General features: G+C 57.7%; 46 protein-coding genes and 2 pseudogenes (1 of these 48 running past the window's edge). 19 read left to right on the top strand and 29 right to left on the bottom strand.

Annotated elements, in window-relative coordinates:
- Positions 1–92, top strand: the end of a protein-coding gene (locus MRY17_RS13310) for an AraC family transcriptional regulator (RefSeq protein WP_181283634.1). 931 nt of this gene lie to the left of the window's left edge; the window shows 92 of its 1,023 coding nt (coding positions 932–1,023); its start codon lies off the left edge, out of view; it ends in the stop codon at positions 90–92.
- 59 nt (positions 93–151) lie between these two features.
- Here the strand turns inward: MRY17_RS13310 and MRY17_RS13305 are convergent, their stop codons facing one another.
- The 10 genes from MRY17_RS13305 to MRY17_RS13260 all read right to left on the bottom strand — a co-directional run bounded on the left by MRY17_RS13305 (position 152) and on the right by MRY17_RS13260 (position 14,149).
- Positions 152–1,399 carry an MFS transporter gene (locus tag MRY17_RS13305; protein ID WP_191953525.1) on the bottom strand — a complete coding sequence of 416 codons (1,248 nt, stop codon included), beginning with the start codon at positions 1,397–1,399 and terminating at the stop codon, positions 152–154.
- A 1-nt stretch (position 1,400) separates the two neighbouring features.
- Positions 1,401–2,381: a HesA/MoeB/ThiF family protein gene (locus MRY17_RS13300; RefSeq protein ID WP_243352236.1), complete on the bottom strand. Its 981-nt coding sequence runs from the start codon at positions 2,379–2,381 to the stop codon at positions 1,401–1,403.
- Positions 2,374–3,804, bottom strand: coding sequence for a hypothetical protein (locus MRY17_RS13295; RefSeq protein ID WP_243352235.1), 1,431 nt, complete (start codon positions 3,802–3,804; stop codon positions 2,374–2,376). The genes MRY17_RS13300 and MRY17_RS13295 overlap by 8 nt, the downstream gene beginning before the upstream one ends.
- A gap of 39 nt (positions 3,805–3,843) precedes the next feature.
- Complete coding sequence (locus tag MRY17_RS13290) at positions 3,844–5,076, bottom strand: hypothetical protein (RefSeq protein ID WP_243352233.1); 1,233 nt, start codon at positions 5,074–5,076, stop codon at positions 3,844–3,846.
- Positions 5,077–5,121: 45 nt separating this feature from the next.
- Positions 5,122–6,099 carry a cupin-like domain-containing protein gene (locus MRY17_RS13285; protein WP_243352232.1) on the bottom strand — a complete coding sequence of 326 codons (978 nt, stop codon included), beginning with the start codon at positions 6,097–6,099 and terminating at the stop codon, positions 5,122–5,124.
- Between the two features lie 90 nt (positions 6,100–6,189).
- A complete protein-coding gene (locus tag MRY17_RS13280) occupies positions 6,190–6,330 on the bottom strand; it encodes a hypothetical protein (protein ID WP_164420415.1) in 141 nt (46 codons plus the stop codon).
- A 434-nt stretch (positions 6,331–6,764) separates the two neighbouring features.
- Positions 6,765–8,180 carry an efflux transporter outer membrane subunit gene (locus MRY17_RS13275; RefSeq protein WP_057725280.1) on the bottom strand — a complete coding sequence of 472 codons (1,416 nt, stop codon included), beginning with the start codon at positions 8,178–8,180 and terminating at the stop codon, positions 6,765–6,767.
- Positions 8,177–11,356 (bottom strand): efflux RND transporter permease subunit, encoded by a 3,180-nt coding sequence (locus MRY17_RS13270; protein ID WP_191956338.1) that lies wholly within the window; start codon positions 11,354–11,356, stop codon positions 8,177–8,179. The genes MRY17_RS13275 and MRY17_RS13270 overlap by 4 nt, the downstream gene beginning before the upstream one ends.
- A gap of 15 nt (positions 11,357–11,371) precedes the next feature.
- Positions 11,372–12,613, bottom strand: a complete 1,242-nt coding sequence (mexE, locus tag MRY17_RS13265) for a multidrug efflux RND transporter periplasmic adaptor subunit MexE (protein ID WP_243352230.1) — start codon at positions 12,611–12,613, stop codon at positions 11,372–11,374.
- Between the two features lie 243 nt (positions 12,614–12,856).
- Positions 12,857–14,149 (bottom strand): MFS transporter, encoded by a 1,293-nt coding sequence (locus tag MRY17_RS13260; protein ID WP_191956337.1) that lies wholly within the window; start codon positions 14,147–14,149, stop codon positions 12,857–12,859.
- A gap of 326 nt (positions 14,150–14,475) precedes the next feature.
- On the opposite strand from MRY17_RS13260, the gene MRY17_RS13255 reads away from it, so the two are divergent.
- The 3 genes from MRY17_RS13255 to MRY17_RS13245 all read left to right on the top strand — a co-directional run bounded on the left by MRY17_RS13255 (position 14,476) and on the right by MRY17_RS13245 (position 17,886).
- Positions 14,476–16,278 carry a sensor histidine kinase gene (locus tag MRY17_RS13255; protein WP_243352228.1) on the top strand — a complete coding sequence of 601 codons (1,803 nt, stop codon included), beginning with the start codon at positions 14,476–14,478 and terminating at the stop codon, positions 16,276–16,278.
- The gene (locus MRY17_RS13250; protein WP_191956335.1) at positions 16,275–16,637 is read left to right on the top strand and encodes a response regulator; all 363 of its coding nucleotides are present in this window, start codon (positions 16,275–16,277) and stop codon (positions 16,635–16,637) included. The genes MRY17_RS13255 and MRY17_RS13250 overlap by 4 nt, the downstream gene beginning before the upstream one ends.
- 166 nt (positions 16,638–16,803) lie before the next feature.
- Positions 16,804–17,886, top strand: coding sequence for a sensor domain-containing diguanylate cyclase (locus tag MRY17_RS13245; RefSeq protein ID WP_243352227.1), 1,083 nt, complete (start codon positions 16,804–16,806; stop codon positions 17,884–17,886).
- A 901-nt stretch (positions 17,887–18,787) separates the two neighbouring features.
- On the opposite strand, the gene MRY17_RS13240 is transcribed toward MRY17_RS13245, so the two are convergent.
- Genes MRY17_RS13240 through MRY17_RS13230 form a run of 3 tightly spaced genes read right to left on the bottom strand, consistent with a single transcriptional unit; the run spans position 18,788 to position 24,361 of the window.
- Entirely contained in the window at positions 18,788–21,139 is a 2,352-nt protein-coding gene (locus MRY17_RS13240) for a TonB-dependent receptor (protein WP_243352225.1), read from the bottom strand.
- Position 21,140: 1 nt separating this feature from the next.
- Positions 21,141–23,543, bottom strand: a complete 2,403-nt coding sequence (locus MRY17_RS13235) for a hybrid sensor histidine kinase/response regulator (protein WP_243352224.1) — start codon at positions 23,541–23,543, stop codon at positions 21,141–21,143.
- Complete coding sequence (locus MRY17_RS13230) at positions 23,543–24,361, bottom strand: response regulator transcription factor (RefSeq protein WP_243352223.1); 819 nt, start codon at positions 24,359–24,361, stop codon at positions 23,543–23,545. The genes MRY17_RS13235 and MRY17_RS13230 overlap by 1 nt, the downstream gene beginning before the upstream one ends.
- Positions 24,362–24,806: 445 nt before the next feature.
- Between MRY17_RS13230 and MRY17_RS13225 the strand changes: the two genes are divergently transcribed.
- Together MRY17_RS13225 and MRY17_RS13220 are read left to right on the top strand one after the other, a co-directional pair.
- The gene (locus MRY17_RS13225; protein WP_181285795.1) at positions 24,807–25,232 is read left to right on the top strand and encodes a VOC family protein; all 426 of its coding nucleotides are present in this window, start codon (positions 24,807–24,809) and stop codon (positions 25,230–25,232) included.
- A gap of 112 nt (positions 25,233–25,344) precedes the next feature.
- On the top strand, positions 25,345–26,598 hold the full coding sequence (locus MRY17_RS13220) for a cation:dicarboxylate symporter family transporter (RefSeq protein WP_243352221.1): 1,254 nt from the start codon (positions 25,345–25,347) through the stop codon (positions 26,596–26,598).
- A gap of 61 nt (positions 26,599–26,659) precedes the next feature.
- On the opposite strand, the gene MRY17_RS13215 is transcribed toward MRY17_RS13220, so the two are convergent.
- Positions 26,660–27,535, bottom strand: a complete 876-nt coding sequence (locus tag MRY17_RS13215) for a LysR family transcriptional regulator (protein WP_181285794.1) — start codon at positions 27,533–27,535, stop codon at positions 26,660–26,662.
- A 155-nt stretch (positions 27,536–27,690) separates the two neighbouring features.
- Here MRY17_RS13215 and MRY17_RS13210 point away from each other — a divergent pair, with 155 nt between their 5' ends.
- A complete protein-coding gene (locus tag MRY17_RS13210; protein ID WP_181285657.1) occupies positions 27,691–28,272 on the top strand; it encodes a TetR/AcrR family transcriptional regulator in 582 nt (193 codons plus the stop codon).
- A 39-nt stretch (positions 28,273–28,311) separates the two neighbouring features.
- Here the strand turns inward: MRY17_RS13210 and MRY17_RS13205 are convergent, their stop codons facing one another.
- On the bottom strand, positions 28,312–28,947 hold the full coding sequence (locus MRY17_RS13205) for a TetR/AcrR family transcriptional regulator (protein WP_243352219.1): 636 nt from the start codon (positions 28,945–28,947) through the stop codon (positions 28,312–28,314).
- A gap of 239 nt (positions 28,948–29,186) precedes the next feature.
- Between MRY17_RS13205 and MRY17_RS13200 the strand changes: the two genes are divergently transcribed.
- Together MRY17_RS13200 and MRY17_RS13195 are read left to right on the top strand one after the other, a co-directional pair.
- Positions 29,187–30,290: an alkene reductase gene (locus MRY17_RS13200; RefSeq protein ID WP_243352218.1), complete on the top strand. Its 1,104-nt coding sequence runs from the start codon at positions 29,187–29,189 to the stop codon at positions 30,288–30,290.
- 71 nt (positions 30,291–30,361) lie between these two features.
- Positions 30,362–31,105, top strand: coding sequence for an SDR family oxidoreductase (locus tag MRY17_RS13195; RefSeq protein WP_243352216.1), 744 nt, complete (start codon positions 30,362–30,364; stop codon positions 31,103–31,105).
- A 90-nt stretch (positions 31,106–31,195) separates the two neighbouring features.
- Here MRY17_RS13195 and MRY17_RS13190 read toward each other — a convergent pair whose 3' ends face one another.
- Positions 31,196–31,783, bottom strand: coding sequence for a flavin reductase family protein (locus MRY17_RS13190; RefSeq protein ID WP_191953543.1), 588 nt, complete (start codon positions 31,781–31,783; stop codon positions 31,196–31,198).
- 163 nt (positions 31,784–31,946) lie between these two features.
- On the bottom strand, positions 31,947–32,330 hold the full coding sequence (locus MRY17_RS13185; protein WP_181283298.1) for a nuclear transport factor 2 family protein: 384 nt from the start codon (positions 32,328–32,330) through the stop codon (positions 31,947–31,949).
- A gap of 145 nt (positions 32,331–32,475) precedes the next feature.
- Here MRY17_RS13185 and MRY17_RS13180 point away from each other — a divergent pair.
- The 4 genes and pseudogenes from MRY17_RS13180 to MRY17_RS13165 all read left to right on the top strand — a co-directional run bounded on the left by MRY17_RS13180 (position 32,476) and on the right by MRY17_RS13165 (position 35,659).
- Positions 32,476–33,376: pseudogene (locus tag MRY17_RS13180) on the top strand (alpha/beta fold hydrolase).
- A gap of 124 nt (positions 33,377–33,500) precedes the next feature.
- Positions 33,501–34,076: a TetR/AcrR family transcriptional regulator gene (locus MRY17_RS13175; protein WP_181283296.1), complete on the top strand. Its 576-nt coding sequence runs from the start codon at positions 33,501–33,503 to the stop codon at positions 34,074–34,076.
- 161 nt (positions 34,077–34,237) lie between these two features.
- Positions 34,238–34,792: an OsmC family protein gene (locus tag MRY17_RS13170; protein ID WP_243352215.1), complete on the top strand. Its 555-nt coding sequence runs from the start codon at positions 34,238–34,240 to the stop codon at positions 34,790–34,792.
- A 93-nt stretch (positions 34,793–34,885) separates the two neighbouring features.
- Positions 34,886–35,659, top strand: a complete 774-nt coding sequence (locus MRY17_RS13165) for an SDR family NAD(P)-dependent oxidoreductase (RefSeq protein ID WP_243352214.1) — start codon at positions 34,886–34,888, stop codon at positions 35,657–35,659.
- 222 nt (positions 35,660–35,881) lie between these two features.
- Here MRY17_RS13165 and MRY17_RS26480 read toward each other — a convergent pair.
- From MRY17_RS26480 to MRY17_RS13120, 9 genes and pseudogenes are all read right to left on the bottom strand, one after another.
- Positions 35,882–35,965: pseudogene (locus tag MRY17_RS26480) on the bottom strand (glutathione-regulated potassium-efflux system oxidoreductase KefF); the annotation flags it as partial.
- A 6-nt stretch (positions 35,966–35,971) separates the two neighbouring features.
- The gene (locus MRY17_RS13155; RefSeq protein WP_181283293.1) at positions 35,972–37,078 is read right to left on the bottom strand and encodes an alkene reductase; all 1,107 of its coding nucleotides are present in this window, start codon (positions 37,076–37,078) and stop codon (positions 35,972–35,974) included.
- Positions 37,079–37,112: 34 nt separating this feature from the next.
- Complete coding sequence (locus MRY17_RS13150) at positions 37,113–37,445, bottom strand: carboxymuconolactone decarboxylase family protein (protein WP_243352212.1); 333 nt, start codon at positions 37,443–37,445, stop codon at positions 37,113–37,115.
- 253 nt (positions 37,446–37,698) lie between these two features.
- On the bottom strand, positions 37,699–39,282 hold the full coding sequence (locus MRY17_RS13145; protein WP_243352210.1) for a rhamnogalacturonan lyase B N-terminal domain-containing protein: 1,584 nt from the start codon (positions 39,280–39,282) through the stop codon (positions 37,699–37,701).
- Entirely contained in the window at positions 39,282–40,496 is a 1,215-nt protein-coding gene (locus MRY17_RS13140; RefSeq protein ID WP_243353937.1) for a pectate lyase, read from the bottom strand. The genes MRY17_RS13145 and MRY17_RS13140 overlap by 1 nt, the downstream gene beginning before the upstream one ends.
- Before the next feature lie 283 nt (positions 40,497–40,779).
- Positions 40,780–41,289, bottom strand: coding sequence for a response regulator (locus MRY17_RS13135; protein ID WP_124358528.1), 510 nt, complete (start codon positions 41,287–41,289; stop codon positions 40,780–40,782).
- Positions 41,286–43,604 (bottom strand): ATP-binding protein, encoded by a 2,319-nt coding sequence (locus MRY17_RS13130; protein ID WP_243352209.1) that lies wholly within the window; start codon positions 43,602–43,604, stop codon positions 41,286–41,288. The genes MRY17_RS13135 and MRY17_RS13130 overlap by 4 nt, the downstream gene beginning before the upstream one ends.
- Positions 43,601–44,254 carry a response regulator gene (locus MRY17_RS13125; protein ID WP_243352207.1) on the bottom strand — a complete coding sequence of 218 codons (654 nt, stop codon included), beginning with the start codon at positions 44,252–44,254 and terminating at the stop codon, positions 43,601–43,603. The genes MRY17_RS13130 and MRY17_RS13125 overlap by 4 nt, the downstream gene beginning before the upstream one ends.
- A complete protein-coding gene (locus MRY17_RS13120; RefSeq protein ID WP_243352206.1) occupies positions 44,251–45,435 on the bottom strand; it encodes a sensor histidine kinase in 1,185 nt (394 codons plus the stop codon). Before MRY17_RS13120 ends, MRY17_RS13125 begins: the two co-directional genes overlap by 4 nt.
- 167 nt (positions 45,436–45,602) lie before the next feature.
- Here MRY17_RS13120 and MRY17_RS13115 point away from each other — a divergent pair, with 167 nt between their 5' ends.
- On the top strand, positions 45,603–46,121 hold the full coding sequence (locus MRY17_RS13115; protein ID WP_124432644.1) for an SgcJ/EcaC family oxidoreductase: 519 nt from the start codon (positions 45,603–45,605) through the stop codon (positions 46,119–46,121).
- Positions 46,122–46,314: 193 nt separating this feature from the next.
- Here the strand turns inward: MRY17_RS13115 and MRY17_RS13110 are convergent, their stop codons facing one another.
- The gene (locus MRY17_RS13110) at positions 46,315–47,229 is read right to left on the bottom strand and encodes a LysR family transcriptional regulator (RefSeq protein ID WP_057722488.1); all 915 of its coding nucleotides are present in this window, start codon (positions 47,227–47,229) and stop codon (positions 46,315–46,317) included.
- A gap of 268 nt (positions 47,230–47,497) precedes the next feature.
- Here MRY17_RS13110 and MRY17_RS13105 point away from each other — a divergent pair, with 268 nt between their 5' ends.
- From MRY17_RS13105 to pgm, 4 genes are all read left to right on the top strand, one after another.
- A complete protein-coding gene (locus tag MRY17_RS13105) occupies positions 47,498–48,520 on the top strand; it encodes a zinc-dependent alcohol dehydrogenase family protein (protein ID WP_181283288.1) in 1,023 nt (340 codons plus the stop codon).
- A 701-nt stretch (positions 48,521–49,221) separates the two neighbouring features.
- Positions 49,222–50,646, top strand: a complete 1,425-nt coding sequence (locus MRY17_RS13100; RefSeq protein ID WP_243352205.1) for a hypothetical protein — start codon at positions 49,222–49,224, stop codon at positions 50,644–50,646.
- A 36-nt stretch (positions 50,647–50,682) separates the two neighbouring features.
- Positions 50,683–52,086, top strand: a complete 1,404-nt coding sequence (locus MRY17_RS13095) for a PLP-dependent aminotransferase family protein (RefSeq protein ID WP_181283286.1) — start codon at positions 50,683–50,685, stop codon at positions 52,084–52,086.
- 106 nt (positions 52,087–52,192) lie between these two features.
- Positions 52,193–53,836, top strand: a complete 1,644-nt coding sequence (gene pgm / locus MRY17_RS13090) for a phosphoglucomutase (alpha-D-glucose-1,6-bisphosphate-dependent) (protein ID WP_243352203.1) — start codon at positions 52,193–52,195, stop codon at positions 53,834–53,836.
- Positions 53,837–53,966: 130 nt separating this feature from the next.
- Here pgm and MRY17_RS13085 read toward each other — a convergent pair whose 3' ends face one another.
- On the bottom strand, positions 53,967–54,899 hold the full coding sequence (locus tag MRY17_RS13085) for an IS110 family transposase (protein WP_191953738.1): 933 nt from the start codon (positions 54,897–54,899) through the stop codon (positions 53,967–53,969).
- A 618-nt stretch (positions 54,900–55,517) separates the two neighbouring features.
- Here MRY17_RS13085 and MRY17_RS13080 point away from each other — a divergent pair.
- A complete protein-coding gene (locus MRY17_RS13080; RefSeq protein ID WP_191951590.1) occupies positions 55,518–56,459 on the top strand; it encodes an IS110 family transposase in 942 nt (313 codons plus the stop codon).
- Positions 56,460–56,832: 373 nt separating this feature from the next.
- On the opposite strand, the gene MRY17_RS13075 is transcribed toward MRY17_RS13080, so the two are convergent.
- Entirely contained in the window at positions 56,833–57,528 is a 696-nt protein-coding gene (locus tag MRY17_RS13075) for a pirin family protein (protein WP_191952879.1), read from the bottom strand.
- Positions 57,529–57,671 lie beyond the last annotated feature (143 nt).

Raw genomic sequence — 57,671 nt, 5'->3', positions numbered from 1 at the left:
CGAGTTCGTTTTATAAAGCGTTTCGTAAATGGAGTGGGTCGAATCCGGGGCATTATCGGAGTTTGATTTTGAATGAAGCAACGCAAGATTAATGGCGCTGCTTGAAAGCGTTACGCAGTGAGCCTGTAGAGTGCCAAAAAATCTGCGCGATTCAAACGCCCTGTTTTTTTAAATGACTTCTCTGTCCGTTTAAGAATAATGTTGTGCTTACACCAAATAAACCCACAAAGCAGGTGGCAGCAACTATAACCAAAGTCAAGGAGAAGCCATAAATATCCAGCATCCCGCCAAAAACAGTATAGGAGATGCCGATGACAACTGAATTTATTAGGTTTGCGACAGATAGGCAGGACGCTCGGATATGTGAATCAACATTTTCATGAATATATGTTTCATAGGAGGTTTCATATATTGAAGGGAGCGACATGATAAGAAGGAAAGTTGCCACCGAAGTAATTGTTCCAATATTTAATGATAAAATGCCTAGCAAAAAAGTAACAGCGGCGGTAGTGGTAAGAGCGATTATGCCGAGAGAAAATCTAGAACAAATAAAGCCCGCGGCCATGAACATAACTGCCGATATGGCTTCAACGGCAGCATAAATGCCGGCAATAATAGGTATCTCTAAACCCTGCATGGCAAAAAACGGCTGGCCATAGATAAACAGGGGGATCGTTGATAGTTCGAATAACGCATATCCAATAAATAGAGGTATAAGAAGAGCCCCTTTTTTTGAGCAAAAAAAATTGACGAGCGATGTGAAAACGTTTTCTGTCGTGTTATGGCCTACTCCATTTTCTTTATGGAGCGCCGGAGAGGTAGACGGAAGCCTCATTTCGGGAATGCACGTTACAATAAGTGCGCCGATAAACTTGGATATCGCAAAAAAAATATAAACACTGTTCCATGAGAAACTATCTTGTAATACACCACCAAGAAGTATGGATAAGCCTAATGAAACTGCACCGATAGCACGGGCACGTGACAATATTTTGGGATACTCTTCAGCTCGGTGTTCAGCCAGTAAGTTATCATACAATAATGCTCTGTCTGAACCGGAGCCCATCGCAATGCTGGCGCCGAATAGGCAAAATATAATCGCAAAAGGAATAAAAGAGGAGAATAGCAAGAAACCAATACCGCTTATACATAACCCTAGAAAACCGGTTATAAGAGAAAACTTACGGCCATATCGATCTGCAAGTAAGCCAGATGGGATTTCTAATGCTACACAAGAAAAAAATAAAAAAGATTGGAGTGCACCTATCTCTCCTTGTGTGATGCCAAGTTGCAGCAAGTAAAGAACGAACAGGCTTCTTTGAACATCCATGTTTAGGAAGACAGACAAAGAGTAATATAAATTGTCATTTTTGTTTTTTAAAAAACCTAATGCATTCATTTTATTTAAATACCTGTTTCTTTGTGAGTTCAAAAGATCTGAAATCTAAGCTTAAAATGCATGCATCTATTTTTGAAGGTCCAATCTTTGCCAAATATTGAAGGGCTTCCCACGCCATGAGATTGGCGACAATCGAGTTTGTTATTCCATTGGATGGAAAACGTGCAGGAATAATTTTTTTTTTACAAACGGTGTGTACATCTCTAATCCAGTGTAGATATGCCTGGAATGAAGGTTTCTCTCTCAGAAGCGGTCCGAGTGTGCCGTTGTTAATACCAACGGCACCGAAAAGCGCTGAGGTGCCTGCTTTTAATGCTGCGTTAGCAACGTAACCCTGAATGGCTCCTTTAGGTTCATCAGCACAACAAATTATCAAATTTGCCCCCGTTGCTAATCTTGCTAGCTGTCTGCTGGAAGTTATCTCTAATATGATGGATTGCGTTTTTGCGACTTTTTGATTTTCCATTAATCGCTGAGCAAGTATATCTGCTTTATATTGGCCGATATCTCGCGCGCAAAAAACAAATTGACGATTAAGGTTGCTCATGCTCACTTTATCAAAATCAATTAAGACAAAGGAGCCAACCCCTGAACCAGCAAGGCTTTGTGCAACTAACGATCCGGTGCCGCCGCATCCAACAATTACTATTGACGAATTGTATAATTGTTGGCTCATTTCTTGGCTTGGCGCTACTGCTTCATTCCAACACCATTGCACCGACTGTAACGGAGTCATCCCGCAAGGAGGGGCTGTGTGAATAAGATTAGCATCCTTTAATTTTCGGAGAAGGCTTTCTTTCGGTTCCTTCTCTAATTCCAACACGACCCCCGTTGTACTAAGTAGATGCAGTAACGTGGCGGTATCGGAATTGTGAGGTTTGATATTTTTTATGCCATCCTCTGTGATCAATTTAAGTTGATTCTTATCACTAAGAATAGCAACGTCACCACGCAAGACCCATAGGTTTTCTAATTTAAACAAGGGAATTCTCCATTATGCGTGTGTCGCCTATATGTTTAACAAACATAGCCATTGGTCTATAAACTGTTTCAGCCAATAGCATGGGTAAAGTACCACTACTGGATCTAGAATAAAGTTTAAAGAAAATAGATTTAATAAGTTTTTTGGAATCAACGGAGGTTTCCAAACCAGATATTTTTCTTTGAAAGAGAGTTAGGCGCAAACTTTTCTCACTGGCGGCATCTACTACTAAAGCTTTCAAAATCTTTTTTTCCCCATTTGTGAGCTCTTGCCAAATTTCTCGGCACTCCATAAGCAGGTGAAGTGATTTGTCTTTATTTTTTTGTCTAGGCTCAACAAATGATTGAAGCAAAATCTCAGCCTCGCTCATTATTTCAAATGGGCTATGAAATCGCTGATAGTTTGCGAGTATAGGGAAAGAGTAATATGAAGAAAATGCAGACCATGACAATAGTATTTTTGTATTTGAGTTGGGAATGACATCTAAAGCCTTAGTCAGCCCAATGCCACGATACTGTGGATGTACAATGACCCGGAATGATTGCAATATAGATTTATTGACTTCTGAGAACTCAGGAAATATCTCAAATGCCTTTGGCCATGGACGTATACATAAGTTAACGCCAACCAGTTCTCCTTGAGAATAAGCAGCAACAACATGGTCAACTAGAGGGACCAACATATCTATATCATTCGGGTTGTCATTTTCATAATGATAACGAGAAAGTTTTTTATAGTCCTCTATGGTGCCTTTTTTTATTTCTATTTTTAGGCTTTCTAATATATTTGTGTTTTTTATTTTTTTGTTTAAAATACGGTGTTTCCCGTCTGAGCAAAGCTCAATATGAATGTCAGGTTTTAAAAAGTCGACAATATCGTCATGGCAACTTGCAATAAAAGCGCTTTGTTCATTGGCGCGCAGGATTTTCCCTAAATTTATGGCGACAATGTGAGCTGTACGCCTGTCCAATCGTGTAGTGAATTCGTCAAGGATAAGTGGCCCGTTTCCCTGGATTAAGGCCGACGCAATAAGGAAACGTTCTTTTTGCCCATCAGATAGGTGAGAGAAAGGACCAATCAGAATACGTGGCTCTCCCAGTCCAAATTTTGAAAGGTAACGGATGACTGCTCCTGCATCGTCATAAGATATTATCTCAGCAATAGATTTCTCTTTATCAATGTGGTCAGGTATTTTCCTTATGGCTGAAAAGTGTTGAGATATTTCTCTTAGTAGTAAACTTTTACCAACACCACTTGCGCCTGTTATTAGAACAATTCCGTTTGTAGGAATATCTAAATTTGAGAGTGACTCAATCCACCCTTTTTCAGATAAGCCAAAAGTTTTAATTATATCTTGGCAGATTTTGCTTGAGTTGTCTGTTGGAGAAATATGTAAGTCTACTTTTGTGTGTATTATATTCATAGCATCGCTCCTGTCAGCTTACTAGCTACAGTAGGTCTATTACTTTTGGAAATTAATATTGCTCAAGCAAATGCTTGGAATGGCGCCAATAGTAACGCTTGGGCATACATCGTCTAGTAGATGGTTAAGCAATCTTCTATGTGGATTGCTAAACATAGATGATTTTAATGTATTGAAATATAGTTTTTGGGCTTGTGATTCATTTCGCCAAGCTGGGCATAACATTAATGACGCATATCTACCCCAAGCATCATCGGTTGGTCCAGAAATAATCATTAGGCGCATAGCAGCTTTAACTTTAGGATTTGAATAGCTGTCAGAAACTGGAGTGCAAGGTATACCATTCTTATGAAGAGTCATCGCAATGGACCAAGCTACAGTAGCGTTGGGGTAATAATCAGAAAATGCTAGAAGAAGACCATTTTTGGATGCTATAGGAGACCAGTCTAAAGATATTAAATTTTTTAGCGGTACGGGATCGTCAGATGGTGTGGCAGCCCTTGCCCAACCTACATGTTCTCCACAGTTTTCCTCTTTTAAAATGTTTTTAATTTCTTTACGAAGTGATTTTTTGTCATCTCCAATAAGCTCGCCTGAAAAAACAAGAACACCTCTAAGGGACGTTTTCTTAACGATGCGCTGTCCATTTATTAGTGCGGTTGAGTTAAATGGAGTAGCGGTGTCTGCAGTCTGATTAATGATTCCTTTTTCGTAAAGAGTTATATTTTCTTCAGGATTGCGAACAACTTCTATAAGTATAGGCGGAATGCTTTTGTAGGGGCAAAAAGCCTCCCACCTATTAGGAGCAATCTCACAGATCTGCCGTGCTCCAGGCCACATACCAGCACGAAACGGTATCCAGGCAGGGGAAGATAGTAATCCTTCAAAGGCTGGCACCTTATCTTGAAATCTGATAACGGCGCTGCCATCTAGGGCTAACTTTAATTTGGCTTTGCTCATAATTAGATGGCGGACGAGAATATCTTGACTTGCCAGATAGTTAAGCCCGCTTAGATAATCTCCTCCTGAAATATTATTCAGTTCGCGGGTTTTATTGGTTTTGGGAGAAAGAATGTATGTATGCTCCTCATCCTTAACTCTGATATCACAGCCGCCTTCTATGCTCACGTTTGGGAGCGGTGTAGATAACGGCGCTCGTGGCGGAAGCGCTCCCAAGCTCGCTAATTGTAGTGCACCATAGTTACGAGGGGATTTTAGTGATCCGGGAACTGCATCTACAGCAATTCTAAGTAGATTATTTTTGTTTTCCACGCAGCCTCCTTACTTTCTTGGAGTATATGAAAGGCTTCTAAATACCTAAGGTTTTGAGTAATAGTTGCTTAGGTAGTCTTCAGTTTTTGCTGCGGTATTTTTGAGAAACAGGATATATTTTTCCTCATGCTCTATAAAACTTCCGATTTTATGGGATAAGGGAGGAGGCAGTGTTTTTGCCACTTCAAATAGTTCTGCTCTAGCTTTTTTACCTAAGTCTTCGATTTTACTTAATATGGGTAGAACGAATCCACGCATTTGCTGTTCAAACAATGGGAATCTATGAGTGTCTACATGTAAGTTTTGAACAGCGATAGTGAACCCGCAGTTGATTACGTTGTGCCACCATCCAGGGGGAATATAAAATGCGTCACCCGCCGTTATCGTACCTTCAAAAATATCGGCGCCTTGCCTGAGCACTTTATTAGCAGTTTCAGTATCAAATAAGTCTTGTCCGTTCGAGACTGCAAAGGTGTGGAGTGGCGACACCATACGCGCTTTTTTTTCGCCTATAATCATGGTTAACAGGGAGTTAACGAAAAAAGAATCTGTATGTAAAGGACTGGATACAAATTCATATCCGATAAGTAAGTTTGTTGGTGGTATTGAAATCGAAGGCGGTAATTTGTACAGCCAGTTATCAGGAAAGCAAGGTAATGTCATATCTATGTCATTTAGGAGTTCAGGAAACTCTTTGTGATAGATCCATCCGCCCATATAGGGTAACTCAGTCTTATGGTCAATAAAGGCTTTGTTTTCTGCTATGCATATATATTCCCTCAGAGGCATTCTAGCTTGGTTTTTGTAAGGTTCTTGCTGTTTTGTCTTGTAGTAACAGATAGGTACGTCAACATGTCCGTAACTGTCTTTGAAAAAGTTTGCGGACCATCGCTTCATAGCTGGCCAATCTTTCCCCATTCCTTTTAAAATGACTGGCGTTTCATTCAGAAGGTAATTTTTTTGAAATTCCATTACCTCGCTAGCATCAACGCTTTCAAGAGGAATTATGTTTTTGTTTAACAAATAGATAATCCTGCTTAAAGAATTGCTATTAGTTTGATAAAAAAGGTCAAACTAATGAATGACCTTTTTTATGTTGGTGCTGGCTGACTACTAACAACGACTAAAAACAGCCTGAAGCATCAATTCATCATCTGCTAGATCCATGAAGAAAGAGATGTCTTCATTTTCATTCGTGGCAGAAAAGCTGTTGTCTGGTTCTGGTACATAGTCATTTACTTCTTCATTTTTCATGTTTTTATTCCATTTATTAATTGATGGGCTAGTAACGTCGTTTGATTAAGCCGTCACTGATCAATTTGACATTCCGGCCCAGGGCTACGCGACGTGCCCAGATTTAATCAAGGAGGATTCGCGTACGTGTTTAAGCTAATCAGTGATGTCCTGAGTAAAGACCATATAGGCAGTATTAGGCAAATGTACAGGTTGTGACTTTATGTATCAGGACATCTGCAAGAAGAGAAATGGCTGCAGTGTTAAAAAACACTTAATCCTGATCGCCAGGCCCAGTGCGGTATTAGGAAATTACTTACGAAGGACTTCTTATTAGGCTTACAGACATAACGTTCAATATTTTAGGACGCTCCTAGCAAAAAAAAGCCCCGCAACCGAATGGATCGCAGGGCTGAAAATTGGCTGGATGCGACCAACCAAAGGAGCTCTTTACATCACTTGCTGCTGGCCACCACCGTGTCCGGCTGCCAGCCGCCACCCAACGCCTTGTAGATCGCCACTATGCCGCGATACAGGTCGACTTCGGCCTGGGCCTGGGCGTCTTCGGCGGCCAGGCGTTCGCGCTGGGCGTCGAGCAGTACCAGGAAGTCCACGGTGCCTTCGCGGTAGCGGATCGCGGCGAGGTCGGCGGCGGCGCGGCTGGATTCGCTTTGGCGGATCAGCGAGACCAGACGTTGCTGGCGCTTGCCGTAATCGCTGAAGGCGTTCTCGGATTCTTCCAGGGCCAGCAGCACTTGCTGCTCATAGGTTGCCAAGGCGCCGTCGGCTTCGGCATTCGCTCCGCGCAAACGCGCACGTACGCTGCCCAGATCAAACGCGGCCCAGGTAATGCTCGGGCCCAGGGACCAGGCGTTTGCGGCGGCCGAACCAATCTGCGAACCACGCCCGGCGGTGAAGCCGAGGAAGCCGCTGAGGCTGACCCGTGGGAACAGGTCGGCCTTGGCCACGCCGATTCGCGCGGTGGCGGCGGCCAGTTTGCGTTCGGCGCTGAGGATGTCCGGACGTCGTTGCAGCAATTGGCCCGGGTCGCCAATCGGCAATGCCTTGGCAATTGCCGGCAGGTCCTTGGGGCTCAGGTCCACGCTCAGTTTGTCCGGGCGCTGGCCGAGGAGGGTGGCGATGCGGTTGCGCTCGCGCACTTGCTCGGCCTGCAGTTGCGGCACGCTGGCTTCCACTGCCGCCAGGCGCGCATCGGCACGTTCCACGTCAAGCTGATCACCCACACCGGCATCGCGCAGGCTCACGGTAATGCTGCGCGAGTCCTGCTGGTTTTTCAGGTTGTCCAGGGCGATGCGTTCGCGCAGTTGCGCACCGCGGAGTTGACCGTAGGCATCCACCAGTTCGGCAATCATGGTGACTTGCAGTTGGTACAGGTCGGCTTCGGCCACTTGCTGGTCGGCGTCGCTGGCTTCCAGGTTGCGGCGGATGCGCCCGAACAGGTCGACTTCCCAGGCCATGTCCAGGCCCAGGTCGTAGCGCTCGCTGTTGACACGCTTGGTGGTCTGCCCCGGAATCTGGCCTTTACCCACATCACTGCTGGCGCGGGAGGTGACCACCGGCATGATGTCGTTGGCCGCGTCGTCACGGATGGCCCGTGCCGCCCGCAGGCGGGCGAAGGCTACGCGCAAATCGCGGTTGCCGCTCAATGACTGGGTCACCAGTTGGTTAAGCGTCGGGTCTTCGAACTGCTGCCACCAGATGCCTTCGTATTTGGCGTGGTCGTAGCTTTTGGTGTCGGCGGCGGCCGTGATATTGGCCGCCTCCAGCTGTTGGGTCTTGTAGTCCGGGCCTACGGCACAGGCGGCGAGCGCCAGGACCAGCAGGCTCGGCAGGAATATTTTCACACTCATTGCTGTGTCTCCAGCTTCAGGGCCTTGGCCGCTTTGCGCGCTTCCTGGCGCTCCACATAGCGCCGGATCAGTACGTAGAACACGGGCGTCAGCAACAGACCGAAGAAGGTCACCCCGATCATCCCGGAGAACACCGCCACGCCCATGGCATGGCGCATCTCGGCACCGGCACCGCTGGACAGCACCAACGGCACCACACCCATGATGAACGCGAACGAAGTCATCAGGATCGGCCGCAGACGCAGGCGGCAGGCTTCCAGTACCGCAGCCAGCGGGTCGAGGCCTTCCTGCTGTTTATCCTTGGCGAACTCGACGATCAGGATCGCGTTCTTGCAGGCCAGGCCCACCAGTACGATCAGCCCGATCTGGGTGAAGATGTTGTTGTCGCTCCCCGAGAGAATCACCCCGGTGATGGCCGACAGCAGCGTCATCGGTACGATCAGGATCACCGCCAGCGGCAGGCTCCAGCTTTCGTATTGGGCGGCCAGTACCAGGAACGCCAGCAGTACGCAGAGCGGGAACACGAACAGCGCGGTATTGCCCGAGAGGATTTGCTGATAGGTCAGGTCGGTCCACTCATAGGTCATGCCGTTGGGCAGTTCATCCTTCAACAGCTTTTCAATGGCTATCTGGGCCTGGCCGGAGCTGTAGCCCGGTGCCGCGTTGCCGTTGATTTCAGCGGTGATAAAACCGTTGTAGTGCATCACGCGGTCGGGGCCCGAGGTGTCGCTGACCTTGATGAAGGTCGCCAGCGGGATCATCTCGCCCTTGTTGTTACGCACTTTCAACTGGCCGATCTGGTCGGCGTCCTGGCGGAACTGTTGCTCGGCCTGCACGTTGACCTGGTAGGTGCGTCCGAAGCGGTTGAAGTCGTTGGCATACAACGAGCCCAGGTAGACCTGCAGCGTGTCGAAGATGTCGCTGATCGCCACGCCATGGGTCTTGGCCTTTTCACGGTCGATGGCGGCGTCGACCTGCGGCACGTTCACCGTGTAGCTGGTGAACAGGCCGAACAGCTCAGGCACGCCATGGCTCTTGGTGATGATGTTCTGCACTTCCTTGTACAGCTCGTCATAGCCGAGGTTGCCACGGTCCTCGATCTGCAGGCGGAACCCGCCGATGGTGCCCAGGCCTTGTACCGGCGGCGGTGGGAAGATCGCCATATAGGCTTCTTCGATATTGGCGTATTGGCCGTTCAGTGCACCGGCGATCGCGCCGGCGGACATGCTTGCGTCCTTACGCTCGTCGAAGGGCTTCAAGGTCACGAACACGATGCCGCTGTTCGGGCTGTTGGTGAAACCGTTGATCGACAGGCCGGGGAAGGCAATCGCGGCTTCCACGCCGGGTTGTTTCAGGGCGATTTCCGACATGCGCTTCATCACGCTTTCGGTGCGGTCCAGGCTTGCAGCGTCAGGCAGTTGGGCGAAGGCCACCAGGTATTGCTTGTCCTGGGCCGGCACGAAACCGGTCGGGGTGTGGGCAAAGCCGAAGAACGTCAGCACCATCAGGCCGGCGTACACGAACAGCGCAATGCCGCTGCCGCGAATCACCCGGCGTACGGTCCCCACGTAGCCATGGCTGGCCTTTTCGAAAAAGCGGTTGAACGGACGGAACAACCAGCCACCGAAAATCTTGTCGAGGAACCGGGAGAAACGATCCTTCGGCGCATCGTGGGCACGCAGCAGCACGGCGGCCAGGGCAGGGGACAGGGTCAGCGAGTTGAAAGCCGAGATCACCGTGGAGATAGCAATGGTCAAGGCGAACTGTTTGTAGAACTGCCCGGTCAAGCCGCTGATGAAGGCGGCCGGGATGAACACCGCGCACAGCACCAGCGCCGTGGCGATGATCGGGCCGGTCACTTCGCTCATGGCCTTTTCGGTGGCCGGGAACGGCTCCAGGCCCAGCTCGATATTACGCTCGACGTTCTCCACCACCACGATGGCGTCGTCCACCACGATCCCGATGGCCAGTACCAGGCCGAACAGGGACAGGGCGTTGAGCGAGAAGCCGAACAGGTGCATTACCGCAAACGTACCGATCAAGGAGACCGGCACCGCCACCAGGGGAATGATCGAGGCGCGCCAGGTCTGCAGGAACAGGATCACCACCAGCACCACCAGAATCAGTGCTTCGAACAGGGTATGCACCACCGCTTCGATGGAACCGCGCACAAAGATCGTCGGGTCATAGGCGATGCGGTAGTCCATTCCCGCCGGGAAGCTCTTTTTCAGCTCGGCCATTTTGGCGCGCACATCATTGGAGATGTCGATGGCGTTGGAGCCGGGACGCTGGAAAATCGGAATCGCCACGGCCGGTTGGTTATCGATCAGCGAGCGCAGCGCGTATTGGCTGGAGCCCAGCTCGACCCGGGCGATGTCCTTGAGGCGGGTGATTTCACCGTTGGCGCCGGCGCGAATCACGATGTTCTCGAACTCTTCCTCGGTGACCAGGCGGCCCTGGGTATTGACCGACAACTGGAAGCTGGTGTCACTCGGCGCAGGCTGGGCGCCCAGGGCACCGGCGGCCACCTGACGGTTCTGCTCGCGGATCGCCGTGACCACATCGGTCGCAGTCAGGTTGCGCGAAGCGGTCTTGTTAGGGTCGAGCCACACGCGCAGGGAGTAGTCGCCCATGCCGAACAACTGCACGTCGCCGACGCCGCCCAGGCGGGCCAGCTCATCCTTGATATTGAGGATCGCGTAGTTGGACAGGTACAGCATGTCGTAACGCTGATCCGGTGAGGTCAAGTGCACCACCATGGTCAGGTCGGGGGAGGCCTTGTCCACGGTGATACCGATGCGGGTCACTTCCTCAGGCAGTTTTGGCTGAGTCCGCGTCACGCGGTTTTGCACCTGCACCTGCGCGTTGTCCAGGTCGGTGCCCAGCGCGAAGGTGATGGTCAGGGTCAGCTTGCCGTCGGCGGTCGATTGCGAGGACATGTACAGCATGTTCTCGACGCCGGTGATGGCCTGCTCCAGCGGCGCGGCCACGGTTTCGCCGATGACTTTGGGGTTGGCGCCGGGGAAGTTGGCGCGTACCACCACGGTCGGCGGTACCACTTCCGGGTATTCACTGATCGGCAGTTGGAACAGCGAGATGGCGCCAGCGATCAGGATCAACAGCGACAGCACCGCTGCGAAGATCGGCCGCGAAATGAAGAACTTGGAAAAATTCATCTTGAGTCGTATCCCTTAACCGCGTGGAGTCGCGACGCTTGCGAGCTTGGGCGCGGGTTTTTCCGGCGCCACTTGCTCCAGGTTGCTGGCTTCAAGCGCTTGTCGTTGTTGGGCCAAGGCGGCGAGGGTTTCTTGGCTGGCCATCGGAATGGTTTCCGGCGCCACCGGCGAGCCCGGGCGCACGCGCTGCAGGCCCTTGACGATAATGGTGTCGTCCTTGTTCAAGCCGCTGCGCACGATGCGCAAGCCTTCGATCTTCGGACCCAGTTCCACGGCGCGATAGGCCGGCTTGTCGCCTTCCATCACCAGCACGAACTTCTTGCCCAGGTCGGTGCCCACGGCTTCGTCGTTGATCAGCACGGCGGAGTAGGTGCCGCTGCCGACCAGCTTCAAGCGTGCATACAGGCCAGGGGTGTATTCGCCCTTGCTGTTGTCGAACACCGCGCGGCCACGAATGGTCCCGGTGGCCGGGTTGACCTGGTTGTCGACGAAGTTCATCTGGCCCAGGTGCGGGTTGCCGGTTTCGTTCGACAGGCCCAGGTACACCGGGGTGGTCGCGCCGCGACGGCCTTGGCGGGCCAACTCGGTGTACTTGAGGAACACACGCTCATCGGCATCGAAGTAGGCGTAGACCTTGTCGGTGGAGACCACGCTGGTCAGCGCGGTGGTATCGGCGGTCACCAGGTTGCCGGCGGTGATTTCGGCACGGCTGACGCGGCCGCTGATCGGCGAGGTCACGCGGGTAAAGCTCAGGTTCAACTTGGCCAGGTCCAACTGCGCCTGGATCCCGGCCATGGCGGCACGGGCTTCCTGGGCGGCGGTGGCGCGCGAGTCGGCCAACTCGGCGGAGATCGCATTGCTCTGGCGCAGGCGTTCGCCGCGCTGTGCTTCGTTTTCACTGCGGGTGGCGGCGGCCTTGGTCTGAGCAAGCTGCGCTTCAAGGCGGCGCACTTCGGCCTGGAACGGGCGCGGGTCGATCTGGAACAGCAGGTCGCCTTTCTTGACCAAAGCGCCTTCGGTGAAAGCGACTTGGTCAATCTGGCCAGAAACCCGCGGACGAATCTGTACGGTTTCCGGAGCTTCCAGGCGCCCGGTGAATTCATCCCACTCGTTGACCGGTTGTTCCAGCACCTTGGCCACGCTGACTTTGGCAGCAGGCATGGCGACCGCTTGTTCCGGGGCTTTACCGCACGCGCTCATCACCACCACGGCCAATATCGCCAGGGGGAAGCGCAAATGTTTGAGTGACTGTTCCATGAGGTGCATCCGCCAATGTATTTGAGATGGGCGGATCATGCGCGGGGAGACGGTATGTCACGAATCGAATGAAGCAAAGGTAACTATCATTCGGAATGATATAAGCGCTGCGGACAGCCCCCCAGTATGCAGTTTTAGTTAGGGAGCTATCAATGTGCTTGATGACAAAACATTGTTGTTGCGGACGTATTTAAACCCACCGGTAGTGTCCCGGCCACGCAGGCCGGGACAACCGGATGACTTTTACGGCTGAGGCTGAGCGGGCTCACCGCTCAATGCATCCATCATGGGTGGGTGTTCCTGCACCGCCTGGCGCAGATCCTCGGTGACCCGCAGTTCAGCGCCGGTCGGCGAGAACGTTGCCGCTGCCGCAAACGGCGCGGGATTGGCCGGGACGGGACGCTTGCCGCGGCGCCACAGGAAGAAGGTGACCATGCACAGATTCACCAGCGCAAACACCCAGAACAGGCCGTTGGCGCCGAACGAATTCATCACCGGCGAGATCATCATCGGGCTGATGGCCGAGCCCAGCGAGTTGATCAGCAACAGGCCCTGGATCATCGGCACCAATGCGTCGGCAGGTGCGCGGTCGGCGGCATGGCTGACGGCGACCGGGTACAGCGCGAACACCGCGCCGCCGAGCAGGAACAGCAGTGCCGCCAGCAGCACCGAAGACAGGGGCAGCAGTACGATCATCAGTGACAATGCGCTGCATGCCACCGCCAGAATGGTCAGCACCTGCAAGCGATCCTTGTGATCGGACCAGCGTCCGACCGGGTATTGCAGGAGCATGGCGCCGAGGATCGTCCAGGCCATCATGCTGCCGACTTCGCCGACATTCAGGCCGGCGCGTTGCAGGTACAGCGGCAGCAAGGTGTAGATCGCCGCGATGCTGACCCCCGAGCCGAAACAGCCGACCAGCCCGGTCGGCGTCACGCCCAGCAGTTGCCGTGGCTTGAGCGGCTCAACCTGATCCAGCAGGGGCGATACCCTTGGCAGGATCACAATCGGCAGCACCGACAACGAGGCGAGCATGCCGGCCACCATGAACGGTGCGCTCTCGCTCAGGCCGGCGATTCTGCCCAGCGCCGCCTGGCCCAGCACGCCTGCGCCATACAAAACGATCATGTACAGCGCAAGCAAGCGCCCGCGAATCTTGGCATCGCCGGCCAGCAGCAGCCAGCTTTCGATCACCAGAAACACCCCGACCGTGGCCCAGCCGTTGACCAGGCGCAGCGCAAACCAGCCCCAGGTGTCGTAGAACAGGCCCTGGAGCAGAATGGTCACTGCGATCAACGAGGCAAAGCTGCCGTAGGCGCGGATATGCCCGATGCGCAGAATCAGCCGGTCATTGAACACGGCGCCCAGCGTCAGGCCGATGAAATAGGCCGATGACACGATCCCGATCATCGTGGCCGATGCGCCGGCCGCGTCGAGTCGAAGGGTGGTCAGGGATGAAAGAAAGCCGTTGCCCAGCGCAACAATGAACAGCCCCAGCAGGGGCGCCAGCGCCATGGCCAGCAAACGCGCAGACATAAAGACCTCAAGAAAATCGGACAGCGAAACAGGCGCTCGCCTGCAAGCGAGCGCGGGATTCTACGGCGTGTGCGGGATTTGCCAAGCGCTGTCTGCTGCGACGTTGTGCCGCAGGTGTGGTGGGGGTCATCACATAACAAAAGGTCGTCGTCTATGGCCCTGCCTGGCCGTGTTGCTGGCGGTAGTCAGGAACGGGCTGAAAACTTGCGGGTTGATCATTCAAATGAAATTTTCCAGGATGGAATGCAGTCTCAGGCATACACTCAGGACAGAGCCAAGGCGTCGATGGCAGGCGCGTTTGAACACGGGTGCATAGAGGAAGAAATATGTTGAAGGTTGACGGGTTCCCCAAAGACACACGGGAACCCAGTGAGTACGAGAGCCTGATCGCCATGGGCACCCACGCGCTCAATGCCATTCCCGGGGCTATTTACCTTTGCGACCGCGAAGGATGGCTCGTCAGGTTCAACAGTGAGGCGGTGAATCTGTGGGGAAGAACACCTGCCCTGGGTGAGCATGGCGACCGCTATTGCGGTTCCTATCGGCTCTACACCACAGGCGGGGCGCCGTTAGCCGTTGATGAATGCCCGATGGCCTCGACGCTCAAGGCGGGCCTGTGTGCGCGTAACCAGGAAGTCTTGATTGAGCGCCCGGATGGCTCGCGGTTCGTGGCGCTCATGAATATCCGCACGCTCCGAGACCGGCATGGAGACATCCAGGGCGCGATCAACTGTTTTCAGGACGTCTCGCTGCACCATGCTCTGGCGCAAGAGTTGCGACGCAAGAGCTCCGATCTCGAAGACTTCTTCGAAAACAGCGCCGTGGGCCTGCATATCGTCAGTGGCGACGGCATTATCCTGCGGGCCAACAAAGCGGAGTTGGCGCTGCTGGGCTATGGCGCAGACGAGTACATTGGTCGTCACATCACTGAGTTTCATGTGGATGAGCCGGTCATCGGCGACATCCTCAACAAGCTCGGAAGCGGTGATTGCCTCAATAGTTACCCGGCGCGTCTGCGGGCCAAAGACGGCAGCATCAAACACGTGGTGATCACCTCCAATGGGCGATTTGAAGACGGTAAATTCTTCAACACGCGGTGCTTCACTATTGATGTGACCCGCGTGCATGCCGCCGAAGCCGAGCGCCAGGAAAGTGAGCGACACATGCGCAATCTGCTGGAGGCGCTGCCGGCGGCCGTCTACACCACCGACGCCGAGGGGCGCATCACGTTCTATAACCGTGCGGCGGTCGAGTTGTCGGGGCGCACGCCGCAGCTGGGCGACCAGTGGTGCGTAACCTGGAAACTGTTCAACACCGATGGCTCCTATCTGCCTCACGACCAGTGCCCGATGGCCGTGGCGCTCAGGGAAAACCGGTCCATACGCGGCGTCGAGGCGATTGCGCAGCGTCCGGATGGCACCCGCGTGCCATTTGCGCCTTACCCGACCCCGCTGCACGATGCAGACGGAAACCTGATCGGCGCCATCAACATGCTTGTGGATATCACCGAGCGAAAGCAGGCGGAAGATCGGCAGAAAAACCTGATTGACGAGCTTAACCATCGGGTCAAGAACACCCTGGCCACGGTCCAGTCCCTGGCGGCCCAGACGGCGCGCAATGCGCGGGATGCCAAGGACGGGTATACCCGCTTCGAAGCCCGGCTGCTTGCGTTGTCGCGTGCCCACGACCTGCTGACTAAGCGGCATTGGGGTCTTACGCCGCTGGGCGTGCTGGCCCAAGAGGTGTTAATGCCGGTATTGGGCGCTGAGCCCGGCCGCATCAAAATCACCGGTGATGCCATCGAGGTTGATACCCGCGTTGCCTTGAGCCTCACCATGACCCTTAATGAATTGGCGATCAACGCCCTTAAATATGGCGCGATGTCCACCGAGACGGGAACACTGTCCGTGATCTGGAGCGTGCAACCCCAGCCGAACGGAGCGCTGCTGACCCTGGACTGGCGCGAACAGGGCGGTCCCACGGTGTCAACGCCTGTGCACGAAGGGTTGGGCTCGCGGTTGATGAAGCGTTGCATCGAGCGCGATCTGGGCGGCTCTTTTGAACTCGATTTCGCCCCTGAGGGCGTTCACTGCCGCTTCTCGTTCATGGTCGCCGAGAACAAGACATGACCTCGTTCACAGGGATCAGGGTGCTCCTGGTTGAAGACGAGGGCGCCATTGCGATGCTGATCGAGGAAATGCTCGAAGGCTTGGGCTGCACGGTGGTCGCCTCCGTGGCCCACCTTGCGAAGGCGCTGCAGGTGGCCGATGTGGTGGACGTAGACGTGGCGATCCTGGACGTGAACCTGGCGGGAGAGCGCGTTTTTCCGGCCGCCAGGATTCTGCGCTCACGCAATATTCCCTTTTTGTTCAGCACGGGCTACGGCGTCAGCGGCCTGCCCGAAGAATTCGCCGACTGCCCGGTGCTGCATAAGCCATTTGCCGAGAGCGATCTTCGGCTGAAAGTTGCACTGACGCTCAAACGTTAGGCAGTAAAAACCTGTGACGGCCTGTCCCGGTTAAAACACAGGAAATTTTTTCCACCGCATCCCCTCCCGCAAAGCTTGCGTCCGGTCGGGCAAAGGCCCCGGCAGGCTTGCGCCTTGATAATCCCCGCACTCAACCCCACCGCAGCAACGAGCACCGCGTCCCGCCATGAACCTGCGCTCCTTCATCCGTAGCCACTGCCTTGACTGCGCGCTCGCTGCGAAGGCACTGACCCGACTGCATAAGTCGCTTTCTTTCCTGGCCACGCACCTGGCCCGGCGAGGCTTCGACTCCACATCCTGTCCGGCCACCCGTGACGAGGCCGCGCTCGACCGTCGCATCAGTACCTTATGCCCGGAGCTGGCCGCCAGTGTGTTCAGCCACGCCCGCGACGGGATCATCCTGGTCGACCCGTTCGGCCGCGTTGTCGCCGTGAACGAGGCTTTCAGCCGGCTCACCGGGTACGGGCGGGACGAGGTGCTGGGGCGAACCTTGAATTCCCATCGCATGGTGCGTCGGCTGGCGACGTTTTATACGCCGATGAAAAACGCGCTGGACTTCCACGGGCATTGGTCCGGGGAAGTCCAGAGCAGCCACAGGGATGGACGGGAGATGACCTCGCGCATCAGCGTCAGTGCGGTGCATGACCTTCACGGGAATGTTCAGCACTATGTGGCGCTGTTCAGCGACATGACGAAGATGAAACAACGCCTCCAGTTGCTGGAACGTGATGCCCGGTATGACGCGCTCACGCAGTTGCCCAATCGGTTGCTGTTGGCCGAGCGGATGCGCCAGGCGCTGGGCAAGGCGCGCATTGAGCAACAGAAAGTGGCGATTGCGTTTATCGACCTTGATGGGTTCAAGGCGCTTAACGACAGTTACGGCCATGATTGGGGGGATCGGGTGTTGCAGATTGTCGCGGCGCGGATCAATGCGACGTTGCGTGAAGGCGATACCCTGGCGCGGCTCGGTGGCGATGAGTTTGTGGCGGGGCTGGTGGGGTTGCAGGCAGTGGAAGACAGCGAGCCTTTGCTCCAGCGCATGTTGCAGGCGGCCAATGCGCCGATTTTGATTGGCACGCAGACGGTGGAGATTGCCGCGAGTATCGGCGTGGCGTTTTATCCGGAGCATGGGGCGCAGGTCGATGGGCTGATCAGCAAGGCGGACCAGGCTATGTACCTGTCGAAAAAGGCCGGCGGTAATCGTCTGGCGTTTTGCCCGGTGCGGTGTGTTTCGGCTATCGGGACATAGGTATCTACACAACTTTGGCGTGACGCCGGGCTTGCTCCCCGTTGGGCCTGGCCGCCTATGACTATCTTACTGACACCCCACAAATCCAAATGTGGGAGGGGGCTTGCCCCCGATGGCGGCCTCAGGGCCGACCGGGATGCTGGATCAGACCGAGTACATATCCATTATTTAGGTAACGGCTGCTTAGGGTTCCGCCCTTACGGCGGCTCACTTTTGAAAAGCGCAAAAGTAAGCAAAACGCTCTTGCCCCACCACTCGGCACCTCGCCTGGGCTCGGTGTGCCCTCTCTCCGGCTTGAATCCGTGGGCCGCCGCAATGGGCCATCCATGGCCCAGTGCGGCTAACCCGGCGTCCTGCCGGGTTACCCACGGATTCAAGCCTGCGTTCGGCCAGCGTGGTTTAACGGGGCGCTTAAGATCAAAAGCAGATCAAAAGCAAAAGCGCGGCGGCCTTGGAGCCGACCGGTATCTTGTGCCGATCCCGGTGCAAATGTGGGAGGGGGCTTGCCCCCGATGGCGGCCTCTGGGCCGACCAGAATGTTGGATCAGATCGAGTACATATCCGTTTCTACGGTAACGGCCACTTAGGGTTCCGCTTTTACAGCGGCTCACTTTTGAAAAGCGCAAAAGTAAGCAAAACGCTCTTGCCCCACCACTCGGCACCTCGCTTAGGCTCGGTGTGCCCTCTCTCCGGCTTGAATCCGTGGGCCGCCGCAATGGGCCATCCCTGGCCCAGTGCGGCTAACCCGGCGTCCTGCCGGGTTACCCACGGATTCAAGCCTGCGTTCGGCCAGCGTGGTTTAACGGGGCGCCTAAGATCAAAAGCAGATCAAGATCAAGAGCGGCTCGCTTCGCATCGTGGTTACGGTTGGGCGCTACAGCGTTGTGTAGATACCTATGGGTCAATAGCGAAGCCTGACGGTGGTGCCTAGGGTGCGTTCGCTGCCGGTCATGACGCCGTAGTCACCGGCGCCGAGCAACGAGTAGACGGCGGTGATGTAGTGGCGGTCGAACACATTGCGAACCCAGCCTTCCACTTCCCAGGCACGGTCCTGGCTGCGCAAGCCAAGGCGCAGGTTGGTCAGGCCGTAGCTGGGTTGATAGCTGCCTTCGCCGCCTTCGAGGGTGCCGTAGTAACCGGTCCTGAAGCTGTAGTCGAGACCGCTGTAGGCTTGCAGCCCATACGCCAGCGGATGGATGTAGTCGAGGCCGCCGCTGAAGCTCCATTGCGGCGCGTTGTACAGACGCTCGCCGCTGAGGTCGCAGTTCCATTGGCCCGAGGCCGGTGGGCACGGGGCGTTGGGGAAGCTGCGGTAGCGCGCATCGCTCCAGGCCAGGCCCAGGCGTGCGGTGAGCGGGGCGGCGAGTTGCCAGGCCGAATCCAGTTCGATGCCGCGCAGGCGGACTTTGCCGACGTTGATCAGGTTGTCCCGCAGCGGTGGCGCGAACAGCGAGGTCGGCGGGCTGTAGGTGAGCGCCTGGTAGTTGTCGACGTCGGTCTGGTAGACGGCGAGGTCGAGCATTGCGCGGTCCTCCCAGAAGCGCGTCTTCACCCCCAGTTCCAGGGACGTGGCGCGCTCCGGCGCGAACGTGGGGGCGGTGAACGGGCCGACCACGTCGAAGTTGATCCCGCCGGCCTTGTAGCCCCGTGACAGGCTGGCATAGCCCATCACGGCGTCGTTGAAGCGGTAACTGGCGCTGAGCAGGCTGGACAGGCTGTTTTCTTCAATCGAATCGTCGCGGTAATAATCACCGCCCAGTGCGATGCCGCGCAACAATTGTCCGCCCGCCTGGAAAGCCTGTGGTAACCCATTCAGCGGAGCGAGGTTACTGACGTCGCGCGAGACCCAGCCGTTCTTGCGCTCCTGGCTGTAGCGCAGGCCACCGGTGAGTTCCAGCCGATCAATCGGACGCCAGGAAACCTGGCCGAAAAGGGCGCGGTTTTCGCTTTTCTGCTCGCCGTCGTAGCGTTGCCGGGCGCCCTCCAGCAGTATGGCCGGCACCTGGTCTGGGGCGGTGAAGGTGATGCCATAGTTTTTTTTCAGCGACGCCAGTTGGTCGCCGACGAACCATGGCGCGGCGTCCTTGCCGAATTCGACGTCGATCCTGCGCCCGAGCTGCTGGCGCAGGTAATAGAGCCCGGCGACATAATCGATGGCCGGGCCGGCGCTGCCGGACAGGCGCCATTCCTGGCTGAACTGCCGGTGACTCAGCGCGGTTGCGGACTCGGCCACCGCCAGCGCCGTGCTGTCGCCGTCGCGGGTAGCGCGGTAGTCCCAGTCGCGGTAGGCGGTGATGCTGGTCAGACGCATGGCCTCGTTGACGTCCCGGTTCAATTCCAATGAGACACCGTTCTGCACGGTCTGCGGACGGCCCGGTGCGTCGATGCGTGTCTCGCGCCGGTAAGGCGAAGGTTCTGCCAGCGGATAACCAAGGAATTTGGCACGCTGGCGAGTCTGGGCGCTGTAGTGATTGGCCAACAGGACATTGCCGGCGTCGTTTTGCTCGGCATGGTCGGCGATCAGGCGTGCGCTGAAATCCGCGCTCGGCGTCCACAGCAGTTGCCCGCGCAGGCCCTGGCTGTCGGCGGCGCCGAGGCGGCTGCCATTCTGCAGGTTGCGCACGGCGCCATCGACCGCACTGTTGAAAACGTTCAGGCGCCCGGCCAGTACGTCATCCTGCAGCGCCCCGGAAATCACGCCGCGGTATTCGCGCAAGCCGTGCTCGCCCTGGCTGACTTCCAGATTGGCTTCAGGTGCAAAGGTCGGCGGGCGGGTGATGATGCTCAGCGCGCCGGCGCTGGTGTTCTTGCCGAACAGGGTGCCTTGCGGCCCGCGCAGGACTTCGATGCGCTCGATGTCCATCAACTCGGTGAAGGCCATGCCCTGACGCGCCTGGTAGACGCCATCGACGTAGGTGCCGACGCTGCCTTCCAGGCCATCGTTGTAGGCGGTCGCGCCGAAGCCGCGCAGTCCGAACCCGGCGAAGCGGGCGTCATGACCGGACACCACCAGGCCGGGTACCCGCTGCTGGATGTCCTGAAGTCGATGCAGGCCGGCCTCGTCCAGTTGATCACCGTAGAGCACGCTGATCGGGATCGGTACATCTTGCAGCGCTTCTTCGCGACGTCGGGCGGTGACGGTTGATTCATCGAGCGTGAGGGGACCGGGCGCCTCCTGTCCGGCATTGGCCGGCGCCCACGGCAGTGCCGCAAGGCAGCCGAGCCAGAGCAAGCGATAACCGGGCCCCGGCATGCTAGACCTCCCGGGCCATTTCGCGACGCATCGCGTCCGCGCAGGCCAGCGTCTTGATCCAGGCCAGCAATGCTCGGCTGTCGGCGGGCTTGAGCAGTACCGCGTCGAACGCCAGCGCGTCCGGATACTCCTGCGGCCTGCGTGGCGGGGCCGCCGAATACAGCATCACGGGCACGTGAACCCAGTGCTTGCGCACCTGCCGCAGCAGCTCCCAGCCGTCCATGCCGGGCATCATCTGATCGCTGATCAGCAGGTCGACCGGTTGTGTGGCCAGGCAGGCCAGGGCGTCCTCGGCGCTCGCCGCCATGCTCACGTCAAAACCGTAGCCGGCCAGCAGGTCATACAGCCATTCGCTGTTCTGCTCCACGTCATCTACCAGCAGAACGTGCTTGCCCCGGCCGTCGAGCGGCGCGGCGTTGTTGTCGACGATGCCCAGTTCCAGATCCTGTTCCCCGGCGCATTTGAGTCGCAGGCTGAAACTCAAGTGGCTGCCGCCCCGTTCAGTGGCGTGTGGTTGGAGCCGGCTGTTCATGCTCGCCAGCAGTTGCGCGACAATCGACAAGCCCAGCCCGCTGCCCTCATGGCGCTGCGCATTGCGGCCACGGCGGAACGGTTGCAGCAGGTGCTCGAACTCGTGCGTGTCGATGCCGATGCCGGTGTCGATCACGCAAAAGCGCAGCTCCACGTCCTCAGCGGTCGATCCCGGTTGAGCGCTCACTTCGAAACGGATCTGGCCGTCGCGGGTAAACTTTGCCGCGTTCGCCAGCAGGTTCATGAGAATTTGCCGAAGACGTTTGAAGTCGGCCTCGACCAGTGGCGGCAGGTCATCGGCCAGCACCGCTTCAAAGGTATTGCCCTGACGCGCGGCGAGAAAGCCGGCCTCATCGACGATCTCCTTGAGGAAACCGTACAGATAACCCGGCGCAAGGGTCAGTTGCATGTGCTCCAGTTCGCCACGGGAAAATTCCAGCATCTCATCGATCAGTTCCAGTTGCTGGCGGGCATTGCGTTCGATCGTGGCTGGGTAATCGCGGTTCGGCCCGGCGTGCAACAGGCGCGCATAGTCGATGATACGTACCAGTGGCGAGCGCAGGTCGTGGCTGATCCGCGCCATCAGGGCGCTGCGCGCCGCCAGGGATTCGCGCAACTGCGCGGTGCGCAGCGCGACGGTGCTTTCCAGGCGTTCGTGCTCGGCCTGGCGTTGGTGTTCGAGGCTGGACAGCGCGTGCTTTTCACGGTCGCGGCTGCGCGCGACTTCCATGATCAAGGTACACACCAGCAACGCCACACCTGCCAAGGTGGACGATAAGCTGTATTTGCTTTGTGGCGACTGCCAGGGCAACTGTTCCTGAGGGAAGAAAATCCGCATCAGCAGTTGGCCCAGCAAGAGCCCCGGCACCAGCCAGGCCATCGGGCTGTAGCTCAGGCGTCTGCGCCAGGCCATGCATAACGTGGCAAGCAGCACTGCATAGAAGCTCATCAGCGACCATTGAACTAGCTGCGCGCCCTGGACCGGATCGACGTTCAGCCACCAGAGTCGGCCCAGAACGCAGCCCGACAGGGGCACCCAATAGCTCCAGCCAATGGCTTTGGGCAGGCGGGACACCTGCAACAGCACGCGCATATAGGCCAGGAACAGGACGAACGAGACCGCGCTGGCGCAGGTCAGTAATTCGCGTGTCCAGCCCAGCGCGGCGGGCCAGTAGACCAGGTAGCCATTGAGGATGCAGGTCAGCAGGATGTAGCTGAGCACCGCGCCCGCGTTCACCGTCAGCAAGCGCGAGCGCAGGATCCAGCCGACGATCAGGCCGAACGGGACGACCAGCAGGACAATGCCAAGGGTGAGTCCATCGCTCAGGTAGGTCTGTTGCTGACTGCGCAGCAGCGCAGGTTCCGACCACAGCTGCGGCTCCAGCAGCATTTGGAAATGGCTTGTCACTCGGATAAGCACAGTGACGGTTCCCCCGGCGGCCAGCGAGATCGGGAACGCAGGCTGACGCGTGGCTGGCTGGGGCCATTCGGTCAAGGGATGGGCGCTGCCGGCGCGTGCATCGCTCCAGTGTCCATCGGCGCGTTGGTAGACGCGGATGTCCTCCAGGCGCGGCGCCCCGACCACCAGCAGGCGCGAACACGCCACATCGCTCGTGTTGGTGAGCTGCACGCGCAACCAGAACGCGGAGCGGCTATAGCCTTGGGTCGGCCAGCCTGGGCCTGGGATGGCGAAACGCGCTTCGGGCAGTCGAGCCACGTCGTCCACGCTCAAGCGGGCCTGGGTGTCCTCGAAAATGTGCAGCGTGGGCATCAGGTCCAGATGCTCAGCCTGGCAGGCATCCATGGGGGCGGCGCGCAGCAGTCCGGCGAATAACAATGCCGTTGTCAGCAATAGCAACTGAAGAAGCCGCATCAGGCGTGCTCGTTACCCAGGGAGTGCTGGCGGAACTGACTGGGCGTCATGCCGATTCGCTGACGGAATGCGGTGGTGAAGTTGCACGCATTGCGAAAACCCACCAGTTCGGCGACGTCCTGCACGCTCATGGCGCTTTCGCAGAGCAGTGCCTGGCCGCGACGCAGCCTGGCATCGCGAATGTAGGCGAACACGGTCAGCCCCAGGTGCTCACGGAAAATCGCGGAGAGGCGTTTTTCATGGGTGCCGACTTTTTGCGCAAGACTGGGCAGGGAGGGCATATCGTCCAGTTGCTGTTCAATCATTCGCATGGCCGCCCTCAATACGATTTCATCGCCCTGCGGTGCTGGCTCGGCCGGGCGTTCCTCAACCGGGGGCGGCGCTCGCCAGGTCAATTGCAGATGAATCCGGATGCGCGCCAGGACCTCCTCGGGCGCGTAGGACTTGGGGATGTAGTCCACCGCGCCCACGGCCAGCCCTTCAAGGCGCTCCAGTGAGGTATTGGCCGATGACAGGAACAGGATCGGCGTATGCCGCGTGGCCGGCGCCTCGCGTAACAGCCTGCACAGGCTGAAGCCGTCCATGTGCGGCATGTGTACATCCAGCACGATCAGGTCCGGACGCAGGGCGAGCGCCCGTTGATAGCCCTGATGGGCCTCGCTGGCCACCGAGACACGCCAGGGCTGGGTCTTGAGCAGAATGAGCGTGGCACGGATGTCTTCGGGGACATCGTCGATCAGCAGGATATGCGGCAACGCCTCGCACGCCCCCGCGTCCTGTGCAGTTGCTGCCCGCCTGTCGTAGTGGCCATTGTTCATTCGCCAGGTTCTCTTATGTGTTTCGCCAGATTGTTGCCGCGACGCCAGCGAGGGCCCAGCCACTCGATGGCATGTCTTTACTCAGGAGGTGACTGCCGTCCGTGGAGTTTTGTTGATTGTCGGCACTGTAGACAGTTTTGCGAAGATATGACATGTGCCGGGTCGACGACAAATGGATATAGCCATAGCGGCAGATGAAGGGAGAACTGAAGCGCTCGAATTTCGATGGATGGCGGACGCTCGCGCGATGGAAAGGCGCGCAGGCGAGTTGAGAGCCGTAAGCAGGAACTATCGATTAACAAAATAAAATTGTGTTGTTGGAAAATTTATATTGATTTTTTTTAGTCTGGTGCGGCTTTAGCATAAATCCGTCTTCAAAAACCGCCGGGCAGCGACTACGGGTGCCCGGCACCACAAATCAATAAAAATTGTTATCGGAGTCCTGATGAGTCTTTCTCCTTTTCACCTCGCAATCCCAGTGTACGACTTGGCCGCCGCACGTCACTTTTACGGTGAGGTGTTCGGCCTTTGCGAAGGTCGCTCAAGCGACCAGTGGGTCGACTTCGATTTCTACGGCCATCAGTTGGTCATCCACGAGCACCCAAAGACCGCTTCGCAGGAAAGCGTGCACAGTAACCCGGTAGATGGCCACGATGTACCGGTTCCGCACTTCGGCATCATCCTGGAGTGGGCGCAATGGGAAGCCTTGGCCGAGCGTTTGAAAGCGCGCGAAACGCAGTTTGTGATCGAACCCTACATCCGCTTTAAAGGCCAGGTTGGCGAGCAGGCCACCATGTTCCTGTTCGACCCGTGCGGTAATGCGCTGGAATTCAAAGCCTTCAAGGATATGAGCCAGCTCTTCGCCAAATAATAAAAACCTGACGCACACTAAACAGTGCGTCAGGAAATCATAAATGAGCTGGACGCTCATGAATCTAGCTACTGCTTAAAGCAGCCCTTTCATACCAACAAAAAGGCTAGACATGAAACGTATTCCCTTAGTTTGGCAAATCGTTGCCGGGCTGTTGCTTGGCGTGCTTGTGGGTTGGTATTTCAATACCCACCCGCAAAATCAAATGTGGGTCAGTACCGAGATCCTTAAACCGCTCGGTGATATCTTCATCAAGATGATGAAGATGGTCGTCGTGCCGATTGTTTTCTGCTGCATGATCCTCGGCATTGCCGGGGGCGGGGATAACAAATCGTTTGGGCGTATGGGCGCAAAGTCGTTGATCTACTTCTTTGCAATCACCAGCCTCGCGATCGTGCTCGGCTTGTGCTTCGCCAATCTGTTCGAGCCGGGCAAAGGCACCGAAATCGCGGGTATCGCCCATAACGCGGCAGCGGTACATATGGAACCGTCGAAAGGCGCGCTGATCATCCTGCAAAACATCGTGCCCGATAACGTGATTGTTGCGATGTCGGAAGCCAAGTTGTTGTCGGTGCTGTTCTTTGCCGTGCTGCTGGGGTTGGCGTTGAACACCTTGCCTAAAGAGAAGAGCGCACCGGTTATTGCAGTAGTGCAGGGCTTTTCCGATGCAATGTTCAAAGTCGTGTCGTTTGTCATGGCCTACGCACCGATCGGTGTATTCGGCATGATCGGCGCTACGGTGGCGACGTTTGGATTTGCCTCGTTGCTGCCGTTGCTCAAGTTGATTGGCGTGGTGTATCTGGCGCTGATCACCTTTGCGTTGGTGATGCTCGGTGGCATCTGCTACCTGATCGGCGAAAACGTTTTCAAGTTGATCAAGTACTTGCGCGATGAGCTGATTCTGGCCTTCTCCAGTGCAGCCTCTGCAGCCGTCATGCCGCAACTGATGACCAAGCTGGAAGCCTATGGTGTGCCTCGGCGCATTGTCAGCTTCGTGGTGCCAGTGGGTTATGCGTTCAATCTGGACGGGGCATCGATCTTCCTGGGGGTGGCGACGATCTTCATCGCGCAGCTCTATGGCATCGACCTTTCGTTGACGCAGCAGATTTTGCTGGTGGTGACGATGGTGCTGACGTCGAAGGGGGCTGCGGGTGTGCCTGGGTTTGCCATCATTATTCTGTCGGCCACCCTGGCATCTGCCGGACTGCCGCTGGAAGGGGTCGCGTTGATCGCCGGCATCTTCCGGATCATCGACAGCGGCACCACCACCTTGAACGTGCTGGGTAATGCGATAGCGCCTCTGGTCATTGCCAAGTGGGAGAAAACACCACTGGAGCGCAAGGGGGCTATGGGGGGGCGAGCATGACGACTGAAAACCGGCGTTGAAGATCGAAGACGAGCGTTGCAAAGTGCCCGTCAGTGCTCCTCTAATGCTGTTTAGCTGCCTGCTCGGTAATCAGCTGGGCCAGTAATTTCACTGGCTCAGTCAGATTGCGGCGAGCACGATGCACCAGACCGATATCGCGATGGAATGTACGTTGTTTCAGGTCGATTGCACGCACCTCGGCAGGCCATTCCTCATGAGTGCCCGTTTCCGGTACCAGAGCGACACCGACACCATTTGCAACCAGTTTGATAATCGCATCCAGCTCGTCGAGTTCGCAGACCTCCTGTAATGAAAAATGGGTTTGTCGCAGGAATCTATCCACCTGGCGTCCGCCAAAAGATGAGCGGTCATAGCGGATAAAGGGCTGGCTGGATACCAGCTCGGCCCAATCCTCGCCAGGCATATCAGCCGGGACAATCAGTCGGTACGGCTCGCGTGCCAGGGTTGTCCAGCGCAGATCGCTGTGAAGAGAGAAGGGTGGACGGATGATTGCCGCCATATCGATTTCACCTGAATCGACCTGATTGACCAGGTCCATCGACAGGCCAGGCAGGACCCGCGTCCTGCATTGAGGGGATCGTTGATGAAACTCGGCCAAGGCTTGCGGCAAAAAGGAGCGTTGAACCGAGGCAATCGCTCCAATGGTGACCAAAACATTGGCGGCAAGCCCCACCGATGGCGTGCCCAGTTCTTTGAACCGGCGCACCAGTTCCTGACCCTGCAATAACACCTGTTGGCCCATTCGGTTGAGCTGCGCGGAGCGTCCTTTTCGATCGAATAACTCCACCCCCAGCTCCGCCTCGAGGCGTTGCATCTGAGCGCTGACGGCGGCCTGGGTGAGGCCGATTTTATTGCCGGCCGCCGCGAAAGTGCCTTCTCTTGCTACCGCGATAAGTGTTTTCAGTTCTTTAATCATTCGCAAATAATAATTATGTTTTAAGGGGGAATATATTTATATTTTTTTATTGCCAAATCTCGGCGTAGGATCGCTGCCGACGCAGATGAACAAACGGCAGGCGCTCCACCGGGCTCCTGACGCTGGATCGTTTTTTTGCTAGCATGCGCCGCATTATGAAAAAACCCCTCCAAGACATGCGCCAGCACATCATTGATGTCGCCAGGTCGCTTATGACCCAGAAAGGTTACACCGCCGTCGGCCTTACCGAGTTGCTCGCGGCTGCGGGTGTACCTAAAGGATCGTTCTATCATTACTTCCGCTCCAAGGACGAGTTCGGCCAAGCGCTGCTTGAGGAGTACTTTGAAGAGTACCTCGCGCGGGTCGATGTGCAATTGGCCAGCGAGGGATGCGGCGCCGAACGTCTGCTGAGCTATCTGCGCTATTGGGCCGAGACACAGGCGTTTGATCACACTGATCAAAAATGCCTGGTGGTCAAATTGGGCGCGGAAGTGTGTGATCTGTCGGAAAACATGCGTGGAGTACTCCAGAAAGGGACAGCCCTGATCATCGAGCGGATGATTCGTTGTGTTGAGCAGGGCAAAGCCGATGGCTCCATCGCGGCGTCCGTTGATGCAAGCATACTGGCTGAAGCGCTCTACCAGATGTGGTTGGGCGCCTCGTTGCTGGTCAAGGTCAACCGGACCCGCGAGCCCTTTGACGCGGCGCTTGAGATGAGTCGGCGTCTGTTGGCCTGAGCTGGCCTGGCGGTCGCTCAAGCGAGCATTGCGTCGATTTCAGTCAAACGATAGGGAAGGGGCCAGCATCGTTACCGCTGTGGCTGCGATACCTTGCAGGTCTTCACGGCTTGCAGCGTCATGGGCTTGCAGTGACATGCCTTCGAGCAATGTGTTCAAGGCTGCGGCAAGCAGACGGGTGTTGGTGTCGGGGCGCAGTTGACCCTCTGCAACCGCGCGGTCCAGACGCTGCCGTAGGTAGTCACGGCCTTCCTGACGCAAGGCCTTGAGAGTGGCGGTGACTTCGCCAGCATCGTCGGAAACGTTGACAGCTGCGAGCACGACCATACAGCCGCATGGAGCCTCGGGCTCTGTCAGGATCGATGCCGAGGTATGGAAGAAGTCACTGATGGCGCGCACGATGTCCGGTTCGGTGTCCATGCGCTCCCACGCCGCATCCCAGAATGTCGCTTCGTAGTAGGCAACCGCTTCCAGAAACAACTTGGCTTTGTTGCCGAATGCCGCATAAAGGCTGGGCGGGCTGATGTTCATCGCTGAACACAGTTGCGTCACAGAGGCCGGCTCGTAGCCACGCTTCCAGAACACTGCCAGGGCCTGCAGCAGCGCCTGGTCGCGGTCGAACGCGCGGGGGCGTCCTTTTGCGCGGGGAGCAGAGAGTGGAGTGGGTTCAGTCATCGAGTGCAGCACCTTGGGTCGTATCGCTAGACCAGCATGTCTGCGCCAATGATACACAAAACAGACTTTTCGGACTTCAACGGGGCATTTGCCGCTGATCGTAGAAAGCGTAACCATTTCGGATTTTAGTAGACGACCGGTCTATTTATATTTAGAGTGGCGGCATTCTGGCAAAGCGACTTTTGTTGTAGCTATTTTTATCAACTTACTAGACGACCGGTCTAATAAGAGAGTTTATCATGACAGACAACACCACACGAACTGACTTATTCAGCCCCATCAACCTGGGCGCAATCAAACTCGCCAACCGTATTTTGATGGCACCTGTCACCCGTAGCCGCTACGCCGAAGACGGTGTTCCCAACGAGCTGCACGCCGAGTATTACGCCCAACGCGCCACGGCCGGCCTGATTGTTGCTGAAGCCACCAATATCTCTGCGCAGGGGCGCGGTTATGCGGCCACACCTGGCATCTGGAGCGAAGAGCAGGTTGCCGGTTGGAAGAAAGTCACGGATGCCGTGCATGCCGCCGGCGGCAAGATCGTCAGCCAGCTATGGCATGTGGGGCGGTTCTCCAGTGTCGAGCTGCAACCCGACGGTGCCGCACCGGTCGCACCTTCAGCGATCAAGGCTGAAGGCGACACCTACACCACCCACGGCTTCGTCCCGGTGTCGATGCCTCGGGCACTTGAAACCGATGAGATCCCGGGGATCATCGAGCAATACAAGCGGGCTGCCGAAAATGCCAAGCGCGCCGGTTTTGATGGTGTAGAGGTCCACTCGGCCAACAGCTACCTGCTGGATCAGTTCCTGCGGGACTCGACCAACCATCGCACCGACTCGTACGGCGGTTCCATCGAGAACCGCGCGCGCCTGACCCTGGAAGTGACCGAAGCAATCGTCAAGATCTGGGGCAATGACCGCGTTGGCGTCCGTTTGTCGCCCGTGACGCCTGATGCAGGCAACACGCCGCCCGACAGCAATGTGATGGCGATGTACGGCTACCTGATCCAACAGTTGAACGCCTTCGACCTGGCTTATCTGCACTTCGTTGAGGGCGCGACTGCCACCTCGCGTGAAGTGCCCGAAGGCGTGGACATGGACGCTTTGAGTGCGCAGTTCAACGGGCCCTTCATCGGCAACAACAACTACGACCTGGACATGGCCATTGAACGCCGCGCCCAGGGCAAGATCGACGCCGTCGCGTTTGGCCGCCTGTTCATTTCCAACCCGGACCTGGTTGAGCGCCTGCGTCGTGGTGCCGAGCTGACCATCGCACCGCGCGATTCGTATTACGGCGGTGGCGCGAAGGGCTACACCGATTGGCCCGTCGGCAACTACTGATCCCGGCTTACACCCGCGAGACCCACCACAACTGCCCGTCAATTCGGGCAGTCACTAACGAAGGAACGCCCATGAATTATCTGCAGAATAAAACCGCGATCATCACTGGCGCATCGTCCGGCCTGGGCGCTGCGTCGGCACGTGCCTTGTCCGAAAAAGGCGTTCGAATCGTCGCAGCAGCCCTGGATCAGCAAGGCCTGGATGCCATCGTCAGCGAGTTGAAAGGCCGGGGCGGTGAAGCAGCAGGTCGCGTCAGCGATGTGACCAATCCTGAGGATATGAAAGCGCTCGCTCAATTTGCCCAGGGCACGTTTGGTTCGGTGGATATCCTGATCAACAATGCCGGCTTGATGCTGTTTTCCAATTGGGTCGACCTGGCCACCGATGACTGGGAAAAGATGGTCAACGTGAACATCAAAGGCTACCTGCATGGTATCGCAGCGGTGTTGCCGTTCATGCTCAAACAGAAATCGGGCCAGATCCTGAATATGGATTCGGTCGCTGGTCATCAGGTCGGGCCTGCTGCGGGCATCTACAGTGCCACCAAGTTCTTTGTGCAAGCCATGACCGAGTCGATGCGCAAAGAGCTGGGCGTGCAGCACGGCATTCGTGTCAACACGGTCAGCCCGGGTGTGATCAACACCGGTTGGGCCGATAAAGTCACCGACCCGGCAGGCCGTAAAGCGGCTCAAGCGCTGAACAAAATCGCGATCTCGCCGGACGATATTGGTCGCGCAGTGGTGTATGCACTGAATCAGCCTGAAAACGTCACCGTCAACGACCTGATCATTTCGCCGACCCGTCAGGATTGGTAAGCCGTAACCGTTGAAATCACCCGGCCTACGCATGGGTGCAACACCCTCGGCCAAGCGCGTCGTGATCATCGTGCAGTCGATGGCGAACGCTCAGGCGTCTTGCTGTGTGACGGCGTCCAGCGCTTCGCCGATCGCGTAGAAGTGGCCACCTGCGATGTAGTGCAGGCTCCTCAAGTCCGGGTGGGCGCGCTCAAAGTGCCAATGCCCATCGCTGAATACGCGTGTATCGGCCCAGGCGCCGACAACCTCGCCGATAAACAGGTCATAGGTCGTCTGGTTGTGCGGTTCGGGCAGCAGCTTGCACGCAAGCCAAGCCGAGCAGCCCGCCACGAACGGCAGGTCATGGCCGCTGATGCTGAACAGCTCGGCGCCGGCGTCAGCCAGCTTGCGGGGGGCTTCCTTCAGGCTGACGCTGCCGACGTCATGGGTCAGTTGCAGCTGGGCCACGGTCGGCACCTGAATCACGAACAGGCCGCTGCGCTCTACGAGCTCGCGGGTGTTGGTGATCTTGTCCAGCACCACGGTGACTTTGGGCGGTGAAAAGTCCAATGCACAGGCCCACGCGGCGGCCATCACATTTCGGGTCCCGACATGTTGAGCGGACACCAACACGGTCGGGCCGTGGTTGATCAGTCGATAGGCTTTTTCAAGCGGCACTTCGGCAATGTGGTCGTGCATCGCAACTCCAGAAGAAATGAATCCCCGCGCCCATTGCTGGGGGCGGGGCAGGGCGGGTTTATGCCATGGTAGCTGGGTTCAGGTAAAGCTGGAGGTTCTCAAGCCGGCCGACAATGAACGATTCCAGGTCGAGGTCCGTTGGTGCGCCTGCCAAGCGGATGGGTCAAGGAGCAACGTGGGTGTGGTAGATCTTGCTGATGACTGTCCACTTTCCGTCAACCTTGAGCAGGTTGAAGAAATCGGTAAAGCAGAAGCCGGAAATGTCATTGGTATCGATACGTGCACTGGCAGCGGTACCTACAATATCGACGTTGACGATGGCACCTTTGGCTTGCGGCGAAGGACGAAAGGCAGTGTCGATAATGTCGAACAGACCCTGGATGGGGCCTCCGGTCAGCTTGCCTTCGCCGTCTACACCAAAGATGGTGGCCTGCTCGCTGAAGGCAGGTTTCATCAGGCTGCTTTTGGCTTGCTTGCCACCTTCGTTGTAGTGGTTCAGCACCGCGACGATGGCGTTGTAGTCTTCTACGTAGGTTGGATGACTCATAGGGGTTACTCCTGGTTTGATCGAGGTTGAATAACGGGAAAGCTATTAAATAGCGATCGCTACGTATTTATCTGTATTCTATAGCGGTCACTACATTTAGTGTCAAGGCATTTGCCGTCAGTGCACGCTATGTGGGGTGGAAATCATGAAAACTGTTAAAACCGGTGTTCTGGAAATCGCTTATCTGGAGATCGGACCGGCAGACGGACCTCCCATCGTGTTGCTCCACGGCTTCCCCTATGACGCACATGCCTACGATGATGTCGCCAACATCCTTGCCTCAGCCGGAAAGCGGTGTCTCACACCCTTTCTTCGTGGTTATGGCCAAACCAGGTTCCTGGACAAGCAGACAATGCGCTCTGGAGAACAGGCGGCAATAGGGCGCCGACCTGTTGGCGTTTCTCGACGCGCTGAAGATCGAAAAAGCGCTGCTCGCGGGGTATGACTGGGGCGGAAGGGGAGCTTGTATTGTCGCCGCGCTATGGCCCGAACGGGTCAGCGGTTTGATCAGCTGCGGTGGCTACAGCATTCAAAATATCGCTCAAGCGCATAAGCCCGATTCACCCGAAGCTGAGCACCTGCTCTGGTACCAGTACTACCTGCACGGTAGCCGTGGTCGCGCTGGATTGATCTCGAACAGAGAGGCGTTCTGCCATTTGCTCTGGCGCATGTGGTCGCCAACCTGGGGATTTTCCCAGGAGACCTTTGATACGACCGCCGCAGCGTTTGAAAACGACGACTTTGTTGAGGTGGTAATACATTCGTATCGTCATCGTTTCGGATTGGTTGAAGGCGATCCAGCCTATCGGAACATAGAGGCGCGGCTTGCTGCGCAACCAAAGATCGCTGTGCCTTCGTTGGTTCTGGAGGGCGGCGCTGATGCGGTCGATCCACCTGCCAGGGACGATCCATTTGCTCGTCATTTTATCGGCCCGTATCGCCGGGAGATCCTCAAGGGCGTTGGCCATAACGTGCCTCAAGAGGCTCCGGAAAAATTTGCCGATGGGATTCTGAGTCTGTTGCGAAATCAACGAGGGAAGTGTTGAACGCTGAGGGGGAGTTGAATGACGATCACATTGCTTAGTATGCGTTCTGCATGAGGCTCGCACACTGTCAACTCACGGATGACTGATTTATGATGGCCGATTGATAAAATCTGGATGCGGCATCATGAGTACACGTTCCGACCTTCTGAGCAGCGCTGAAATTCTGCTGCGTACCAAGGGCTATGCAGCCTTCAGCTACGCTGACCTTGCCGCTGACATTGGTATCAAGAAGGCGAGTATTCATCACCACTTCCCAACCAAGGAAGGCCTTGCGATTGCCATCGTCGAGAGCTACCTGTTCCGGTTCAAGAAACAGCTGGAGCAGATCAATGACGAGAACACGGATGTCGTTGCACGCCTGAACGCATTCGTCCTGATGTTTGCACAGAGCAGTCAAAATGGCTTGCTGCCGTTGTGCGGCGCGCTGGCAGCCGAATTGATGGCCCTGCCGGAAAGCCTGCAGGAGCTGACGCGGCACTTTTTCGAGATACATCTTGAGTGGCTTCAGGCCAATATCGCGCTGGGGCAGTCGAATGGGGCGCTCAAGGCGCAGTTGGACGTCAACAAGGTCGCCAGGCTGATCCTGAATACGCTGGAAGGCGGCAGCTTTGTGGCGTGGGCGATGAGCGATCAGTACGAGCAATCGTCCGGATTTGATTTCATTCTGGAGGCAATGTGCACACTGCCTAAACCCCACTGACAAATTAATGCGTTAAAAACCTCGACTATTCGAGGTTTTTTTTGGTTTAAAAAACGGCGAGGGCAGGAGAAGTGTTAAAGCCGTTGAATGGCATCCTACTAGTTGGTAGGCTTGTTTGATCCCGAGCCAAATGCCCGGTCTATCCGAGGAGGAATGTACATATGAGCACTAACTTGAACGGTATTGATGTTGCCGCACTCCAGCAGTTTGCCCAAGGCGTTGCCGAGGATGCGACCAAGCGTCACGCCAGTTTTAATGTCAAAACCCAATGGAAGGGGCAGACCCGTTCCGTCGCGAAGGTCAATCGCTACAGCCTGGCCGGCGAAACCTACTCGCGCAACTTTGAAATAGTTGCCGACGAGCCAAACGAACTGTTGGGTCAGAACAGTGCGCCCAACCCGCAAGAGCTGCTGATGGCTGCGCTGAACGCGTGCATGTCGGTCGGTTATGCCGCCAACGCCGCGATGATGGGCATCAAGATCCACAGCCTTGAAATTGAAACTGACGGCACCCTCGACCTGCGTGGTTTCCTCGGTATCGACGAAAGCGTCAACCCTGGCTACGACGAAGTCAGCGTAGTGGTTCGCCTGCACACCGATGCCTCCCGTGAGCATGTTGAAGAGCTGCATAGGGTCGTGCTGAAGACCTCGGTGAACTACGCCAACTTCTCGAAAGCCATTCGTATGGTGCCGACTCTGGAAGTGCGTGAGGGCTGATTCGCCCGTCAACTAAATCACACCTTGTGTGCACCAGACGGCCAGTAATTGCGCTGGTGCCGCCTCACGAAACATAGAAGTCCGGAGTCTGTAATGAACGATTACTTTAAAGGCAAAAAATTGTTGGTCGTAGGCGGTACCAGCGGTATGGGCCTGGAAACGGCCCGCATGGTACTGAAGGCGGGCGGTAGTGTCGTGCTTACCGGCAGCAAGCAAGACAAGGCCGATGCGGTGCGTAACGAACTGAGCATACTGGGTAACGTGTCGGTGATCGTGGCCAACCTGATGACCGAAGAGGGCATGCACAGCGTTCTCCAGGACATTAATGCCAACCACAGCGATATCAGTCTGATGGTCAACTCAGCAGGGATCTTTGTTCCCAAGCCGTTCACCGAGCATGGTGCGGCCGAATATGACATGTACATGTCCCTCAACCGTTCGACGTTTTTCATCACCCAGGCCGTGGTCAAGAACATGCTCGCCGCCAAGCGTGAAGGTTCGGTTGTCAATGTCGGTTCCATCGGCGCTCAGGCTGCGCTGGCCGGCTCGCCGGCCTCTGCCTACTCCATGGCCAAAGCCGGTTTGCATGCGCTGACACGTAACTTGGCAATTGAATTGGCGCATTCAGGTATTCGTGTCAATGCGGTTTCCCCTGGCATTGTGCACACCCCGATTTACGAGGGGTTCATGGACAAGGACGCGATCCCGGAAGCCATGAAATCGCTTAACGCCTTCCACCCGCTGGGACGTGTTGGGGTGCCGGAAGATGTGGCCAACACGATCCTGTTTTTGTTGTCGGACAAAACCTCTTGGGTGACCGGCGCTATCTGGGACGTGGATGCCGGTGTCATGGCCGTGCGCGCCTGAAAACTGTCGCCGGCGCTCAGCCTGAGGCGGCCGTTTCTCGAGGCGCTTAACAAGATGCAGATGTATGGCATTCGCGCCGTACCGTCCCTGGCGGTGTTTCACCAGGGACGGTTGCTACGCGCCATGCCTGGCTCACGTTCAGTCGCCGCCCTGAAAAAGCCGTGCTGGCGGAGCTGGTTGAGGCTCGCTGATCGAATCTAATCTGCCCGGCGTGCTCGCGTAGCTGTACCAGTAAAGAGGGGGCTGCAGCACCAGCAGTTGTGCCTGTTCTACGGCCTTTTGTTCAGCCTCGACATCAATGTTGAAGTGAGATCAGGCCTGAGTTGCAGTGTGTTCCGGATAATCCGTATAGCCTTTGGCACCGATAACGCCATAGAACGTGGAGGGATCTGGTTTGGCCAGCGGCCAGCCGTTCTTCATTCGCGCCACTAGATCCGGGTTGGAAATGAAGGCGGTGCCGAAAGCGATCAGGTCGAGTTCACCCTTTTCCAGTTCCTGTTCGGCCAGGTCCTGGGTAAAACCGCCTGCGCCGATCAGGGGGCCACGGTAGGCCTCGCGGAATGCCGCGCCGAAGCCTTCAGGCGTGCCGGCTGCAGAAATGGTGGTCTGGTAGTTAAGGTGCACATACGCCAGACCGCGGTTGTTCAACGCCGATGCCACGCTCATCCAGGCCTCAGCCTCGCCGTCAAAAGCTTCCATGTCATAAATTCGACCGAAGGGCGAAACCCGCACGCCGACTTTCCTTGCGCCTATCTCGGCGGCCAGGGCATCGACGGTTTCCAGCAACAGGCGCTCGCGATTTGCGATGGAACCACCGTATTGGTCGGTACGCGTATTCAGTTTGCTGCTCAGGAACTGATCGAACAGGAACGCATTGGCCGCCATCACCTCGACGCCATCGAAGCCGGCATCCATCGCCCTGCGTGCAGATGCGACAAAATCCTGGATAACGCGCTGGACTTCATCGGTTGTCAGGGCGCGCGGTGGACTTGGCAGCACCGGGCCTTCTTTGCCAGGTTCGACCCAGGCGTAAACCATGGTTGTGGTAGCGGGAACGGTGCCCGACGAAACGGGCGCCGCGTTGCCCGGTTGGAGCGATACGTGTGACAGACGGCCTACGTGCCACAGTTGGGCGAAGATCTTGCCGCCTTCAGCGTGCACCGCATCCGTGACTTTGCGCCAGCCTGCGGTTTGCTCATCGGTGTAAAGACCTGGGGTATACAGATAGCCACGGGCTTCTTCCGACACCGGCAGGCCTTCAGTGATGATCAAACCGGCCGAAGCACGCTGGGCGTAATAAAGCACGGTCAAATCGCCGGGAATGTTTTCCGGAGTGCGCGTGCGGGTCATTGGCGCCATCACCACACGGTTGGCCAATGTCAGGCCGGATAAGTCGTAAGGAGCAAACAGCTTATTCATGAGTTCTCTCGAGGTCGAAGGGGTGAGCGCAGGCTTATGACTTGTCGAACGCATCCAGCACGTGCGTGCTGTAGACCAGTGCGGCACCGGCGTTCATGTTGATCGCCACACCCAGTGCTTCAGCGACTTCTTCGCTGGTCACGCCGACTTTCTTCGCCTCGGCGGCAGGGAAGGCAATGCAGCCGTCGCAGCGTGTGGTCACTGCGACGGCAAGAGAAATAAGCTCTCGGGTTTTGGCATCCAGATGATTGGTCTTGGCCCCGGCGCTACCGAGTGCCGCCATGCCTTTCATGGTTTCAGGGGTGAGTGCATTGAGTTCCATCAGGCGAGCGTTGATGTCTTTGCGAGTTTGCTTCCAGTCTTGCATGGTGCTTCTCACTGTGTGCGTTGGATTTAACTTTAAACAATGCTACCGACTAGTTGGTAGGCGTGCAATTGTGTTTCGTTGATATCAACTATCAATGAGATTTTTAACGTGAGTTAATGCCGCAGAGCATCAGCGATGCCGATCGGCAGCACCGTCAAAAACAGGGGTGATATTTCCCAGGACACTCTGCCATTCGCCATCGATCATTTCGTCCGGCTTGGACAGGCAGGGTAAGCGGATCGACTGTGGCTGTTCACGGCTGCACCCACTGCACGCTGTCAAACACAAAACCAGGGCTCAGAAAGCCCGTTCCGGTTTTGCCCGACGCCACGCCGATTTCCAGCGTATTGACTCCTGCATGCAGCGCGGCGGCCGGAATACTGACGTCGAACACGCTGTTGTTGCCGCGATAAGTGCCTCGGGTAATACCGCGACTGTCGGGCTGGTTCGAGGCCGCAGGCACAGGCGCTTTCCAGTGCTGATTGACGCTCACCGCCGGGCGCCCGCCGGCCTGGGCCAGTGAAATAAACAGGCGCAACCGGTAATCCCTGACCGCGTTGGCGGCCAACACGAATTGGATGCGGGTCGGGCTGTTGACGTCGCGCCATTGCGCGGCGGGGAAGGCGTCGACAGGGCTGCTGCCAACGCTGTAGATGACCGGGGCCCATGGTGCCATGCGTGAATCGCTGGGGTGTGCGGATGCCAGCAGGTGTGCATTGAGAAAACCTGCCGGCGTGCCATCGGGCATACCGATTTGCCATTTCACCTGGCCGGCCGGCGGCTGTGCCTGCAGGTTCGTTTGCGTGGTAGTGCCGGCGCTCACCTGGGCGGTGGTCTGCGCGATTTCCAGCTCGTTCTGGTACAGGGTGACTCGGTAGCGTCCGGGTTTCACCCCGGTCACGACGTAGCGCCCGCTGCCATCGGCGCGTGCCCAATACTCGGCGTTGGCATTACTCAAACCCACCACTGCGGGCAGCGCACCGGCCACACCGGATATGTGTCCGGCCAGGGTGCCGCGCCCGGCGCTGTCCACGAAGCCCGCAAGGCCCAGGCGATTGTCGATAAAACCCAGGTTGGTCAAGGTTGGATCAGGCGCATCACCGTCGGTAAACAGCAGCCCATAGATCCCGTGCAAGCCGCCGCGATAGGGCTCGGTCTGGGTGTGGTTTGAGTACATGTAGTTGTACAGCTCATGGGTGACCGGGGTTTTCTGGGTGGCAATATCCTTGAAAAACGCGCCGCCCGCGCTGAGCTCGCGATTGCCCATCAGCATATACACCGCGACACCCGGGCCTTTCACACCGTGCAATGGGTCGTCGATCATCGGTTGCGCCGAATAGAATTTGGAACTGGTGCGTCCATCCGGTAGCAGGAACACGTCCTTGCCTTCGATTGCCGTGCCGACATTGGAATCGGTGCCATGCGCAGCCTTGGGCAGCTTGCCGACGTTGAGCCGCGCCACGAAGCGCAGCTCGCCCACAGGCAGCAAGGTGGGCGCATAGGTCGCCATGTAAATGGCCGCGCGGCCTTTTTTTGCCAGATAGTAGTGGATCAAATCACCCGCCCGCGCGCTGATGACGATCACATCACCCACTGTATGCGCCTCGACCTGCGCGCTGCCCAAGCCGGATGCGACCTGCGAGGCCTTGGGTTCGGTGGTCTGCAATTCACTGCCGCGATAACGCAGGGAGACCAGATCGCCATTGCGGGTGTCCACGCTGAACAGCAACTGTGCATCGGTGTCGACGACGATGCGGGAGTCGGTGCGCGTGAAGCCGAAACCGGCGAAGGCAGGCGTCGCCAGTGAGCAGAGCATTAGCAGCAGGACACGTCGCATCAGTGGTTTCCAGGGGTGAGGTGGCCCGCCCCGGCATCGCGCAGCACGCCAATTCGCGCAATGTCGGCTGGCTGCGGTGCAACAAGGTATTGACGGTAGGCCTGGAACGCCTCCAGCACAGAAGCATCCCGGGGACGATAATCATCGCCACTCAGGCGCTGCCGGTTGGCGACACAGGGCCTGCCCAGCGCAGCCTGGCAGGCCTCGTCGGGCGACGGTGGGAGGGGCGTGAAGAGGGCATACGCGCTGCCCGGTTGCTGGGTATCGTTGAACAGCGGATGGGACACGTCTTCGAAGTCATTGCCTTCCACCAGTAGATAGGAGCTGGCGGTACGCGACATGACCGCGCCCTGGTACGTCAGATGGGCGAACACGTTATTGACCAGTTGCGCGTGCACTTCGGCATTGCCCATGCCGCCGGAATGAGGCGCGCGCCCGGACGTGTCATGCACATAGTTGTTGAGCAGGGTCAGGGTGTCGTGATGCCCCAGAAACAGCCATACCCAGTAATGATGACCATCGCAGGTTGCGGAGTAGGGCGTGCGGCCGTCGAATTCGTTGCTGGAGATCGTTACATGAGTCGCGCTGCCCCAACCGGTCACGATCATCTGCCGACCGATACGCGCAAAGGTGTTGTGGTCGATCCACACGCCATCGGCATCGTCCAGCGTGAGTGCATCGCCGCCCCAGACCACACGGGGATTGATGTCCGACAGGACCAGGTTGCGCACGATGACATTGTGCGCGCCGCTGCCGATAAACAACCCCATGCCCTGGATGCCAGCATGGGGGCCCACGCCCAGCAGGGTCTTGTTCGAACCGATCTTCAAACGCTGCAAGCCTGCCTTGTCATAAGTCACCGTGGCTGGCGGTTTCGACTGGCAAAAATGATTGGCGCCGTCGATTGCCCATTGCCCACCGCCGTGGGGGCAGGCGTTGGCCATGCAACCGGCTTCCGTGACTTGGGCGCTGCCATCGGATACAACCGAACCGCGAAAATCAAATGTATGGTCCAGGGCGATGACACGCGGTGTGTCATCGGTGCAGTTGCCGCGGGTGTCGAAGCGTGCACACAACGCCTTTTTCAGTTCGGCCGGCGTGGCGGGGTGCACGGCCGCAAGCGGGCCACCTCCGGTCACGTCTTTGGCAAAACCCTCGGCACGGCTTGCCGCCAGAGACGGCTGCGTGACCAGCACAGCGGTCGATAGCACCAAGGCTGATAGAAACGGCTGAATCGGCAAGGTCAATGGCGTATTCCTGAGGGTTCAAGGCAGGCTCGCCATGATCTGAACAGGCGCGGGTATTTATCAAACGGTTTAAGTCCGATAAGCATTGCCTTCAGCTTAGGTTCAGCCGCGCGCTGTCAGCCGGCCGTTTTTAAGCGGTTTTCGTTCGTCCCAACCCTGCCTCGCAATCCGGGTGCCTGTTATCTTGCGTGCGGCGCCTGATGGGCCTGCTTGGCGAGCCGCCGCAACGCGACATCAAGCGAATCCGCGTCTAGCAGCGTCGGATAGCGGTGGGCGCCGTCGCCGCGTGAGTGGGCCCGATGCCGTCCTTTGAGCCGCGCCGTTGCAACAACTCAATCTGATCTGCCGGCACCAGCGTGCGCAAGGTTTTATAAAGCACGCGGGTTTCCAGCAGGTTCCACACCCGCAGCATGGTTTCCAGCGCATCCAGGGGCTTGCTGATGAAATCCCTGGCGCCGAGCGCCAGGGCGCGCAGGCGGGTGTCGCGGGTGGCATCGGCGGTCAGCACGAGGATCGGCAGGTATTCGCCGTTGGGGATGCGCCGGTTAAGTTGTTCCAGCACGGCAAAGCCATCGAGCTCGGGCATGTGCAGGTCAAGAATCACCAAGTCCGGTTCGAAACTGTTGAACAGCTCAAGCGTGCGCAATGGCTCAGTGCTGCTCAGTACGTTGCTCAGCCCTTCGCGCGCCAGCAATTGCTCCACCAGATCGAGATTCGGGCGTTGGTCGTCGATGATCAGAATGCGCTGGTCGAGATTCACGTGGGCTCCGGAAAGTACTGGTCGAGATGGGCAAGAAACGCGGGGATGTTAATCGGCTTATTCAATATCGCCGTTGCACCGGCGTCGTGCAGGGCCTGGCGGGTGAGGTCGCTGGTATCGGCGGTGATCATCAGCACCGGGGTGTGCCGGGTGATCGCAGATCGGCGCAAGCGCTGCAGCACGGTGAGGCCGTCAATGTCCGGCAGTGACACGTCCAGCAAAATCAACCGCGGCGCATGCTGCGCGGCCAGGTCCAGGCCCAGTTGACCTTGCATGCTGGACAGCAGCTTTATTCCCGGCCTGCGGTGCAACAAGGTTTCGATCAGCGCCAGGCTGGAGAGATTGTCTTCGATATACACCACCTTGCCCTGGAGCGCCGGGGCAGGGCGCACCGGCGTGGTATCGATCACGGCTGCGGCCAGGTCGCTGGACGTCTGTACGCGCACGAAGGGCAGTTCCAGGGTGAAGCGTGAGCCGATGTCGTGTTGGCTGTGCACGCTCAGTCCGCCATTCATCTTTTCCAGCAGGCTTTTGCTCAGTGCCAGGCCCAGGCCGCTACCTTCGACGTTCGGGTCGGCCCCCAGGCGCTCGAACGGCTTGAACAGTTGCCCGATGTGATTGGCCGCGATGCCCTTGCCGGTATCGCAGACGGACACGCCGATGCGTTGCCCCTCGATCTTGACTTCAATGCTCACCTGGCCCTCAGGCCGGTTGTACTTAATGGCATTGGACAGCAGGTTCAGCAGCACCTGGGTCAGGCGCTGTCGATCGGCAACGATGCCGATATCCGCCGCCAGCGTGGGCAGCGCCTGCAACTGGATGCCCGCATCGGCGGCCATGGGTGACACCAGCGCCAGGGCTTCTTGCAGCGTGCCCGCCAAAGGGATCGGTTCGATGTTCAACGGCAAGCGTCCCGCCTCGATCTTGGCAATGTCCAACACTTCATTGATCAGCGTCAGCAGGTGTTGGCCTGCGCGCAGGATGTGACCGACTTGCGCTTTTTGCCCTGCCGCCGAATCCAGGTCCAGCAGTTGCGCAAAGCCCAGGATCGAGTTGAGTGGGGTGCGCAGTTCGTGGCTCATGCGTGAGAGAAACTCGCTCTTGGCCCGGCTGGCACGTTCGGCTTCTTCGCGGGCGGTGCCCAGCGCAATCTCCGCCGCGCGACGGTCGGTGATGTCGCGTGTGATCTTCGAGAAACCGCGCAAGGCTCCGGTCGCATCGAACTGCGCCGTGATCACCACGCTGGCCCAGAAGCGTGTGCCGTCCTGGCGCAGGCGCCAGCCTTCTTCCATGTAATGCCCCTTGCGGGTGGCTTCATCCAGCGCCATGGCCGGGTGTTGCGGGCATTCCTGTGGCAGGTAGAACAGCGAAAAATGCTGACCGATGATTTCCTGTTCGGTGTAGCCCTTGATCCGCTCCGCACCGGCGTTCCAGCTGGTGACATAGCCCGCAATATCGAGGGCAAAGATCCCGTAGTCCTTGACCCCATCGATGATCAGCCGCAAGCGCTCTTCATTCTCGCGCAACGCACGCTCGCGCTCGGCCAGCAGCAAGCCGGCCTCCACCAACCGCGTACCCAATTGGCCGATCTCGTCGTTTTCCGGCGGCTGCGGCCGCAGCGGTTGCCCCAGTGCCAGGCGTTGCGCGTTGCCTTGTACTTGCTGCACCCGGGCGACAATGCCCTTGGACAGAAACAGCACCGCGACGATTGCGCCAAACAGCCCGCAGATGGCCGCCAGCCAAGTGGACAGCAGCAGCCGCTGGCGCGTCTCGGCCGCGGCCGTCGTGCGCTCAGCCAGCAAAGAGTCCTCAAGGGTGAGCATGGTGCCGATATGTTGACGCAAGGCATCCAGGATGTGTTTGTTGCTGACGAGAATGCTGGTAATCGACCCAGGGCTTGTCGTCGGCTCGTTGAGCATGTCCTCCAGCCCATCGATTTTGCTGTTGATCAGCGGCGTGATCGACGCGAGTTGCTCGCGCACCCGTTGATCGCGAACATCGCCGTCGAGTCGACGCAGAGCGGACTCAATCTGCGGCTTGGCGTTGAGGTAGCCCGGCAGGAAATCATCGCGGCGAGTCAGCAGGTAGCCGCGCACGCTGGCGGCGGCTTCGGCCAGCAGGGTGTGCACGGCGCGGATATCGCCTTGCACCCGCAGCACGCGGCGAACGTCCTCTTCAGCGCGGGCTGTCTGACGCTCGGTGATGTAGATCAGCACCAACGACAACAACAGCACCACCAGCGGCAGTGAAATCACCACTAGCGCCTTGCCGCGCAGGGGCAAGTCGGCCCATCGCCTGGCGTAGAATACCCTCATGGCTGGGTTACCAGGCCCAGCGCGATACCCCGCACGGCGGCCTGGGTGCGATCGGCTGCACCGAGTTTGCCGATCACCCGTTCGACGTGGGCTTTAGCGGTGCCGGTGGTAATCCCCAGGTGTTCACCGATTTTCCGGTTGCTCATCCCGTTCGCGACCAGCCCCAGCACCTGACGCTCCCGTGGAGTCAGGTTTTCCGTTGCCGTCACGCCATTGGCGTTGCGCTCGGTCATGCGTCGCAGCAGGCGAGCGCTCACCGCACTGTTGAGCGCTTCTTCACCAGCGGCGACCCGTTGCAAGGCATCGATCACCTCGTTACGGCTGGCGTCCTTGAGCAGGTAGCCCACCGCGCCGGCATTCATCGCGGCTTCCAGATGGTCGGGGCTGTCATCCATGGTGAAAATTACTACCTTGATGGCCGGCAGGCGCTGTTGCAGCAGGCGGGCGGCGCCGAGACCATTGAGCACCGGCATACGAATATCGAGAATAACAATGTCAGGCAGTAATTGTTCGCACAGCTCCACCGCTTGCTGGCCATCACGGGCCTGGCCGACCACTTCGAACTGCGGATGGCCGGCCAGCAACGCGACGAAGCCCGTACGCGTGACTTCATGATCATCCGCCAGCACCAGACGTAATACGGCATTCATTGCAATGTTCCGTTCAGATAGGCCGGTACGCGGGCGTGCAGTTGGGTGCCGCAGTGGGTCGCGCTGACGCAATTGAGCTGGCCACCCAGCAGGCTGGCGCGTTCGTGCATGGTGGCGAGGCCCAGGTGCTGGGCGTCCTCGTTGTCGAGTTGCTGGCCTGGGGTAAAGCCTTTGCCGTTGTCGTTTACCTGCAGTGACGCCTGGTCCTCGCGCAACTCCAACGCCAGTTGCACATGGCTGGCCTGCGCATGTTTGAGGACATTGTTGATGGCTTCCTGGCCGATCCTGAACAAGGCAATTTCCACCTGGCTGGGCAAGCGCCCCTCGTAGGCGGTGACCCATTGCACGCTGACAGCGGCTTCGCGCAGGCGGTCGGCCTCTTTGTCGAGCGCCTTGAACAAGCCGAAATCATCCAGCACCGTCGGGCGCAGGCCGGCGATCAGTTGCCGGCCTTCACCTACCGAGTGTTGGGCCAGTGTCAGAATCGCCTGCAGGTCCGCGTTCAGTGTGCCCGGCAGCGCTGGGCAACGGCCGGCGAACCCTTGCAAGCGCTGATGCAAACCGGCGAGGGTTTGCGCCAGGCCGTCGTGCAGGTCGTAAGCCACCCGTTTGCGCTCGTCTTCCTGGGCGCGCAGCAGTCGGTTGACCAGGTCGGACAGCGTCCTGTCCCGCGTTTTGAGGGTGGTCAGCAATCGTTCGTTTTGCAGGTGCGCGGCCAGCAGCGTGGCGAGCAGTTGCAGGGATTCACTGTCTTCATGGTCTGGCGCGCGCAGGCTGACCCTGTTGCCCAGTATCAGTACGCCAAAGGCATCACCATCGCCGCCGCGCAGCGGCACTTGCAACACGCTGGGCAGGGCGCTTCCCGGCAGCTCCAGCCAGCACGGTGTGCGTAAGCGGCGATCGGCAACGGCGCTGAGGCTGCTCAATCGATGCTGGCTGCCATGGCGTGCCGTGACAGTGACGCATCCCTCGGCATCCCACTCCTGAATCAGCCCGTGGTCCATTGCAAGGAACGCGCATGCCCGCGCCAACACGCGTTCGCGCATGGCATCAGGCGCCAGTTGCGGCAATGCCTGCCCCGTATCCACCAGCAACCGCAAACGCGCGGTGCGACTTTCCGATTGTCGATAATGCGCGCGGATCGCCAGGGCACTACCGGGATCGTGTGGCGTGTTTTGCATGCTTGGGCTCCGGTGTCACAGGCTCGCGGGCGCGAGGCGGACTATTAAACCTTGTTGAGCGGGCGGGGCGCCATCTGCCAAATGGCATAGTTAAATAACTCCGGTTGGCCGATGGCGGGCGGGCAGGCGATTGGCAAAGTGTGCTCATCCACAACAGGAGCATCCCAATGAACTTCAAAACCGTGTCGATCGCCGTGCTGTTCGCCTTGAGCGCCCCCTTCGTGCAGGCTGCCGAGACGTCACCCTATGTCTACCGCGAAGTGGTCCAGGCGCCTGCCAATGCGAAAGATCGTGAGATTGCCGGGTTGTTTGACCGTTGGAACAGTGCCTTGCAGACCGGTAACGTCAAGACAGTGGTCGACCTGTATGCGCCGGGCGCGGTGTTGCAGCCGACGGTGTCCAACCAGGTGCGTGTCACGCCGGAGCAGATCACGGACTACTTCGACCACTTCCTGATGCTCAAGCCGGTAGGCCAGATCAACTACCGTGAGATCCGCCAGCTGGGTACTAACGTGGCGATGGACAGCGGGGTCTACACCTTCACCCTGACCGAGGCGAACGGCAAGATCCGCCACGTGCAGGCACGCTATACCTTCGTCTACGAGCAGGTTGGCGATCAATGGAAAATCCTCAACCACCACTCCTCGGCGATGCCTGAAGTGCAGGTGAAACACGCCAAACAGTAACCGCCGATTCAAACAGTCCACGCCCCAGCGGGTGTGGACTTTTTTGCGTTTGCGCCACGTCAGATCGGGCAAGCAATCGCGTCGAGCGTTTTACCTGTCTCTGACCGCCTTGTGGGCCGAACGGTAGACAGTCTCTGCGGGCAGGAGCTGGGAAAGGCAGAATTGATCAAATAAACAGCCTGTCTTACGACGCCTAAAGACTCTCAGGGTCGCCAAAAAACATCTGAATCCGCGACCTCAACCACCGCTCCCCCGGATCATTATCCTGCGACCCGCGCCAGGCCATGTGCAGTTCGAACGACCGCACCGGCAGCGGCGGGTCTTCGGCGCGCAGGCCACCGGCCGAGGTCAGGGCGTCGGCCGCGTAATCGGGCACGGTGGCGAGGATGTCTGTGCCTGCCAGTAACGTCCCCAGGCCGTTGAACTGTGGAACGGCGAGAACTACGTGGCGTTTGCGCCCGAGTTTTTCCAGTTCTTCATCGATAAACCCGCTCAGGTCGCCGGCGAACGACACCAAGGCATGCGGCCTGGCACAGAAGTCGTCCAGGCTCAATGAGCCGGGCACGCTGTCGGCGCGCAGCAGTTTGGGCAGGCTGCGGCGCAGCACCTTGCGCTTGGCGTTGGCCGGCAGGTCGGCGGTGTAGCTGACGCCGATGGAAATCTCGCCAGAAGCGAGCAGGCCGGGCATCAGGATGTAGTTGACGCGACGCACCACCAGCACGATGCCGGGTGCTTCGGCGCGCAGGCGTTTGAGCAGTTGCGGCAGCAGGGCGAATTCCACGTCGTCGGACAGGCCGATGCGGAAGACGGCGGTGCTGGTGGCCGGGTCGAACTCGGCGGCGCGGCTGACGGCGGTGGAGATCGAGTCCAGCGCCGGGGAGAGCAGGGCGAAGATTTCCACAGCGCGGGCCGTCGGCTCCATGCTGCGCCCGGTGCGTACGAACAATGGGTCGTCAAACAGCCCGCGCAGGCGTGACAGGGCTGCGCTGATGGCCGGCTGGCCGAGAAACAGCTTCTCGGCGGCGCGGGTCACACTGCGCTCATGCATCAAGGTTTCGAATACGATCAAGAGGTTAAGGTCGACACGACGCAGGTCGTTACGGTTCATCTTGTGTCCTGGAAGAGTCAGCGAACTTGACGAGAGCGGCCATATCAAGAACCTCCAAGGTTCCACTCTGAAGCATGACCGGCATGAATCTTACGGGGAAAGGCTGGTACTCTGCACCGGATAATTGAGTTTTCCTACGTTAGCTGAGGTCTATTCCTCACATGCGAATCAATGACAGGCATGTCGACTATTAATGGCGACCGGTGGCCTTACCCGTAAAGCCCAGATAGAGTTCATGGCATTAGAGGTTACTTTGACGAGGTTTGCGATGTCCCGCACGATTCGTTTTCACAAGTTTGGTCCGGCCGAGGTGCTCAAATGCGAAGAGCATGCAGCCGCGCAGCCCGCACCGGGCGAAGTGCAGGTGCGTGTCGACGCGATTGGTATCAGCTGGTACGACATTCTGTGGCGCCAGAACCTGGCGTCGTCCCATGCACGTCTGCCGTCTGGCCTTGGTCATGAAATGGCGGGTGTGGTGGTCGCCTTGGGCGACGGCGTGGACGACTTGGCGGTGGGCGACAAGGTCGCCAGTTTTCCAGCCGAAAGCCCCAACGATTACCCGGTGTATGGCGAGCAGATCGTGCTGCCGCGTTCGGCTTTGACCCGTTATCCGGATGTCTTGAGCCCCATCGAGGCCAGCGTGCACTACACGCCGCTGCTGATTGCCTATTTTGCCTACATGGATCTGGCGCGGGTCAAACCCGGGCAGTTCGCCCTGGTGACCGATGCCAGCCACTGCTCCGGGCCTTCGTTTGTGCAGTTGGGCAAAGCCCTGGGTGTACGAGTGATTGCCGCGACCAAGGACAGCGCCGAGCGCGAGTATCTGCTGTCCCTTGGTGCGGAAAAAGTGATCGTCACCGAAGAGCAGGACCTGCTCATGCAGATCAACAAAATCACCGGTGATCGTGGCGTCGATGTGGTGTTCGACGGCCTCGGCGGGCCACAGATGTCGCTGCTCGGTGATGTGCTGGCGCCACGTGGCAGTCTTGTGTTGTACGGTCTGCAGGGTGGTAACCAGACACCATTCCCCGCGTGTGCGGCGTTCCAGAAGAATATTCAGTTCTTCGTGCATTGCATCGGCAACTTCACCGGTAAGCCGGAACTGGGCATCATTCAGGACCAGGTAGCACTGCAACGTGCCTTGCGTGATATCAACCAGTTGACTGCCGACCGGGTACTGGTGCCGCTGAAAACCACGGTGTTTCCGTTCAGCCAGTTTGTCGAAGCCCATCGCTACATGGATGAATGCCCATGCCGCGAACGGGTCGCGTTGCAGGTCGAAGCTGTTTGAGCTGTAGGAGTATTCGCAAATGAATACTCCAGTGTCTGCGCGCATAGGGCAGATGCGCCATTTGTCAGGGCTTAACCCGCGCCAGGGTTGAGCCACTCCGGCGGCGATACGCCCCGCAAACAATACCTTTGGCCCTTACGCCGCCCTGAAATCCAGCGCGGCGCTGCCGTGTGGGCGCTACAGAAGTTCGCGCTGCGGATCATCTGAACTGCTTTCCTGCGTTGTTCTGTATCTATTAATCATTATGTGAGTGCCGATAATTGTGGCCTCACGGTTATCTCAAGGATTGAGCAATGATTAGCTATTGGACATTACTGTCTCGCAACAGCGAACTAACCAGGCGATACCCTGGCTGTCGAAAACACACTGCAAACATTCACTCTTGTTGCAAGAAGCAGGATTAAGTGGGCAATTTAATATTGTCAGATGTTTCGCTAGTTTTTTAGCCACATTGCTGTAGGAGGCTGTAGGCGCGTTCCTAGGGAGCTCGACGCGACCACACACCGCCCTGAGGTAGACGGCCTGAGCATGGGTTGGGTTGCATGTCGCTCAGGTGCCTGCTCCGGTGATTTTGTTGCCAGGTGCTAATGTTTAATTATTCTTGTGTCGCGCAGCGAAAGGCAAACCTACAGATGTAATGGGTCAAGCAACGACATCAAAAAGTTGCTTGAAGCTGATATTTCAACTCAGGTAGTAGAACAATGAGCGCAATTCACGATCAAGCCATGAACTATGTATATCACCAAGTTCTGCAACGTTTGATGGGGCACTTCACTCGCGCCGAACGGACTGCACTTCAATTGTTGATCCAGCGAATAGTGGTGGCTGCGGGCGGTATGGAACAAGTAGGTCACTACAAAGTAATGATCGCTCACGGCGGCGGCGAGGTCAGCAGTTATACCCTGGCGTTGCTGCGGGCGGCCCAGTTGAGCATCGCAGGCCGTGCGCCCAAGACCTTCCACCTGCGGGTAGCGACGCTGCGGCATGCAGGTATGACCCAGGCAACGCTGGACAGCCTGAATGACGGCTACAGCGCACTGTTTTTCCACGATGATTCACGCGTGGAACTGTTGATGGTGGAAAACCACGAGGTGCAACCTTTCCATCATCAACGGCCTGCCTCCAGCGCCGGTCGTGGGGCCAGCCAACGCAATATGCTGATGATCGGGCACCTGACCTCCGGCGATGTACGCGCAACGCTGTGCAACGATACCTACCTGGCCCTGGGGGATTTCTACCAGCGTGTCAGCACCTGGAACGGCGGCGTGCACGCCCTGGTCAGCGGTGATGCGCCGCGCAAGCAAAGCCAGTACCTGGCCTGGCTCAAGCGCGCAGCCCTGGGTGCAGGCGTCACTGTGCCACCGCGCCGCCCGGCGACGCTCAATATCCTGTTCTCACGCATGCAGGAATGGAGCACCGGTTGCTACCGTGACCTCTACGGGGAGCACTATGTGGAAGCCGAAGGCCTGGGCAGTGGCGGGCATCGCCACCTGGCCTATATCGGGGTTGCCGATCTGCTCGATGAGGTTGACGTTGGCTCGGCACCGCTGCTCACCGAGTTCCTGGCCCACAAGCCGGACCCGTTCGACTTTCACTTCAGTCATCCCGATTATCCCAACCCCTTGCTCATGGCCCATCTGCATGGGCTGCAGGCCCAGTGTCTGCGGGAGCTGTCCTACAAGGAAGGCGTCCAGGCATTTGTGCGCCAGGCTAGGGATGCAATGGTGCGCCGGCATATCCCGGGCAGCTTGATCGACGAGATGGGCAGCCACGATGGGCGCGTGTTGTCGACCACCTGCGCAAAGGGTTTCTTTGGCCTGGACGAGGCCCAACTGACGTGCCTGTTGTTTTCGCCCTTCATCCATCATGGCGAACGCTTGGAAGGTTACCTGCGTCAATGTCACCCTGGCATGCTGGTTGGGCTTCCCGAATTGCATAAAGCGCTGCAGGGCAAGCCCGCTGCGGACATGCTTGAGCAATGGCTGGTTGATACCAGTGGTTTGTCATTGCCTCTGCTCCAGCACCTGTACCGCAAGCGGCCGCACCAGGCAGGCCGTGGCATTCAGGCGCGCAAACGGCGCGGGGCAAGGGCGCATGCGCAGATTGCGCAACTGTCGGGGCGCTAGCAGCGTGCCGGTGCATGCAACCCCGGGTGGACATTCATGAAGCTGCGAGGCGAGCGGCAAGCGGATTTTGCCTATCAGGCGGTCTATCGCTACATGATCAACCTGATCCATGAAGTGAGCCTTGAAACGCCGGTAAAGCTGCCTTCCCTGCGGCAACTGTCGACCCGTTTGAAGGTGTCAATCTCAACGATTCAATATGCTTACTCGATATTGGAGAAGGAGGGGCGGATCTACTCCGTGGCCAAGTCCGGTTACTTCGCCTGGCCGGTGGCTGCCAACGCCCAGATGCCGACCAGTGCGGACTTGCTCGAGCGCTTGTACGCCGCGGCGCGGCGACCGGCCATGGTGGTGCTCAGTGGCGATGAACCGGCGCTGCTCGGTTCGCTGGACGGGGCATTGCTGACGCTGGAGCGCCAATTGATCCGCCGCTATCCGCACCATCTGCAAACCCGCTCGCAGCCCTGCGGGGTCTGGGAGCTGCGTGCGGCGCTGGCGGCACGCTATACCGCGTCGCCCACGCACTGCTGGCAGGCCGATGAGGTGTATGTCGGGGCCGACCTGCGCGGTGTTCTGGAGATTCTGATTGATGCCCTGGGCCTCAAGGGCACCGCAGTGGTGGTCGAGTCACCCTGCGATTACCTGGTTCTGCGCCTGTTACAGGGCGCCGGCGTGCAGGTTATCGAAATACCCTGGGGCGCCGATGGCCGTTTCGATCTGACCACCTTTGAACACCTGCTGCGCCACGAGCCGGTGCATCTGGTGCTGCTGTCGTCGGGGGTGAGCATGCCTTCAGGCAACGTGATGTCGCTACAGGAGCGTTTGCAGGTGGCGCACCTGCTGGATCGATCCGGGTGCTGGCTGCTGGAGAATGACACCTTTGGCGAACTGAGCTTCCTGCCGTCCCCAACCGCTTTGCGACACCTGGTCAACCCCGAGCGACTGGTGGTGTTTTCGTCACTCGAAAAGATCCTCGGTCCGGAAGCACCCTTTGGCTTTGTGCTGTCGCGGCAATTGAGCTGCGAATTGCAGCGCCAGTTTCTGTTGCGCGCCTTCCGCTTGTCGTCGATCCGTCAGCGGGCCATTGCACGCCTGTACGACAGCGGGCGATTTGACGAGCATTTGCAGGCATTACGCCAACGGCTGCACGAACAAGCCCAGGCCATGAGCCATCGTCTGGATACGCGTCTGGAGGGGCGGGTGAGTTACCGAATGCCCGTCGCCGGCGCCAGTTTCTGGTTGCAGTCGACGGCGAGGGTGGATATGCATCAGGTGTTCCAGCGCATGCTGACGCAGCAGGTGGTGATCGCCCCCGGCGAGCTGTTCAGCCTCAGCGGCCTGCACCACCAGCACATGCGCCTGAGTCATGCGTTCAGCGGTCATCCGAATCTGGATATTGCCTTGGATACATTGGCCGGGGCGCTGCAGCAGACACAGGTTTGATGTGTATGAAATTTCTGTATCGGTTATGGGATCGATACCGTCGCGCAGTAGTCCAAGTCCCCGTAAACTGTCATTTTTCCGAATACTCATTTTCCGAGGTTTATGCATGACTATCAGTCCTTTTGCGGGCAAGCCGGCACCAGCCCAGTTGCTGGTGGATATCCCGCGACTGGTCACGGCCTATTACACCGGCCAGCCTGATGCAGCGATCTCCACCCAGCGCGTGGCGTTTGGTACCTCCGGGCACCGTGGCAATTCGTTCGAGCTGAGCTTCAACGAATGGCATGTGCTCGCGATCAGCCAGGCTATCTGCCTGTACCGCGAGGCCCAGGGCATTGACGGCCCGCTGTTCGTCGGCCTTGATACCCACGCACTGTCGACGCCGGCCGGCGCCAGTGCGTTGGAAGTACTCGCTGCCAACGGCGTGCACGTCATGCTTGCCGAAGGCGACGAATACACGCCGACGCCGGCGATTTCCCACGCCATCATCTGCTACAACCGTGGCCGCACCCGCGGCCTGGCCGACGGTATCGTGATCACGCCGTCCCACAACCCGCCGCAAAGTGGCGGCTACAAGTACAACCCGCCTAACGGTGGCCCGGCCGATACCCATGTCACCAAGTGGATCGAAGCCAAGGCCAACGAACTGCTGGCCAACAAGCTCGCCGGGGTCAAGCGCATCACTCACGCCCAGGCGCTCAAGGCCGATACCACCCACCGCCATGATTACCTCAACAGCTACGTGGCCGACCTGGTCAATGTGATCGACATGGATGCCATCCGCAGCGCCGATTTGCGCCTGGGCGTCGATCCGCTGGGTGGAGCAGGGGTGCGCTACTGGTCGGCGATTGCCGAACACTACCGGCTGAACCTGGAAGTGGTGAACACCGAAGTCGACGCAACCTTCCGCTTCATGAGCGTCGACTGGGACGGCCAGATCCGCATGGACCCGTCGTCGAGCTACGCCATGCAAGGCCTGATCGGCCTCAAGGAGCGCTTCGATGTGGCGTTTGCCTGCGACCCTGACCACGACCGTCATGGCATCGTCACCCCGTCCGGCGAGCTGTTGGCACCGAACAACTACCTGGCGGTGTCCATCGATTACCTGTTCCAGAATCGCCCCGAGTGGCGCGCCGATGCGGCCGTGGGCAAAACCGTGGTCAGCAGCGGCCTGATCGATCGTGTGGCCGCGCGTATCGGTCGTCGTTTGTACGAAGTGCCGGTGGGCTTCAAGTGGTTTGCCGACGGCTTGTTTGCAGGTTCGCTGGGCTTTGGTGGCGAAGAAAGCGCAGGCGCCTCGTTCCTGCGCAAGGACGGCACCGTCTGGAGTACCGACAAGGACGGCCTGATCCCGGCCCTGCTCGCCGCCGAAATGACCTCGCGCAAGGGCCAGGACCCCAGTCAACTCTATCGCGGCCTGACCGACGCCCTCGGCGAGCCGTTCGCCATCCGCGTCGATGCCAAGGCCACGCCGGCGCAAAAAGCCCTGTTGGGTAAACTGGCGCCGGAGCAGGTCACGTCCACGCAACTGGCCGGGGAAAGCATCCAGCAGGTCCTCAGCCATGCGCCCGGCAACAACCAGGCCATCGGCGGCTTGAAAGTCATGACCGAAAACGGCTGGTTCGCCGCACGTCCATCGGGCACCGAGGATATCTACAAGATCTACGCCGAGAGCTTCATCGGCGAAGATCACCTCAAGCAGCTGGTGCAAGAAGCCCAGGTGCTGGTAGACGGCGCGATCTCCGAGTAACTGACACCCCGGAGATCAAAATGTGGGAGCAACTGTCTTAATGGATTCAATTCAGAAGTCATTTTTCATAGACAGCAAAACTCCCACAGCCTTAAGTCGTGCCATGTTGGAGGAAATAGCTGCTACCGCGCTAAGCGGTACGCTCTTTCCATTCAGTACGGTCGCGCAGCATCGCGTTCAGGCGTACCAACAAAACGCGCATACAGGCGATCAACGCGACTTTGGCGCATTTCCCTTTATCACGTAGCGCCTTATATCGAGTCCCGAATTCTGGCTGGTCCCGGATGACCACCCAACAGGCCATGTAAAGTGAGCGACGAGCTGAAAACCTTCCGCCACTAATGTGGCGTGCACCTTTATGCCTTCCGCTGTCGTTGTTGTACGGAGCGAGGCCCGCTAATGCCGCGATAGGGCGCCCTCCAATCTCCCCCAGCTCAGGCAGGTAAGCCATAAGACTGGTGGCAGTAACCAGACCAATTCCTTTGACTGAACACAGTCGAGCCACCTTTTCGCTATCTAGCTCGTTCGCACTTTGACGAATCAGTCGATCTATCGCCTCCACTGCCGTGTTCAAATAGTCGATATGGCTCTGCAATGCAGGCTTTACCGCATCGCAGGAAGCCGTTTTCAGGCGTCGTCTGTCGTCATCTCTTTGCTGAACAAAATGTTCCCGCTGCTGGACCAGCGCGCGCAGCTTGTCGTGTTCCGGGCTTTTGATTCGGGCACTTGGCGAGTCTAGAACGGCTGCATAGTGCGCCAGAGACTTTGCGTCTATCGGGTCGGTTTTGGCTTTCTGGCCCATCGCTCTGGAAAACTCTTTGGCACGACGGGGGTTAACGCACATAACCTCAAGGCCGGCAGCCTGAGCCGCTTTGACGATTTTGCGCTCGTAACCGCCCGTGGCTTCCACCAACACGCGACTAACCTGGTAAAGCATTAGCCACCCGATCAACGCTGGTAAGTCTCTTTCAGTGTTGGAACAGCTTACCCCAGCTTCAAGTAAATGAATCCGAGCCTCAAGACTGTCTTTGGAAACATCAATGCCTGCAGAGTAGGAAAACATTGCCAAACCCTCTTACACTTAGAGTGAGAGCGCTCTGGCTTGGCCCACGCTTGTAACTGTTCGAGGTGGGCTCGTTCAACTGTTCGGGCTCATGTCCAGAGCGGAGAGGTGAGTAGCAGCGTGGGCTCCCACACGTGCTTTAAGCACTCGGGGCATTCAGCTTGCTACTCACCGCTCTCACCCTCAGTCTAATCCTGACTCAAGACACAAGGGGCTTGCTCCCGATGGCCTCTGGGTCGACCGGGCTTTTGTGTCGATCCCGGTCCAAATGTGGGAGGGGGCTTGCCCCCGATGGCGGCCTCTGGGCCGACCAGGATGTTGGATCAGATCGAGTACATATCCGTTTCTGCGGTAACGGCTACTTAGGGTTCCGCTTTTACAGCGGCTCACTTTTGAAAAGCGCAAAAGTAAGCAAAACGCTCTTGCCCCACCACTCGGCACCTCGCCTAGGCTCGGTGTTCCCTTGTAAGATTATTTTCACCTGCTTCAGACCGTTGTGCCCTCAGATTTCGAGATCGTGAGTGAGCATGGGTCGAAGCAGGTTCTTTTCTAAACTAGTCCGAACGGTTGCCTGGGCGCAAAGCCCGATTCTGCAAGGTTGGACGTGAGGAAAACGCCATGGATCATAACTCTGCGTTCGTCGGAATTGATGTTTCCAAAAACAAGCTCGACTCATTTGTCAGCACGACTGGCCAAGTCGAACAGTTTTTCAATACTCAAGAAGATATCCATCGTTTAGCTAAACATCTCAAGGCTCAGGACCCGGTTTTGGTGGTGTTGGAGGCGACTGGGGGATATGAGCGGCTTGCGGCTGCGGAGCTTTGCGCTGCAGGACTACCAGTCGTTGTCGTCAACCCTCGTCAGGTGCGTGATTTCGCCAAAGCTACCGGTCGGTTGGCTAAAACCGATGCTTTGGATGCCCAGGTGATTGCGGAGTTTGCTCAGGCGGTCAAACCCGAGATTCGAGAGATACCAGATGAACACGCTCGTGAGCTGGCAGACCTACTCACTCGACGCCGCCAACTCATCGACATGATCGTGGCGGAGGAGTCTCGGCTAAAGCAGGCGGTATTCAAGGCACTTCGAAGAGACATCAAGGCACATATCATCTGGCTTCAAAAGCGCCTTAAAAGCACAGACGATGACTTGCACGAGGCCATCAAGGCTTCCCCGGTCTGGAAGGCCAATTATGATTTGCTGCGCGAAGTCGCAGGTGTTGGCAACGTGCTCGCACTATCGCTGCTGGCGATGGTTCCGGAGCTTGGCAAGGTTAATCGTAAACAAGTGGCTGCATTGGTTGGTGTGGCTCCTTTTAACTGCGATAGCGGCCAGTACAAAGGCCGTAGAAGGATATGGGGTGGTCGAGCTGAGGTGAGAAGTGTGCTTTACATGGCTGTCTTGTCCTCGAAGCGCCACAACCCGGTGATCGAGAGGTTCTACAACCATCTGCTTGCTACAGGGAAGACGAAGAAAGTGGCGCTGGTTGCGTGTATGAGAAAGCTACTGACGATCCTGAATGCCATGGTCCGCGATCAAAAACATTTCGCAGAAATGGCTTGAATTTCGACACGGTTGCTCACTCCGGCTTGAATCCGTGGGCCGCCGCAATGGGCCATCCCTGGCCCAGTGCGGCTAACCCGGCGTCCTGCCGGGTTGCCCACGGATTCAAACCTGCGTTCGGCCAGCGTGGTTTAACGGGGCGCCTGAGATCAAAAGCAGATCAAGATCAAGAGCGGCTCGCTTCGCATCGTGGGTACGGGTGGGCGCGGCTGCGTTGTGTAGGAGCGAGCTTGCTTGCGAAAAACTCACAGGCACCGCGTTTATTCAGGAATCACGCGTTATCGTTGCCGTTTTTCGCGAGCAAGCTCGCTCCTACAAGCGGCGGTGTGCGCTTGACTGACTGGCATCAGTTAGATGCCAGCAAGACTTTGGCTCAGGCCAGGTCGACCAGTACGACTTCACTGTCTTCAACCGCCGTCACTCGCAACACTTGCTCATCGGCAACTGCCACGCCGTCTCGAGCTTGCGCACGCAAGCCATTGACTTCAATCGCGCCCGTTGCCGGCACCAGGTACGCACGTCGCCCGCTGTCCAGCCGGTATTCGGCCGTTTCGCCGGCCTTCAGATTAGCCGCCACCAAGCGCGCATCGGCGCGAATGCGCAGGCTTTCAGTGTCGCCGGCCTTGCCGCTGGCCAGGGTCACGAAACCTTCGCGACTACCTTGTGGAAACGGCTTGGCGCCCCAGGACGGCGGCAACCCGGCCTGATTCGGGATAATCCAGATCTGGAAGATCTTGGTCGGCGTGGCTTCCAGGTTGTACTCGCTGTGGGCGATCCCGGTGCCGGCGCTCATCACCTGCACGTCGCCAGCCTCGGTGCGGCCCTTGTTGCCCAGGTTATCGGCATGACTGATGGCGCCTTCTCGCACATACGTGATGATCTCCATGTCGCGGTGCGAGTGCTGCGGGAAACCGGTGCCCGGCGCGATGATGTCGTCGTTCCAGACGCGCAGGTTGCCCCAGTGCATGCGCTCGGAGTCATGGTATTCGGCAAATGAAAAATGATGATGGGCGTCAAGCCAGCCGTGATGGGCGCCGCCCAGGGTGTTGAAGGGTCGAAGTTCAAGCATGATCGTCTCCTGTTGATGGCCCTATGATCCAACAGCGCATGATCGATAAAAAGCGTAAAAAATGCCTAATTCCTATCGATTAACTCGATGTAAAATCCGCACAACAACTTTCACTTCATCGCCTAACTGCATGACAGCAAAGC

The sequence above is a fragment of the Pseudomonas orientalis genome (genome assembly GCF_022807995.1).
In the GTDB taxonomy this organism is placed as follows: Bacteria; Pseudomonadota; Gammaproteobacteria; order Pseudomonadales; family Pseudomonadaceae; genus Aquipseudomonas; species Aquipseudomonas orientalis_B.
The sequence above is the reverse complement of the archived record's forward strand: the minus strand, read 5'-3'. Positions and strand labels throughout refer to the sequence as shown.

Coding starts and splice junctions, on each gene's coding strand:
- MRY17_RS13305 (WP_191953525.1), bottom strand. CDS start 1,399: ATGAATGCATTAGGTTTTTTAAAAAACAAAAATGACAATTTATATTAC.
- MRY17_RS13295 (WP_243352235.1), bottom strand. CDS start 3,804: ATGAATATAATACACACAAAAGTAGACTTACATATTTCTCCAACAGAC.
- MRY17_RS13280 (WP_164420415.1), bottom strand. CDS start 6,330: ATGAAAAATGAAGAAGTAAATGACTATGTACCAGAACCAGACAACAGC.
- MRY17_RS13275 (WP_057725280.1), bottom strand. CDS start 8,180: ATGAGTGTGAAAATATTCCTGCCGAGCCTGCTGGTCCTGGCGCTCGCC.
- MRY17_RS13270 (WP_191956338.1), bottom strand. CDS start 11,356: ATGAATTTTTCCAAGTTCTTCATTTCGCGGCCGATCTTCGCAGCGGTG.
- mexE (WP_243352230.1), bottom strand. CDS start 12,613: ATGGAACAGTCACTCAAACATTTGCGCTTCCCCCTGGCGATATTGGCC.
- MRY17_RS13260 (WP_191956337.1), bottom strand. CDS start 14,149: ATGTCTGCGCGTTTGCTGGCCATGGCGCTGGCGCCCCTGCTGGGGCTG.
- MRY17_RS13255 (WP_243352228.1), top strand. CDS start 14,476: ATGTTGAAGGTTGACGGGTTCCCCAAAGACACACGGGAACCCAGTGAG.
- MRY17_RS13250 (WP_191956335.1), top strand. CDS start 16,275: ATGACCTCGTTCACAGGGATCAGGGTGCTCCTGGTTGAAGACGAGGGC.
- MRY17_RS13245 (WP_243352227.1), top strand. CDS start 16,804: ATGAACCTGCGCTCCTTCATCCGTAGCCACTGCCTTGACTGCGCGCTC.
- MRY17_RS13240 (WP_243352225.1), bottom strand. CDS start 21,139: ATGCCGGGGCCCGGTTATCGCTTGCTCTGGCTCGGCTGCCTTGCGGCA.
- MRY17_RS13235 (WP_243352224.1), bottom strand. CDS start 23,543: ATGCGGCTTCTTCAGTTGCTATTGCTGACAACGGCATTGTTATTCGCC.
- MRY17_RS13230 (WP_243352223.1), bottom strand. CDS start 24,361: ATGAACAATGGCCACTACGACAGGCGGGCAGCAACTGCACAGGACGCG.
- MRY17_RS13225 (WP_181285795.1), top strand. CDS start 24,807: ATGAGTCTTTCTCCTTTTCACCTCGCAATCCCAGTGTACGACTTGGCC.
- MRY17_RS13220 (WP_243352221.1), top strand. CDS start 25,345: ATGAAACGTATTCCCTTAGTTTGGCAAATCGTTGCCGGGCTGTTGCTT.
- MRY17_RS13215 (WP_181285794.1), bottom strand. CDS start 27,535: ATGATTAAAGAACTGAAAACACTTATCGCGGTAGCAAGAGAAGGCACT.
- MRY17_RS13210 (WP_181285657.1), top strand. CDS start 27,691: ATGAAAAAACCCCTCCAAGACATGCGCCAGCACATCATTGATGTCGCC.
- MRY17_RS13205 (WP_243352219.1), bottom strand. CDS start 28,947: ATGACTGAACCCACTCCACTCTCTGCTCCCCGCGCAAAAGGACGCCCC.
- MRY17_RS13200 (WP_243352218.1), top strand. CDS start 29,187: ATGACAGACAACACCACACGAACTGACTTATTCAGCCCCATCAACCTG.
- MRY17_RS13195 (WP_243352216.1), top strand. CDS start 30,362: ATGAATTATCTGCAGAATAAAACCGCGATCATCACTGGCGCATCGTCC.
- MRY17_RS13190 (WP_191953543.1), bottom strand. CDS start 31,783: ATGCACGACCACATTGCCGAAGTGCCGCTTGAAAAAGCCTATCGACTG.
- MRY17_RS13185 (WP_181283298.1), bottom strand. CDS start 32,330: ATGAGTCATCCAACCTACGTAGAAGACTACAACGCCATCGTCGCGGTG.
- MRY17_RS13175 (WP_181283296.1), top strand. CDS start 33,501: ATGAGTACACGTTCCGACCTTCTGAGCAGCGCTGAAATTCTGCTGCGT.
- MRY17_RS13170 (WP_243352215.1), top strand. CDS start 34,238: ATGAGCACTAACTTGAACGGTATTGATGTTGCCGCACTCCAGCAGTTT.
- MRY17_RS13165 (WP_243352214.1), top strand. CDS start 34,886: ATGAACGATTACTTTAAAGGCAAAAAATTGTTGGTCGTAGGCGGTACC.
- MRY17_RS13155 (WP_181283293.1), bottom strand. CDS start 37,078: ATGAATAAGCTGTTTGCTCCTTACGACTTATCCGGCCTGACATTGGCC.
- MRY17_RS13150 (WP_243352212.1), bottom strand. CDS start 37,445: ATGCAAGACTGGAAGCAAACTCGCAAAGACATCAACGCTCGCCTGATG.
- MRY17_RS13145 (WP_243352210.1), bottom strand. CDS start 39,282: ATGCGACGTGTCCTGCTGCTAATGCTCTGCTCACTGGCGACGCCTGCC.
- MRY17_RS13130 (WP_243352209.1), bottom strand. CDS start 43,604: ATGAGGGTATTCTACGCCAGGCGATGGGCCGACTTGCCCCTGCGCGGC.
- MRY17_RS13125 (WP_243352207.1), bottom strand. CDS start 44,254: ATGAATGCCGTATTACGTCTGGTGCTGGCGGATGATCATGAAGTCACG.
- MRY17_RS13120 (WP_243352206.1), bottom strand. CDS start 45,435: ATGCAAAACACGCCACACGATCCCGGTAGTGCCCTGGCGATCCGCGCG.
- MRY17_RS13115 (WP_124432644.1), top strand. CDS start 45,603: ATGAACTTCAAAACCGTGTCGATCGCCGTGCTGTTCGCCTTGAGCGCC.
- MRY17_RS13110 (WP_057722488.1), bottom strand. CDS start 47,229: ATGAACCGTAACGACCTGCGTCGTGTCGACCTTAACCTCTTGATCGTA.
- MRY17_RS13105 (WP_181283288.1), top strand. CDS start 47,498: ATGTCCCGCACGATTCGTTTTCACAAGTTTGGTCCGGCCGAGGTGCTC.
- MRY17_RS13100 (WP_243352205.1), top strand. CDS start 49,222: ATGAGCGCAATTCACGATCAAGCCATGAACTATGTATATCACCAAGTT.
- MRY17_RS13095 (WP_181283286.1), top strand. CDS start 50,683: ATGAAGCTGCGAGGCGAGCGGCAAGCGGATTTTGCCTATCAGGCGGTC.
- pgm (WP_243352203.1), top strand. CDS start 52,193: ATGACTATCAGTCCTTTTGCGGGCAAGCCGGCACCAGCCCAGTTGCTG.
- MRY17_RS13085 (WP_191953738.1), bottom strand. CDS start 54,899: ATGTTTTCCTACTCTGCAGGCATTGATGTTTCCAAAGACAGTCTTGAG.
- MRY17_RS13080 (WP_191951590.1), top strand. CDS start 55,518: ATGGATCATAACTCTGCGTTCGTCGGAATTGATGTTTCCAAAAACAAG.
- MRY17_RS13075 (WP_191952879.1), bottom strand. CDS start 57,528: ATGCTTGAACTTCGACCCTTCAACACCCTGGGCGGCGCCCATCACGGC.